Raw genomic sequence first — 57671 nt, forward strand, 5'->3', positions numbered from 1 at the left:
CGTTGCGGGTCTCCTCGTACAGCCTGCCCGGGGCGATCCAGACGCCGGGGGCCGCCGTGCCGAAGCCCAGCCGGCCGAGCCGGGAGCGCAGCAGGTGGCGCTTGTGCCGCTCCTGCTCGGGGACGGAGAAGACGGCGAGGACCCAGCCGTCGTCGAGGGAGGGCTCCGTCCGGGCGTAGATCCGCCGGTCGCCGTCCTCCAGGAGCCTGCGGGCGTCGTCGGAGAGCGCGTATCCGGCCGCGCCGTCGGGGGTCCGGCGGGACAGCAGCAGTCCGCGCCGCTTGAGCCGGGACACCGAGGAGCGCACCGAGGGCGCGTCCACGCCGACCACCGCGAGCAGCCGGATCAGCGCGGCCACCGGCATCGGCGTCTCCTCCGCCGGCCGTCCGTAGGCGCCGTAGAGGGAGACGATCAGGGAACGGGGGGTGTGCTGCTCGGCCACGTGATCATTTTAGGCCGTGGAGCCCGGACACGGCGGCTCCGGCTGTCGCCGGCTTCCGGCTCCGGCTGTAGCCGCTCTTCCGACCCCCCTCCCCGCCGCCCCTCCGGCTCCGGCTCGCTCCGCCTTTCCAGCTCACGTCCCCGCCGCACCCTCCGGCTCTGGTTCGTGCCGACCCTCCGGCCCCCGTCGCCCTTCCGGCTCCCCTCCCCGCCGCCCCTCCGGCTCCGGCCGGTCGCGCAGTCGGTGGCGTTGGAGCTTGCCGGTGGCCGTGCGGGGCAGGGCGTCCACGAAGACGACCGCGCGGGGCGTCTTGTACGGGGCGAGGCGGGCGCGTACGAAGGCGCGCAGCGCGGCGGCGGTGGCCGCGTCGCGCGGCACCCCGTCCCGTACCACCGCGTAGGCGACGACGACCTGCCCGCGCAGCGCGTCGGGGCGGCCCACGACCGCGGTCTCGACGACGTCCGGATGGCCGAGGAGCACCTCCTCCACCTGGGGGCCGGCGATGGTGTACCCGGCCGAGATGATCATGTCGTCAGCGCGCGAGACGTACCGGAAGCGGCCGTCGGGCTCGCGGACGTACCGGTCGCCGGTGAGGTTCCAGCCGTCGCGCACGTACTCCGTCTGATGGGGGTCGGCGAGGTAGCGGCAGCCGACCGGGCCGCGCACGGCGAGCAGCCCCTCGTGGCCGTCGGGGACGGGCCGGCCGTCGGGGCCGAGGACGGCGGCCCGCCAGCCGGGCACCGGCCGGCCGGTGGTGCCGGGGCCGCTGTCGGCGTCGGCGGCGGCGAGGACGATGTGGAGCAGCTCGGTGGTGCCGAGACCGTTGATGAGCCGCAGCCCCGTCCTGGCGTACCAGGCGGTCCAGACGGCGTCGGGCAGGTGCTCGCCGGCCGAGACGCAGCGGCGCAGCGAGGACAGGTCGGCGGTCGAGCCGGCGTCGAGGAGGCCGAGCATCGCCCGGTAGGCGGTGGGCGCGGTGAAGAGCACGGAGACCCGGTGCCGGCCGATCGCGGCGAGCAGCTGCTGGGGCCCGGCCCGGTCCAGGAGCACGGTGCAGGCACCGGCCCGCAGCGGGAAGACCAGCAGCCCGCCGAGGCCGAAGGTGAAGGCGAGCTGCGGGGAGCCGGCGAAGACGTCGTCGGGGCGGGGCCGCAGGACCCGCGCGGAGAAGGTGTCGGCGGCGGCGAGGACGTCCCGGTGGAAGTGGACGCAGCCCTTGGGGCGGCCGGTGGTGCCGGAGGTGAAGGCGATCAGGGCCACGTCGTCGGCGGCGGTGTCGGCAGCCGGCACGGGGCCGGGCGCCTGGCGCGCGGCGCGGGCAAGGAGGTCGTCGGGACCGTCGCCGCCGTACGGGACGACCAGGAGGCCCGGGACGCCGGCGGCCAGCAGCTCGTCGAGGGCACCCGCGTCGCACAGGGCGAGCGAGCAGGCCGCCGTCCCGGCGGCGAAGGCCAGCTCGGCGGCCCGCTGCTGCGCCGGGACGGTGACGGCGATGCCGCCCGCCTTCACGACGGCGAGCCAGCAGGCGGCGAGCCAGGGGGTTGTGGGCCCGCGCAGCAGCACCCGGTTGCCGGGCTTCAGGCCCAGCTCGCCGGTGAGCACCCGGACGATCCGGTCGACGCGCTCGCGCAGCGCGCCGTAACTCCACGTCCCGCCCTCCCCGTCGCGGAGGGCGGGCCGTCCGGCACCGAACCGCTCGGCGGTGCCGTCGACGAGTTCCGCGGCGCAGTTGAGCCGTTCGGGGTAGTCGAGGCCGGGCAGCTCGAAGAGCAGCCGCGGCCACTGGGCGGTGGGCGGGAGCCGGTCGCGGGCGAAGCCGTCGGCGTGCCCGGAGGGCGTCAGCTCCACGGCCGCGATCCCTCGCAGCGGCGTACCGTGGAGGTGGCGGCAGTCACCGGTCCGCGACAGCGGGGGTGGCGGCGACCGGAACGCCCGGAGGCGTCGGAGAGGGCCCACATGCCCGCATTCTCACCCGATACCGCGCGTCTCGCGCCACCGGCCCGAACTGGGCGGCCGCCATGGGCGCTTGATCGACTGGTCGGGTCGGAGGGGCGGGCTTAGGGTCGAAAGGTGGACCGACCGGCCCACGGCTCCTGCGGTGAGGGCGCGACGCCCATGAACGACCATGACTAGCACACCGAAGCCGAAGACACCGGCGGTGGACCCCACCCCCACCAGCGCGGGCGACGGCAAGGGCATCGCCCTGTTCGTCATCGCCTCCTGCCAGCTGATGGTCGTGCTCGACATCACCATCGTCAACATCGCGCTTCCGCACATCCAGAGCGATCTGGCCTTCTCGACCACCAGCCTGTCCTGGGTGGTCAACGCCTACACGCTGACCTTCGGAGGCCTGCTGCTGCTCGGCGGCCGGATCGGCGACATCCTCGGCAGGCGCCGCGTCTTCATCTTCGGCGTGCTGCTCTTCGGATTCGCCTCCCTGCTCGCCGGATTCGCGCAGGAGGGCTGGCAACTCCTGGCCGCCCGCGCCCTCCAGGGCATCGGCGGCGCGATCGCCTCCCCGACCTCGCTCTCGCTCATCACCACCACCTTCGAGGAAGGCCCCGAACGGAACCGGGCCTTCGGCGTGTTCGCGGGTGTGTCGGCGGCCGGCGGAGCGATCGGCCTGCTGGCGGGCGGCGTGCTCGTCGAATGGCTCGACTGGCGCTGGATCTTCTTCGTGAACGTGCCGATCGCCCTCATGATCGCGCTCCTGACACCCCGTCACGTGCGGGAGTCCGCACGCCTTCCCGGCCACTTCGACGTCGCGGGCGCGCTGACGTCGACGCTCGGCATGGTGGCGCTGGTGTACGGCTTCATCCGCGCGGCCCAGGAGGGCTGGAGCGATCCCTGGACGATCGCCTCGTTCTGCGCCGCCGTCGTGCTGCTCGCCGTGTTCATCCTGGTGGAGCGCCGGAGCCGGCAGCCGATCACCCCGCTGCACATGTTCGCCGACCGCAACCGGGCGGGCACCTACGGCATGATGCTCTGCCTGGCGGCGGCGATCTTCGGGATGTTCTTCTTCCTGACCCTCTTCGTGCAGCAGGTCCTCGACTTCAGTCCGCTGGAGGCGGGCCTCGCCTTCCTGCCGGTGAGCGCCGTGATCGCGGTGATCGCCGGACTCACGTCCCAGTTCCTCCCGAAGTACGGCCCGAAGCCCTTCATGGTGATGGGCGCCCTCTGCCTGGCGGTGGGCCTCTCCTGGCTGACCCTGACGGACGTCCACTCCACCTATGCGGGCTCGATCCTCGGACCGATGCTCGTCTTCAGCGCCGGCATGGGCTTCATGTTCGTCTCGCTGACCCTGATGGCGCTCTCCAACGTCAGGCCCGCCGAGACCGGCGCCGCCTCAGGGCTCCTCAACGCCACCCAGCAGGTCGGCGGTTCCCTCGGCCTCTCCATCCTGGTGACCGTCTTCGGCACCGCCAGCCGCTCCGAGGCCGACGAACAGGTCCCCGCCTTCCTGGCCCAGGCCGGCCCCCTGGAGAAGGCCCGCTTCGCCGAGACCGGCCAGCTCCCGCCCCCATGGGCCGACCAGGTCCTGACCTCCGGCGTCGCCGCGGGCTTCATCGTCGCCGCCGTCTTCGCCGTGGTCGCCCTCCTCATCGCCCTCTTCGTCATACAGGTCCGCCCCTCCGACATAGAACGCCTCAAGGGCGGCGGGATGATGCCGGGCGCCTGAGGCCGCCGCACGCGGCGACCTCAGGCCCGCTCGAACGGTCTTCGGGGGCGGACGCTCAGATGTCCCTGAAGATCTCGATCTGCGCCCCGATCGAGTTCAGGCGCTCCGCCAGGTCCTCGTAGCCGCGGTTGATGACGTACACGTTCCGCAGGACTGAGGTGCCCTCGGCGGCCATCATCGCGAGGAGGACGACCACGGCCGGGCGGAGGGCGGGCGGGCACATCATCTCGGCGGCGCGCCAGCGGGTGGGGCCCTCGACCAGGACGCGGTGGGGGTCCAGGAGCTGGAGGCGGCCGCCGAGGCGGTTGAGGTCGGTGAGGTAGATGGCGCGGTTGTCGTAGACCCAGTCGTGGATGAGCGTCTGCCCCTGGGCGGTGGCCGCGATGGCCGCGAAGAAGGGGACGTTGTCGATGTTGAGGCCCGGGAAGGGCATCGGGTGGATCTTGTCGATCGGCGCCTCCAGCTTGGAGGGGCGGACCGTGAGGTCGACCAGGCGGGTGCGGCCGTTGTCGGCGGGGTACTCGGCGGAGCGGTCGTGGTCGAGGCCCATCTCCTCCAGGACCGCGAGCTCGATCTCCAGGAACTCGATCGGGACCCGGCGGATCGTCAGCTCGGACTCGGTGACGACGGCGGCGGCGAGGAGGCTCATCGCCTCGACCGGGTCCTCGGAGGGGGAGTAGTCGACGTCGACGTCGATCTCCGGGACGCCGTGAACGGTCAGGGTGGTGGTGCCGACGCCGTCGACCCGGACGCCGAGGGCCTCCAGGAAGAAGCAGAGGTCCTGGACCATGTAGTTGGAGGAGGCGTTGCGGATGACGGTGACGCCGTCGTGGCGGGCGGCGGCGAGGAGCGCGTTCTCGGTGACGGTGTCGCCGCGCTCGGTCAGGACGATCGGGCGGTCGGGGGAGACGGCCCGCTCGACCTGCGCGTGGTAGAGGCCCTCGGTGGCGGTGATGTCCAGGCCGAAGCGGCGCAGCGCGATCATGTGCGGCTCGATCGTGCGCGTGCCGAGGTCGCAGCCGCCGGCGTAGGGCAGCTTGAAGCGGTCCAGGCGGTGCAGCAGCGGGCCGAGGAACATGATGATGGAGCGGGTGCGGATGGCGGCCTCGGCGTCGATGGACTCCATGTCCAGCTCGGCCGGCGGCACGATCTCCAGGTCCACGCCGTCGTTGATCCAGCGGGTGCGGACGCCGATGGAGTTGAGGACCTCGAGGAGGCGGAAGACCTCCTCGATGCGCGCCACCCGGCGCAGCACCGTGCGGCCCTTGTTGAGGAGGGTGGCGCAGAGCAGCGCGACGCAGGCGTTCTTGCTGGTCTTGACGTCGATGGAGCCGGAGAGCCGGCGGCGGCCGACGACGCGGAGGTGCATGGGGCCGGCGTAGCCCAGGGACACGATCTCGCTGTCGAGCGCCTCGCCGATGCGGGCGATCATCTCAAGGCTGATGTTCTGGTTGCCGCGTTCGATCCGGTTGACGGCGCTCTGACTGGTGGCCAGGGCTTCGGCGAGCTGCGTCTGGGTCCAGCCGCGGTGCTGCCGTGCGTCACGGATGAGCTTGCCGATGCGTACGAGGTAGTCGTCTGCCATGGCGTCACGTTATCTCAGATATGAGATGGGGCGATCATTGAGGTGCGGCATTCGAGTGACGTGTCGTTACGTATGTGGCCATATGTCGGATCAGTGTCAGCCGGGATGGCCGAGAGCGGTGGGGTGCCGGGGCTCGTAGAGCGGCAGCTCGGTGCCGCTGGGGAGCCGTACCGCCGCGACCCGCCCCCACTGCTCGTCGGTGACGGCCCGTGAGATCTCGACGCCCTTGTCGTCCAGGTCGGCGAGGGTGCGGCTGAGGTCCTCGCACATCAGGTAGACCTCGGACCGGCTCCCGCCCTCCTCGGTGGGGTGGACCGCGATCTCGGCGGGCGGCAGCCGGAAGATCAGCCACCCCCGCCCCGCGTCCACGTGCGGGAAGCCGAGGACGTCCTTCAGGAAGGCCCGGTCGGCCTCCGCGTCCCGGCTGTAGAGGGTGATGTGCGCGCCGCTGAACATGTGCCGATCGTCGGCGCGGCCGGGGGGCCCGGCAAGGCGTGCGCGTCCGGACGGGTGGGACGGTCTCGTTCCGGTGTCGAGCGCCACGCGAGATCGGAGGCGGTCCGGGCATGACCGAAGGCCGAGGATGCACTAGAGTTATCTCGACATCGAGATAACTGCTGACGGCGCACTGCGGCCGCCTCCTCGGTAAGGGTTACCTAACTTAGCCTTACCTTAGCGGATCGGCGAGATGCCGTGGCGGCAGCATGACGGTAGTACGCGCACATTGATGAAGGAGACTGTCGTGTCGGCGAACAGCTTCGACGCCCGCAGCACGCTGCGCGTGGGCGACGAGTCGTACGAGATCTTCAAGCTGGACAAGGTCGAGGGCTCCGCGCGCCTCCCTTACAGCCTGAAGGTCCTCCTGGAGAACCTGCTCCGCACCGAGGACGGCGCGAACATCACCGCCGACCACATCCGGGCCCTCGGCGGCTGGGACTCGCAGGCCCAGCCGAGCCAGGAGATCCAGTTCACGCCGGCGCGCGTGATCATGCAGGACTTCACCGGTGTCCCCTGTGTCGTCGACCTCGCCACCATGCGCGAGGCCGTCGCCGCGCTCGGCGGCGACCCGGCGAAGATCAACCCGCTCTCCCCGGCCGAGATGGTCATCGACCACTCCGTCATCGCCGACAAGTTCGGCACCAACGACGCCTTCGCGCAGAACGTCGAGCTGGAGTACGGCCGCAACAAGGAGCGCTACCAGTTCCTGCGCTGGGGCCAGACCGCCTTCGACGACTTCAAGGTCGTCCCCCCGGGCACCGGCATCGTCCACCAGGTGAACATCGAGCACCTGGCCCGCACCGTCATGGTCCGGGGCGGCCAGGCGTACCCCGACACCCTCGTCGGCACCGACTCCCACACCACCATGGTCAACGGCCTCGGTGTGCTCGGCTGGGGCGTCGGCGGCATCGAGGCCGAGGCCGCCATGCTCGGCCAGCCGGTCTCCATGCTCATCCCGCGCGTCGTCGGCTTCAAGCTGACCGGCGAGCTGCCCACCGGCACCACCGCCACCGACCTGGTCCTCACGATCACCGAGATGCTGCGCAAGCACGGCGTCGTCGGCAAGATCGTCGAGTTCTACGGCGAGGGCGTCGCCGCCACCTCGCTGGCCAACCGCGCCACCATCGGCAACATGTCGCCGGAGTTCGGCTCCACCGCCGCCATGTTCCCGATCGACGGCGAGACCCTGAACTACCTGAAGCTCACCGGCCGTTCCGCGCAGCAGGTCGCGCTGGTCGAGGCGTACGCCAAGGAGCAGGGCCTCTGGCTCGACCCGGCCGCCGAGCCCGACTTCTCCGAGAAGCTGGAGCTCGACCTCTCCACCGTCGTCCCGTCGATCGCCGGCCCGAAGCGCCCGCAGGACCGCATCGTCCTCGCGAACGCCGCCGAGCAGTTCGCCCAGGACGTGCGCAACTACGTCGACTCGGTCGACGAGGCGGGCCAGGAGTCCTTCCCGGCCTCCGACGCCCCGGCCGTCTCCAGCACGGTCCCGTCGAACCCGGTCGAGGTCACCGCCCCCGACGGCACCACCTACACGCTCGACCACGGCGCGGTGACGGTCGCGGCCATCACCTCCTGCACCAACACGTCGAACCCGTACGTCATGGTCGCCGCCGCGCTCGTCGCGAAGAAGGCCGTGGAGAAGGGCCTGACCCGCAAGCCGTGGGTCAAGACCACCCTCGCCCCGGGCTCGAAGGTCGTCACCGACTACTTCGACAAGGCCGGTCTCACCCCGTACCTCGACAAGGTCGGCTTCAACCTCGTCGGCTACGGCTGCACCACCTGCATCGGCAACTCCGGCCCGCTGCCGGAGGAGGTCTCCAAGGCCGTCAACGAGCACGACCTCGCGGTCACCTCGGTCCTCTCCGGCAACCGGAACTTCGAGGGCCGCATCAACCCCGACGTCAAGATGAACTACCTGGCCTCCCCGCCGCTGGTCGTCGCGTACGCCCTCGCGGGCTCCATGAAGGTGGACATCACCAAGGACGCGCTCGGCACCGACACCGAGGGCAACCCGGTCTTCCTCAAGGACATCTGGCCCTCCGAGGCCGAGGTCAACGACGTCGTCGCCAACGCGATCGGCGAGGACATGTTCGCCAAGTCCTACCAGGACGTCTTCGCCGGCGACGCCCAGTGGCAGGCGCTCTCCATCCCGACCGGCAACACCTTCGAGTGGGACGCCGAGTCGACCTACGTCCGCAAGCCCCCGTACTTCGAGGGCATGACGATGGACCCGGCCCCGGTCACCGACATCACCGGCGCCCGCGTCCTCGCCAAGCTGGGCGACTCGGTCACCACCGACCACATCTCCCCGGCCGGCGCCATCAAGGCCGACACCCCGGCCGGCAAGTACCTCACCGAGCACGGTGTGGAGCGTCGTGACTTCAACTCCTACGGCTCGCGCCGAGGCAACCACGAGGTCATGATCCGCGGCACCTTCGCCAACATCCGCCTGCGCAACCAGATCGCGCCGGGCACCGAGGGCGGCTTCACGCGTGACTTCACGCAGGAGGGCGGCCCGGTCTCCTTCATCTACGATGCCTCGCAGAACTACCAGGCCGCCGGCACCCCGCTGGTCATCCTGGGCGGCAAGGAGTACGGCTCCGGCTCGTCCCGCGACTGGGCCGCCAAGGGCACCGCGCTCCTCGGCGTCAAGGCCGTCATCACCGAGTCGTACGAGCGCATCCACCGCTCGAACCTCATCGGCATGGGCGTCCTCCCGCTCCAGTTCCCGGCCGGCCAGTCGGCCGACTCGCTGGGCCTGACCGGCGAGGAGACCTTCTCCATCGAGGGCATCACCGAGCTGAACGAGGGCACCACCCCCAGCACGGTGAAGGTCACCACCGACACCGGTGTCGAGTTCGACGCGGTCGTCCGCATCGACACCCCCGGCGAGGCGGACTACTACCGCAACGGCGGCATCATGCAGTACGTGCTGCGCAACCTGATCCGCGGCTGAGGATCCGGCGCCTAGCGGGAAGGGCCCCGCTCCTCGTGATGAGGAGCGGGGCCCTTCCGCGTTCACCGGGTCGGTCAGAACATCGCGCGGAAGCCGTTCCAGCCCGAGGTGCCGATCTTCACGCGGCCGGTGTACGGGGTCGTGGAGCTGCCACGGCCCTTGTACAGCCACAGCGCGCCCGAGCCGTCACGGGCCACCAGGTCCGCGCGCCCGTCACCGGTCAGGTCGCCGGAGGAGACGATGGCGTTGTACGTGTTCCAGCCACCGCCGATCCGGGTGCGGCCGGTGAAGGGGGCCGTACGGCTGCCCGTGCCCTTGTACAGCCAGAGGACGCCGCCGCGGTCGCGGGCGACGAGGTCGGCCCGGCCGTCGCCGGTGACGTCGCCCTTGCCGGCGATCTGGGTGTACGCGTCCCAGCCGCCGCCGACGCGGACGCGCTGGGTCAGCGCGGCGTTGCTGTAGGCCAGGTAGTGCCACAGGACGCCCGCGCTGTCGCGCGCCAGGATGTCCTCGGAGGCGCCGCCGCCGGTGTTGCCGGCCGAGATGACCTTGTTGTAGATGTTCCAGCCGCCGCCGAGGTCGCGGAGCGGGCCCCCGTCGGTGTAGTTCAGCCGGCCGTCGCTGCGGACCGCGTACCAGCCGTCGGAGTGCTTGAAGCCGTACTCGTCGACGCGCGCGTCCACGTCGGACTGGTTGAAGTGCTTGTACGAGGTCCAGTGGGTGCCGGACGGGTCGGCGAGCCGCTGGATGCCGCCGCCGCTGACCGGGGTGTAGCCCCAGACGGTGCCGGCGCTGTTCACGCCGTACAGGTTGTTCAGCGGGGCGCCGGTGGTCGCGGTCGCCGCGCTCTCCGCGAAGGCGGAGACACGGTCCGACTGCTGCACGGGCGCCGCCTCGAAGGTCGGCGCCGGCTCCGCCGCCACCGCGGCCGTCGTGGTGCCCACCAGGGCGGCGGTCACCGCGGCGACCGTGACACGGGCGAGCGCACCCGTGCGGTTCAGGCCAGAAGACTTGGCCACGTGATCTCCAGATCGAGTTCGGGAACAGAAGCGTACGAAACACCGACGAACTCGGCCTGCTTCGGCGGGTTTTCCCCCGTTTCCGCCGCCCGGCGGTGTCTCCGTACATCACAGGGAGACGACGCCCGTGCCCACGCGGTTCCGGCCGACCTGACTTTCTTTCCAGGTGGTCCGTTTCGCCGCTTTTCGTTTGGACCATTCATCTTGTGAAGGCCGAATCCCGGAGGTCTCAACTCGGGAAAGATGCCTGACGAATGCTGCTTTCGATCTTGCTCCCGCCGAGGGAAGTGGACTATACCTGTCGGCGTCCAGCCCGTCGGAAACTCCGGCGACGGCCCGACGCCTGCACGACCCAGCTGCAATTGACCGCGGTGGCGGGGCCCTTCGCCCGTGGGCGAGACGAAGTACGGGCGACCGGTACACCGCCTGAGTCCTGAATGAAGGCGAGGACTTGAGCATGGGATCCACCTCCGCCCACTCGAACGAGGGCGGCCTCGGCCGTCGCGATCTGATCAAGCGTTCCGCCGCTGTCGGTCTGATCTCCGTCCCGGCCATGGGCTTCCTCTCCGCCTGCGCCAGCGGGGGCGGCGAGAGCAACGACAAGGTCGAGAAGGGCGTCAAGTCCGAGAAGAACCCGCTCGGCGTCAACGAGTCCGCCGAGCTCGACTTCGTCCTCTTCGACGGCGGTTTCGGCCAGCAGTACGCCAAGGACGCGATCAAGCTCTTCGAGGCCGCCTACCCGAAGGCGAAGGTCAAGTTCACCCCGACGCAGAAGATCACCACCGAGCTCCAGCCGCGGTTCAACGGCGGCACCCCGCCGGACCTGATCGACAACTCGGGCGCCGAGCAGATGGACATGGGCGTCCTCGTCGGCCAGAAGCAGCTGACCGACCTGACCCCGCTCCTCGACGCCCCCTCGATCGACGACCCGAGCAAGAAGGTCCGCGACACCCTGCGCCCGGGCATCGTCGAGATGGGCCAGTTCGACGGCGAGCCCTGTTGGATGCTCAACTACGCCTACACCGTCTACGGCGTGTGGTACTCGCAGAAGCTGCTCGACTCGCTCGACGCGAAGTACCCCGAGACCTGGGACGAGATGCTGGCCGTCTGCGAGAAGGCCAAGCGGAAGGGCATCGCGCCCTGGACGTACGCGGGCAAGCACCCGTACTACCTCCCCTTCTCGCTCTACCCGATGATCGGCAAGGTCGGCGGCCGCGAGGTCCTCGACGCCATCGACAACCTGGAGCCGAAGGCCTGGGAGCACCCGGCCGTCAAGGCCTGCTTCGAGGCGTACTACGAGCTCTTCAAGAAGGGCTACGTCCTCCAGGGCACCCCGGGCCTCGACCACATCCAGTCGCAGACCGCCTGGACCGAGGGCAAGGCGCTCTTCATCCCGAACGGCTCCTGGGTGGAGAACGAGGCCGCCAAGACCATGCCGGCCGACTTCGGCCTCGCCGTCTCCGCCCCGACCGGCCTGGACTCCTCCGACAAGCTGCCGTTCGGCACCATCTGGGCGGCCGGCGGCGAGCCCTTCATCGTCCCGGCGAAGGCGAAGAACCCCGAGGCCGCCATGGAACAGCTGCGGATCATGCTCAGCGAGGCCTCCTCCAAGAGCTTCACGCAGTCCGTGAAGTCGCTCAGCGCCCTCAACGGCGGCACCAGCGGCATCGAGCTGTCCCCGGGCCTCAAGTCCGGTGTGGCGGCCCTGGAGAAGGCCGGCACGAACGTGGTCAACCCCCGCCTCCAGGACTGGTACGTGGCGCTCCAGAAGGAGAAGATCGGCGTCGCCGGCATCGGCGAGATGATGGCCGGCCGCGCCACCCCCGCGGAGACGATCAAGAAGATCCAGAAGTTCGCCGACGAGGCGGCCAAGGACCCGAACATCAAGCACTACAAGCACCAGTGAGCAGTGCCGGGGCCCCTTCCCGCCGACCGGGAGCGGGCCCCGGCCCCTCGGCGCGCGGCGCCGCGGCGCGCGTCCTTCGCCGGAGATCGGGGTCGGTTCGGAATGCAGCACGGCAAGTACCGTTTCATCGTGGGGTTCCTGGTGGTCCCCCTGGCGCTCTACGCGCTCTTCGTCATCTGGCCGTTCATCCAGTCCATCTACTACTCGCTCACGGACTGGTCCGGTCTGAGTCCCGAATTCGGGTTCGTCGGTCTCGACAACTACACGAGACTGCTCGACGACGAGATCTTCTGGAAATCGCTCCAGCACAGCCTGACCTTCGCGGTCGTCCTTCCCCTGGTGACGGTCGGATTCGCGCTGTTCCTGGCGTTCATGCTGAATGTCGGGGGCCGGCGGCGGAAGGGCGCGGCGGTCACGGGCGTCCGCGGCTCGTCCTTCTACAAGATCGTGTACTTCTTTCCGCAGGTGCTGTCGATCGTGATCGTGGCGCTGCTCTTCCAGTTCGCGTACAACCCGAACAGCGGGGCGATCAACTCCTTCCTCAGGGCGGTCGGCCTCGGCGGCGTCCAGCCGGACTGGCTCGGTGACCCGGACCTCGCCCTGATCTGCGTGATGATCGTCCTCGTCTGGTCGACGGTCGGCTTCTTCGTGGTGCTCTTCTCGGCGGGCATGGCGTCCATCCCGCGCGACTTCTACGAGGCGGCGCTGCTCGACGGCGCCAGCCGCTTCACCACCTTCTTCAGGATCACGCTGCCGCTGCTGTGGGACACCGTGCAGTCGGGGTGGATCTACATGGGCATCCTCGCGCTCGGCGCGGAGTCCTTCGCGGTGGTGCAGATCATGACCGTCGGGCCGAGCGGCGGCGGGCCCGACTACTCGACCATCGTCCTGCCGCTGTACGTGTACCAGAAGGCGTTCCGGGACGGTCAGGCCGCCTACGCCACGACCATCGGCGTCGCCCTCCTCCTCGTCACGCTCGCCTTCGCGGCCGTCGTGATGAAGCTGGGCCGGCGCGAGCGGCTGGAGTTCTGATGAAGACCACCGACACCCCGCCCGCCGACGACGCGCGGATCCCTGCCGTCCGCACGGAGGCGATACCCGTCGTCCGCAAGACCGCGGCCCCGGCCGGGACGAAGCGCGAGGGCGCCGTCCTCAACGTCTTCTCGCACGGCGTGCTGATCATCTGGGCGATCATGGTGGTGCTGCCGCTGCTCTGGGCGGTCATGACCTCCTTCAAGACCGACCGGGCGATCTTCACCTCCCCGTGGTCGCTGCCGGACGCGCTGCACTTCGAGAACTGGTCGCGCGCCTGGACCCAGGCGCACATGAGCGAGTACTTCCTGAACACGGTCCTGGTGGTCGGCGGCTCGCTCGTCGGCACCCTGCTGTTCGGCTCGATGGCGGCGTACGTCCTGGCCCGCTTCGAGTTCCCCGGGAACCGCTTCCTCTACTTCCTCTTCATCGGCGGGATGAGCTTCCCGATCATCCTGGCGCTGGTGCCGCTCTTCTACGTGATGCAGAACATGGCCCTGCTGAACACGATCCACGGGCTGATCCTGGTCTACATTGCGTACTCGCTGCCCTTCACCGTCTTCTTCCTGACCGCCTTCTTCCGGACGCTGCCGAGCTCGGTGGCGGAGGCGGCCTTCATCGACGGGGCCTCGCACACCCGCACCTTCTTCCAGGTGATGCTGCCGATGGCCAGGCCGGGCCTGATCAGCGTCGGCATCTTCAACTTCCTCGGTCAGTGGAACCAGTACCTGCTGCCGACGGTGCTCAACACCGACCCCGACCAGAAGGTGCTCTCGCAGGGCCTCGTGCAGCTCGCGGTCAGCCAGGGCTACAAGGGCGACTGGTCCGGGCTCTTCGCCGGCCTGGTGATGGCGATGCTGCCGGTGCTCGCCGCGTACGTCGTCTTCCAGCGGCAGGTGGTGGCCGGTCTCACCGCCGGAGCCGTGAAGTAGCAGCGCTCCCACGCTCCCGCCAGGCCCCCGCACGCGCTCGCGTGCGGGGGCCTCCGACTGTTCCGGGTCTTGACGGAAGCGAAGGCGAAAGCGTCCCCTTAGAGTTCACATGTTGGAGATAACGGTGGGAGTGAAAGAGTCGATGGAGACTCCGGGGTCGCAGACGTCGCTGCACAGGGCCAATCTCGAACGGGTCGTGCGGGCGGTCCGGATGGCCGGTTCGCTGACCCAGGCGGAGATCGCCCGGGCCACGGGGCTGTCGGCAGCGACGGTCTCCAACATCGTCCGGGAGCTGAAGGACGGCGGCACGGTCGAGGTGACGCCCACCTCGGCGGGCGGCCGGCGGGCCCGCAGCGTCTCGCTCTCCGGCGACGCCGGCATCGTCATCGGCGTCGACTTCGGCCACACCCACCTCAGGGTCGCGGTGGGCAACCTCGCCCATCAGGTGCTCGCCGAGGAGGCGGAGCCGCTCGACGTGGACGCCTCCGCCGCGGAGGGCTTCGACCGGGCGGAACAGCTGGTCAACCGGCTGATCGAGGCCACCGGCATCGGCCGCGACAAGGTGATCGGCGTCGGGCTCGGCGTGCCCGGCCCCATCGACGTCGCCTCCGGGACGCTCGGGTCCACCTCGATCCTGCCGGGGTGGAGCGGGATCAACCCCGCCGAGGAGCTGTCCGCCCGCCTCGGGGTCCCCGTCCACGTCGACAACGACGCCAACCTGGGCGCGCTCGGCGAGCTGGTCTGGGGGAGCGGCCGGGGCGTGAAGGACCTGGCGTACATCAAGGTCGCGAGCGGTGTCGGCGCCGGCCTGGTGATCGACGGGCGGGTCTACCGCGGCCCGGGCGGCACGGCCGGCGAGATCGGCCACATCACCCTCGACGAGTCGGGCCCGGTCTGCCGCTGCGGCAACCGCGGCTGCCTGGAGACCTTCACCGCCGCCCGGTACGTGCTGCCGCTGCTCCAGCCGAGCCACGGCCCCGACCTCACCATGGAGCGGGTGGTGCAGCTGGCCCGCGAGGGCGACCCGGGCTGCCGGCGGGTCATCGCCGACGTGGGCCGTCACATCGGCAGCGGCGTCGCCAACCTTTGCAATCTCTTGAACCCGAGCCGGGTGGTGCTCGGCGGCGACCTCGCCGAGGCCGGGGAGCTGGTGCTCGCCCCCATCCGGGACTCGGTGGGCCGGTACGCCATCCCCAGCGCCGCCCGCAGGCTCTCCCTGGTCCAGGGCGCGCTGGGCGGCCGCGCCGAGGTGCTGGGGGCGCTCGCCCTGGTGCTGAGCGAGATGGGTGACTCGACGCTGCTCAACGGGGCAGAAGGGGCATTTCCGGCGGCCGCCCCGGCCTCGGTACCCGCGTTCACTTAGAGAACGCTAACCACCGTTGTCATCTCGTTAAGTTTTCACTTCTTGACGACGGTGTTGCGGCCGAGTTGACTTCGTGACACCTCGGCCGCACCGTCGCGGCCTCGTCAGGGAGGCAACCCCACATGAACGCAATGACTCGTCGCGTCGTCATAGGCTCGGCCGCGGTCTCGATGGCCCTCGCGCTCTCCGCCTGTGGCCAGGCCGGCGGTGGTGACAGCGAGGAGAAGGGCAGCTCGACCAAGATCGGTCTGCTCCTCCCGGAGAACAAGACCGCGCGGTACGAGTCGCTGGACAAGCCGCAGTTCGAGAAGGCCGTCAAGGCCGCCTGCGGTGACTGCGAGGTCGTCTACAACAACGCCGTCTCCGACGTCGTGAAGCAGAAGCAGCAGTTCGACCAGCTCATCGCCGACGGCGTGAAGGTCATCGCGCTCGGTTCGGTCGACGCCGCCAAGTCGGCCGCCTGGGTCAAGGAGGCGCAGGGCAAGGGCGTCAAGGTCGTCGCGTACGACCGCGCGATCGAGGGCGCCGACGCCTACGTCAGCCACGACAACAACAAGGTCGGCGAGCTCCAGGGCCAGGCCCTGCTCTCCGCCCTCGGCGCCAAGGCCGCCACCGCCCAGGTCGTCATGATCAACGGCGACGAGAAGGACCCGAACGCCGCCCTCTTCAAGAAGGGCGCCCACGCCGCCCTCGACGGCAAGGTCGGCAAGATCGCCTACGAGGCCTCCGGCGAGTGGGACCCGAAGGTCGCGGGCGAGAAGATGGCCGCCGCCATCTCCTCCCTCGGCAAGGACAAGATCGGCGCCGTGTACTCCGCCAACGACGGCATGGCGGGCGGCATCATCACCTCCCTGGAGAACGCCGGCATCAAGGGCATCCCGGTCGGCGGCCAGGACGCCGAGGTCGCGGGCATCCAGCGCATCGTCGCCGGCACCCAGACCTTCACCATCTACAAGAGCCCGCTCCAGCTGGCCCCCGAGGCCGCCAAGTTCGCGGTCAACCTGCTCCAGGGCAAGGACCTCGGCGCCCAGGGCGAGACGGACGGCGTGAAGTCCACGCTCTTCCCGCCGGTGGTCGTCGACAAGACCAACATCCAGTCCACGGTGATCAAGGACGGCATCTACGCCGCCGCCGACGTCTGCACCGCGGACCTCGCCGCCAAGTGCGCCGAGCTGGGCATCAAGTAGGCCCCGCCGGGGTCCCGGACGCTCCGACTCCCGGACCCCGCACCCTCCCTGCCGGGCCGTCAGCCCCGGCAGGACGCGGAAGGCGCCCGTCCCCGTGACGCGGCGGCCTCCGCCCCCAGACCCGTCCGGCCCCGGCCGACCCAGACCCCGCTGTCGACCGGGGCCGGACGAGCACAGCCCCCCTCGAACTCGGCGCCGCCGCACGGCGCGACATGCCGCCGCCCACCGCACGGGCGGCGAAGGAGTTGGTTCACGTGTCCCAGACGCCTGTCCTGGCGTTGCGCGGGATCTTCAAGCGATTCGGAGCGGTCCAGGTCCTCTCCGGTGTCGACCTCGAAGTCCACGCCGGCGAAGTCGTCGCCCTGGTCGGCGACAACGGCGCAGGAAAGTCCACCCTGGTCAAGACGATCGCCGGCGTCCACCCCATCGACGAGGGCGTCATCGAGTGGGAGGGCCGCCCCGTCGAGATCTCCCGCCCGCAGGACTCCCAGGCCCTCGGCGTGGCCACCGTCTACCAGGACCTCGCCCTCTGCGACAACCTCGACGTCGTCGCCAACCTCTTCCTCGGCCGCGAGCTGAAGAAGGGCGGCGTCCTCGACGAGGTCGCCATGGAGAAGCGCGCCAAGGACCTCCTCTCCACGCTCTCCATCCGCATCCCCAGCGTCCGCATCCCCGTCGCCGCGCTCTCCGGCGGCCAGCGGCAGGTCGTCGCCATTGCCCGCGCCCTGGTCGGCGACCCCAAGATCGTGATCCTGGACGAGCCCACCGCCGCCCTCGGCGTCGAGCAGACCGCCCAGGTCCTCGACCTCGTCGAGCGGCTGCGCGAGCAGGGCCTCGGCGTCATCCTCATCAGCCACAACATGGCCGACGTGAAGGCCGTCGCCGACACCGTCGCGGTGCTGCGCCTCGGCCGCAACAACGGCACCTTCCCGGTCGCCACCACCACGCACGAAGAGATCATCGCCGCGATCACCGGCGCCACGGACAACGCCGTGACCCGTCGGCAGGCCCGCACCGCGGAGGCAGCCCAGTGAGCACGACCCCCAAGGCGACCGACCAGACGCCGGTGCCCGAGCCCCGTACCGCCGACGAGGCGACCGCGGCCCCGGCCGCCGCGGCGATCCCCGCCGTCGACCCCCGCCTCCTCGTCCGCGAGCAGGGTTTCAAGGGCTACGTCGACGAGTTCAAGCGCAAGATCCGCTCCGGCGAGATCGGCTCCCTCCCGGTCGTCGTCGGCCTCATCGTCATCGGCATCGTCTTCCAGGCGCTGACCGGCAACTTCATCACCTCGTACAACCTCGACCAGATCACGCTGTACGCGGCCGGCCCCGGCATCATGGCCGTCGGCATCGTCTTCGTGCTGCTGCTCGGCGAGATCGACCTCGCCGTCGGTTCCGTCGCCGGCCTCGCGGGCTCCGTCTGGGGCGTCTTCGCCACCGACATGCCGGACTCCCTCGCGATCCTCCTCGGCATCCTCTCCGGCACCCTGCTGGGCGCCTTCCACGGCCTGGTCTTCGCCAAGATCGGCGTCCCGGCCTTCGTCGTCACCCTCGCCGGCTTCCTCGGCTGGGCGGGCCTCCAGACCTGGGTGATGGGCGAGCGGTCCACCATCCCGACGCCCATCGGCAGCTTCGTCGGCGACCTCACCAAGTACTACTTCTCCGACGTCGCCGCCGCCTACGGCCTCGCCGTCGTGGTGATCGCCGCCTTCTACCTCGCCCAGCTGCGCGACTCGGGCCGCCGCAAGGCCGCCGAGCTCCCGCACCGCCCGCACAGCGAGATCCTGCTGCGCACCGGCGTCCTCGCGGTCCTCGTGCTGGTCGCCGCGTACGGCTTCAACCAGGAGAAGGGCCTCCCGCTCTCCCTGGTGATCTTCCTCGTGATCCTGCTCGTCACCGACTTCGTGCTGCGCCGCACCACCTACGGCCGGCAGGTCTTCGCGGTCGGCGGCGGCATCGAGGCGGCCCGCCGGGCCGGCATCAACGTCGCCTGGATCCGGATCTCCGTCTTCATGATCTCCGGCACCCTCGGCGCCATCGGCGGCCTCTTCCTCGCCTCCGCCACCGGCGGCGCGGACCGCTCCCTCGGCGGCGGCAACCAGCTCATGATGTGCATCGCCGCGGCGGTCATCGGCGGCACCTCGCTCTTCGGCGGCCGCGGCAAGGTCTGGTCGGCGCTCCTGGGCATCCTGGTGCTCCAGTCGATCGTCCAGGGCCTCAACCAGCTCAACCTGGAGTCCAACGCGATCCAGTACATGATCACCGGCGCGGTGCTCCTCATCGCGGTGATCATCGACTCCGTCTCCCGCAAGACCCAGAAGTCCGCGGGACGCGCCTGACGCGCCCGGCGCGCCGCCGCGCGGGGCGCGCCTGAGGCACGGGCCACATCGCCCGGCACCGGGAAACCGGTGCCGGGCACCGTCGCGTCCGGAGCAGTACATCCCCCATGAGGGTGATGCCGCTCCGGCTGGCCCGATGCCCACGATCCAAGACGGAACATTAGACTCGGCAAAATCGGCAAGCTCGACCAGCTCAGAACGCAAGGAGGCACGGGTGGCCCTGCTGACCCGTATCAGGACACCGCGCGACCTGGACCGGCTCTCCCCGGAACAGCTGGACCAGCTGGCCGCGGAGGTCCGGACCTTCCTCGTCGACGCCGTCTCCAAGACCGGTGGACACCTCGGCCCCAACCTCGGCGTGGTCGAACTGACCATCGCCCTGCACCGCGTCTTCGACTCCCCGAAGGACAAGGTCCTCTGGGACACCGGCCACCAGAGCTACGTGCACAAGCTGCTCACGGGCCGCCAGGACTTCTCGAAGCTGAAGATGAAGGGCGGCCTCTCCGGCTACCCCTCGCAGGCCGAGTCCGAGCACGACGTCATCGAGAACTCGCACGCCTCGACCGTCCTCGGCTGGGCCGACGGCCTCGCCAAGGCCAACCAGATCCTGAAGAAGGACGACCACGTCGTCGCCGTCATCGGCGACGGGGCGCTCACCGGCGGCATGGCCTGGGAGGCGCTCAACAACATCGCCGCCGCCAAGGACCGCCCGCTCGTCATCGTCGTCAACGACAACGAGCGCTCCTACGCGCCCACCATCGGCGGCCTCGCCAACCACCTGGCCACCCTGCGCACCACCGACGGCTACGAGCGCTTCCTCGCCCGCGGCAAGGACATCCTGGAGCGCACCCCGGTCGTCGGGAAGCCGCTCTACGAGACGCTGCACGGCGCCAAGAAGGGCCTCAAGGACTTCATCGCCCCCCAGGGCATGTTCGAGGACCTGGGCCTGAAGTACGTCGGCCCCATCGACGGCCACGACATCGAGGCCCTGGAGTCCGCGCTCACCCGCGCCAAGCGCTTCGGCGGCCCGGTCATCGTCCACTGCCTCACCGAGAAGGGCCGCGGCTACCAGCCGGCCCTCCAGGACGAGGCCGACCGCTTCCACGCCGTCGGCAGGATCCACCCCGACACCGGCCTCCCGATCGCCACCTCCGGCGCCGACTGGACCGGCGTCTTCGCCGACGAGATGGTCGCGCTCGGCAAGGAGCGCGAGGACATCGTCGCGATCACCGCGGCCATGCTCCAGCCCGTCGGGCTCGACAGGTTCGCCAAGGCCTTCCCCGAGCGGGTCTTCGACGTCGGCATCGCCGAGCAGCACGCCGCCGTCTCCGCGGCCGGCCTCGCCACCGGCGGCCTCCACCCGGTCTTCGCGGTCTACGCGACCTTCCTCAACCGCGCCTTCGACCAGGTCCTGATGGACGTGGCCCTGCACAAGTGCGGCGTCACCTTCGTCCTGGACCGGGCCGGTGTCACCGGCACCGACGGCGCCTCCCACAACGGCATGTGGGACATGTCGATCCTTCAGGTCGTGCCCGGTCTGCGGCTCGCCGCCCCGCGCGACGCCGACCAGGTGCGCGCCCAGCTCCGGGAGGCCGTCGAGGTCACCGACGCGCCCACCGTGGTCCGCTTCTCCAAGGGCGCGGTCGGCCCCGCCGTCCCCGCCCTGCGGCGCGTCGGCGGCATGGACGTGCTCCGCGAGCCCGGCAGCGACGCGCCGGACGTCCTCCTGGTCTCCGTGGGCGCCCTGGCGCCCATGTGCCTGGAGATCGCCGACCTCCTCGACCGGCAGGGCATCTCCACCACCGTGGTCGACCCCCGCTGGGTCAAGCCGGTCGACGAGGCCCTCGCGCCGCTCGCCGCCCGGCACCGGGTCGTCGTCACCGTCGAGGACAACAGCCGGGTCGGCGGCGTCGGCTCGGCCGTCGCCCAGGCGCTGCGCGACGCCAACGTCGACGTACCGCTGCGTGACTTCGGCATCCCGCCGGTCTTCCTCGACCACGCCTCGCGCGGCGAGGTGCTGGCCGAGATCGGCCTGACCGCCCCGGACATCGCGCGCCAGGTCACCGGCCTGGTGTCGCGCCTGGACGGTCGGTACGAGGCGCCCCGGGAGGCCGTGGAGCCCGCCCGCGACTGACCCCCTCCTTCCGGAGGTCATCACTCCGCGTCACCGTTGGGCCGGTCGGCTCACCCTCCCGGGTGCCGACCGGCCCTTTCGCGTGCATCCTGGCCTGAGCGCGGGCAGCGTCCCCTCGACCCCCGTCCCGCGGGGGCCCGGGTTGCGACGTCAAGGACGACGCGGAGGTACGACGGTGAGCACGGATCAGCGGCCCCCACGGGCGAATACCGGAATGTTCCGGACGAAGTCGGTCGAACAGTCCATCAGGGACACGGAGGAACCGGAGCACGGACTCCGGAAAACCCTCTCCGCCTGGGACCTCACGGTCTTCGGCGTCGGCGTCATCATCGGCACCGGCATCTTCGTGCTGACCGGCAAGGTCGCCAAGGAGAACGCCGGCCCGGCCACCGCCCTCGCCTTCGTCGCCGCCGGCATCGTCTGCGCCCTGGCGGCCCTGTGCTACGCCGAGTTCGCCTCCACGGTGCCCGTGGCGGGATCGGCGTACACCTTCGCGTACGCCTCCATCGGCGAGCTGCCGGCCTGGATCATCGGCTGGGACCTGGTCCTGGAGTTCGCGCTCGGCACGGCGGTGGTGGCGGTCGGCTGGTCCGGCTACGTCCGCTCGCTGATGGACAACATCGGCTGGCACCTACCGGCCTCGCTGGAGGGCCCGGACGTGCCGGGCGGCACCTTCGACATCCTCGCCTTCCTGCTCGTCCTGGTGCTCACCGCGATCCTGGTCGTCGGCATGAAGCTGTCCGCCCGGATCACCGCCGTCGTGGTGGCGATCAAGGTCACGGTCGTCATGATCGTGATCGTCGCGGGCCTCTTCTTCATCGTCGGCGACAACTACAAGCCGTTCATCCCGCCGGCCGTGACCCCGGAGGGCGGCGGCTCCAACTGGGACTCCCCGCTCGTCCAGCTGCTCTTCGGCTACGAGCCCACCAACTTCGGCGTCATGGGCATCTTCACGGCCGCCTCCATCGTCTTCTTCGCCTTCATCGGCTTCGACGTGGTCGCCACCGCCGCCGAGGAGACCAAGCTGCCGCAGCGCGACATGCCCCGCGGCATCCTCGGCTCGCTGCTCATCTGCACCGTCCTGTACGTGGCGGTCGCCCTCGTCGTCACCGGCATGCAGCACTACACCGAACTGTCCGTGAGCGCCCCGCTCGCCGACGCCTTCAAAGCCGCCGGCCATCCCTTCTACGCGGGCGTGATCAGCTTCGGTGCCGCCGTCGGCCTCACCACGGTCTGTCTGATCCTGCTGCTCGGCCAGACCCGCGTCTTCTTCGCCATGAGCCGCGACGGCCTGCTGCCCCGGTTCTTCTCGGTGACGCACCCGCGCTTCAAGACCCCGTACCGGCCGACCATCCTGCTCGGTGTGGTCATCGCGGTCGTGGCCGGCTTCACCAGCATCAACGAGCTGGCGACGCTGGTGAACATCGGCACCCTCTTCGCCTTCGTGATGGTCGCGGTCGGCGTCATCATCCTCCGCCGCACCCGCCCGGACCTGCACCGCGCCTTCCGCACCCCGTGGGTGCCGGTCCTGCCGATCATCTCCATCGCCGCCTCGCTCTGGCTGATGCTCAACCTGCCGGGCGAGACGTGGTTCCGCTTCGCGGTCTGGATGGCGATCGGCATCGTCGTCTACTTCGCCTACGGGCGCGGACACAGCAGGCTCGGCCGGGAGGGCGAGCGGCTCCGCTCCTGAGCGGGGCCAGGGGGGTCCGGGAGCCGAACCCCCGGGCGAGCGGAGGGCGCCCGGGCCGGGCGGATACAGTCGGTGCGAACCGTCCCCACTCGACCCGGAGCGCTGGATTCTCCCATGGTGAACCCATCCCAGGCCCCCGCCGACCCCTCCGTCCTCTCCCCGCGCGCCCCGAGAATGCACGGAGGCTGGCTGGCCCGCGGCGCGGAGGGACGTTTCAGCGTGTACGTCCCCCGGGACGGCGAGGTCCTCCGCTGGACCGAGGGCCCCGGCGGCCGGTTCGACGGCCCGGCCGGGCTGGGCGGCGGCGGACTGCTGCCGTTCCTGGCAGCCGCGCAGGGCCGCGACCGCTATGTGCACCTGGTCGGCTTCCGGGCCACCGACACCGGCGCGGAGGCGGGGGAGCGCCACGTGGAGCTCGTGCACAGCGTCCAGTTCCAGACCGGCCGCCCCAACGTGGAGTGGAAGTCCATCGGCCACTCCAACGGCAAGGCCGAGTGGTTCGGCAACCCGGCCCTCGCCGTGGACGGCCAGGGCCGCGCCCACGTCTTCGTCCGCAACCGCGGCGGCGGCGTCAGCGCCCGGGTCCAGAAGGACGCCGGCGGCTGGCACCCGTGGTGGGACCTGAAGGGCGGTCGCACCGACCTCGACCCGGTGGCGGCGGTGAACGGCGCGGGCCTGGTGGAGCTGTACACGGCCACCGACCGCGGGCTGCTGCGCTACGTCCAGAACGAGCCGGGGGGCAGGCCGGTCGCCGAGGCCCCGGTGGTGACCCCGGTGGTCCGGGGCACGCTCGCCGCCGTGACCGGTCCGTCCGGGCACGTGACGGCCTACTACGCGGACGGCCACGGCCGGGTCTGCCTCTGGTCGCCGGGGCGGGGCCTGGTGCCCACGCCGGTCGCCCAGGCGGTCGGCGCCGGCCCGCTGACGGCCACCCCCTGCCTGATCGACGGGTACGAGTGCACGCTCGTCGCCCAGTGCGACCCGACCGGGGTCACCTCGCTCGGGGCCTTCATGGCGGAGCGGGAGGACATGGGCCTGTACTGGAGCCCCTCGGGCCCGCCGGTCCTGGCCCCGCCGACCCTGACGACCGGCCTCGACGGCGGGGTGGCCCTCGCCGCGCTGACGTCGGACGGGGGAGTGGTGTTCACCCGCCAGAAGGCGGACGAGCAGGGCCTCGCCCTGGGCCCCTGGACCCGTCTGTAGAGCGGGTCCTGGCACCCGCCGGACGCACCGGTGCCCCGGCCCCTCTCGGGAGGGGACCGGGGCACCGGTGCGTCCGGGGCGGAACCGCGCGGGTCAGCCGCCGGTCGCGGGGGACTTCTTCGCGGAGGCCGGGATCTCGGCGTCCTCGCGAATGGCCTTCCACAGCTGGGAGGCGTTGGGCTCGTGGGCGACCACCCGGTTGGGGTCGATCTTGTCGTAGGCGACCGGCAGCATGATCGTCTCCATGTTCTGCGGGTCGACGCCGTTGAGGCTGCGGCCGAAGTCGCCGAGCGCGGTGAGCGAGGCGAGCTCGGAGTCGGTGGTGAGCGCCTTGGTCGCCGAGTCGGCGATCTTGTAGGACTTGGCGGGGCTGCTCAGCAGGTCCTGGTTCTTCACCTCGGTGAGCAGCGCGGTGAGGAACTGCTGCTGGAGCGAGATGCGGCCCAGGTCGGAGCCGTCGCCGACGCCGTGGCGGGTGCGGACGAAGGCGAGGGACTGGGTGCCGTCGAGCTTCTGCCGGCCGGCTTCCAGGTGGAGGCCGCTCTGCTTGTCGTCGATGGGCTGCTTCACGTCGACCGTGACGCCGCCGAGGGTGTCGACGAGGTCCTTGAAGCCCGCGAAGTCGATCTCCATGAAGTGGTCGAGGCGGACGCCGGACATCGCCTCCACGGTCTTGGCGACGCAGGTGGGGCCGTACTGCGCGTAGATGGAGTTGAACATCACGCGCTTCGCCGAGGGAGCGGGGGTGCCGTCGCCGCGGACGCACTCGGGGCGGGTGACCAGGGTGTCGCGCGGGATGCTGACGGCGACGGCCTTCGTGCGGCCCTCGGGTATGTGCACCACCAGCGTGGTGTCGGAGCGACCGCCGCCGACCGCGCCGCCGGCCAGGGCGCCGTTGTCACCGGCGCGCGAGTCCGAGCCCAGGACCAGCAGGTTCTGTCCGCTGGTCGGCAGCTTCTCCGGCCGGTCGTCGCCGAGCGCCTTGTCGATGTCGACGGCCTTGATGTTGCCGTCGATGCTGCTGTACAGCCAGTACAGCGTGCCGCCCGCGGCGAGGAGCAGGACCAGGAGCGTCAGCAGGACGATCCGGCCGGTCCTGCGGCGCTTGCGGGGTGCCTTGCGGGAACGGGTGGCTGTGTCGCTCATGTGTGCGCGAGTCCAATGCTCGTGGGCCCAGTGCGGGCAGACGTGGGACTCGGGTGGGGGGAAGGCCGGTCCACAGGATCAACTGGCTGACCCCGCACTATAGACAAAAGTTTCGATCACGGGACGGGACGCTTATCACTCAGGATTAGTTCCCACCCGAACAGAAACAGACCTTAAAGTATGTGTAGCGTGAGAAGTCTGTGAACTCGGGGACGTCCCCGGGGCGGGTGACCGTCCTGGTCGGACGAGGGGTGGACAGCAAGCGGGCGCGGCAGGGGAGGGCCGCCGCTCGCCGGGTGCGGATCGGTGCGAAGAAGCCCGATCGGCCTGATCGCGTCGATTCATCAACAAGGTGCTTCCCGTGGCGAGCCACGGGCGCGGCCCGGTGCGCCGGACCGATCAGCAGGACCAGGGAGGGGAGGGGCGAATGAGCGCGCCCGTGCACACGGCACCGGCCGTGGACGGCCTCACGTTCGAGGACCGCACCGTCGTACCGCAGGAGCCGCCGCGCATGATGCCGGTCGGCGACGCGGGCGAGTGGGCGTACGTCCACGACCAGGCCCGCCCGCTCGCCGCCCGCGAGATGAACCGGGTGGCCGTCGCCGAGCTCCTGGACCACCTCGGTGTCGACTACTTCGCGGTCCGCGGCACCTCCGACCACGGCACCGTCGTCGGCGTGGCCGAGGAGGACCGCGAGCGGGTGCTCGGCGGCCTCTTCCACCACCTGGGCCAGTACCCGGGCCACCTCACCGTCTACCGTCCCGAGCCCGCCAGGCCCACCGGCCCGCTGCCCGCCAAGGACCCCAGGGCCTGGCGGGACGTCCGCGCCGCCGTCGCCGTCCGCGTCAGCTGGCTGCAGACCGACCCGGGCGGCCACCTCGTCCTCGGCCACGAGTACGGCGCCACGATCGAGTTCTGGACGCGCCAGGGCGACCGACTCCTCGCCCCGCGCCCCAACCGCACCAGCTGGTCCGTCGCCGCCGACGGCGTCAGGGTCGGCGGCGCCGCCCGGCTCTTCAGCCGCTTCGTCTCCGACCACACCCCGGAAGAGGACGCCCCGCCCCTGTTCACCAGGCCGGAGTTCCTCGTCCCTTCCGCCGAGGACATATCCTTCCCCGTCGACGCCGTCTACACCTGGGTCGACGGCCAGGACCCGGCCTGGGCCCGCCGCAAGGCCGCCGCCAAGGGCGAGGCGTACCACGCCGAGTCCGCCAGCGACGCCCGCTTCATCAGCCGCGACGAGCTCCGCTACTCGGTCAGGTCGCTGCACCTCTTCGCGCCCTGGATCCGCACGGTCTACATCGTCACCGACGACCAGGTCCCCCCGTGGCTGCGCGAGGACCTGCCCGGCATCCGCGTCGTCAGCCACCGCGAGATCTTCCGGAACCCGGCCGACCTGCCGACGTTCAACTCGCACTCCATCGAGAGCCAGCTGCACCACATCGACGGCCTCGCCGAGCACTTCCTCTACTTCAACGACGACATGTTCATCGGCCGGCCGGTGGCGCCCCACGCCTTCTTCACCCCCACCGGCACCGCGCGCTACTTCCCGTCCAGGAACCGCATCCCGCAGGGCCCGGTCGTGGAGACCGACACCCCGGTCGACGCGGCCTGCAAGAACAACCGGGCCCTGCTGCGGGCCCGCTTCGGCCGGGTCATCACCCAGCCCATGGAGCACATCCCGTACGCCCTGCGGCGCAGCGCCATGGAGGAGGCGGAGGCCGAGTTCCCCGAGGCCTGGGCCCGCACCTCCGCCAGCCGCTTCCGGGCGATGACGGACCTCTCGCCCACCTCGTCCTTCGCGCTGTACTACGCCGCGCTCACCGGCCGCGCGCAGCCCGGCTCGATGCCCTTCACCTACCTCCAGCTGGCCGTCCCGGACCTGGCCGACCGGCTGCAGAGGCTGCTCGACGGCCGAGACCAGGACTCGTTCTGCCTCAACGACGCCTTCTCCACCCCGGAGGACCTGGAAGCGCAGCAGGAACTGCTCGACGGTTTCCTCAACGCCTACTTCCCGACCCCCAGCCCCTACGAACGGTGAACAGGAGCCGTCGTCATGTCTGAACCGGGGTCCATGGGCTCGGCAGCGAGCATCTACAAGAACTACGTCCCGCAGCCGCTGCGCGCCGCCGCGGCCACCAGCGTGCCGCCGAGGGTCCGCCGCAAGGTGAAGTCCCAGCTGGCCCGCACCCTCGCCGAACGCGAGTCCCGGCTGCACCGGCGCAGCCTTCGGCAGCTGCGGGACGCCGGCCTCGCCGCCCGGCCCGAGGGCCGCGTCACGGACTCGGAGGGGCGCGTCGTCCACGTCCACGCCGGGCTGACGGCCGACCTCGCGCGCCGCATCGACCACGAACTGGTGACCTCCGCCCTCGATCTGGCGGGCATCCCCTGGTTCGCGGTCCCCGCGCTGGACGACCGCCGCACCGCCCTCGCCGTCCCCAAGGAGCACAAGCCCGCCGTACGCCGGGTGCTGCGCGCCGTCCTGGAGGAGCAGACCGGCTACGTGTGCTCGGTGTCCCCCGCGGACGCCTCGGGCCTCAGCGTCCCCGGCAGCCACCTGAAGGCGTGGAAGTCGTACGCCAAGGCCCGGGTCATCCGCCTCGTCTGGCTCCGCACCGACCCCACCGGTTCCCTGCCGGTCGGTGAGCACCAGGGCGTCGAGATCGAGTTCTGGTCCGTCAACAACGACCTGCCCACCCCCCGGCTCGTCGGCCCCCGCCCCAACCGGGTGCAGCGGGTCGTGCCCGTCGGCGCCGCCACCATGGCGGCGGAGCACCACCGGCTCACCGGCTACAGCGACCTCGCCCCGTCCGGCGAACCGACCCGGATCCCCGAGGCCTTCGACATCGTCCGTGTCGAGGAGATCACCTTCCCCGTCGACGCCGTCGTCCTGTGGCAGCACACCGGCGACTGGGCGGAGGAACTGCTGCGCGCCACCCTGCGCTCGCTGCACCAGTACGCCCCCTGGATCCATCACGTCCACGTCGTCGCCTCGGCCCCGCTGCCCGACTGGATCCTCCCCGGCGACCGGCTGTCGCCCTACGGTGCCGCCCCGGACGCGGAGACCCGGCTGCACGAACTGCCGGACCTCGCCGAGCACTTCCTGCTCTTCCGGCCCGGCGCGGTCCTCGCCCGCCCGGTCCGCTCCTTCGACTTCTTCAGCCCGCTGGGCGGCACCCGGCCGCGCCGCGGGCCGTGGACCGCCGCCGAGGCGGCGGCGCCCTGGACCAGCACCGCCTTCGCCTTCACCACCCGCGCCGTCGCCCACGGCTACGGCAGCGGCCCGCAGCCGTACACCCGCCACGTCCTCGCCGCGATCGACGAGGGCTACGACCGGGACGCGTGCCTGCTCGACCTCCAGCGGATGCCCGCGCTCCCCGGCACCCACCCCCTCGACGGCCTGGTCCACCACTCGGCCCGCTGCTCGGGCGTCGCGGACCCCTCCGGCGAGACGACCGTCGCCCTGCACGCCGCCATGCCCGGCCTCCGCCGCTGGCTCGACCGCCTCCTCGTCCGCCGGGACGTCCAGCAGTTCCACCTCTTCGGCCTCGACACCCCCGAGGCGCACGATCAGGGCGGCACGGCGACCGCCGTGCGCTTCCTCCGCCGGTACTTCCCGGTTGCGAGCCCCTTCGAGGAGCCCGCGGGCCCGGAGGGGGACTCCCGCGCATGACCTCGCTCAACCCCGAGGCCTCCGCCGCCGTCGGGATCTACCGCTCCCTGCTGCCCACTTCGCTGCGCCGCGCCATCGCCCGCCGCGTACCGATGGGCTTCCGCACCCTGGTGAAGCGCTTCCTCCGTCGCCTCCAGCAGGGCCTCGGCCTGTTCCGGCGCCTGCGGGCCCGGACCGCCCGGCGCCGCTGGCCGCACCTCTTCACCGGCGGGGAGCGGCTCGCCACCCTCGTCGACCAGGGCGCGCTCATCGCCCTCGTCCGGCCCACCGCCTCACCGCTCGGCCTGCGCGAGGCCAATCTCGAACTCGTCGCCTCGGCGCTCGACGCCGCGGGCGTCGACCACTTCGCCGTCCGCGGCGGCTCCGACTTCCGCGCCTGCGTCGCCGTCTCCGCCGCGGATCGGGAGCGGGTCCGCGAGGCGCTGGCCCGCGCCGGGGAGCAGACCCCGGTGTACGTGACCCGATGGCTCGGCGGCCAGTCGCACGGCCGGCCCGCCCTCGTCGGAGACGGCCGGGGGCGCAAGGCGACCGCGGGCGCCACGGCGATCCGCGTCGGCATGGTCTGGCGCGACCCGGGCGGCACCCTGCCGCTCGGTCTGGAGTACGGCTGCGACGTCGAGTTCTGGCGCCCCGAGCAGGGCCGTCTCGTCGCACCCCGGCCCAACCGCGTCACCGAGGACGTCGCGGCCGGCGCGCCCCGCGTCGACGTGCCCATCAGCCGGCTCACCGGCTTCGCCGCCCTGCACGGCCGCCGCACCCGCACCGTCCGCACCATCGAACCCTGCGCCGTCCCGCTGCCCGAGGACGTCCTCTTCCCGGTGGACGCCGTGTACACCTGGGTGGACGGCGACGACCCGGCCTGGCGGGAGCGCCGGGCCCGGTACGGCGACACCGGCTACCACGCCGAGGCCGCCAACGCCGCCCGGTACATCAGCCGCGACGAACTGCGCTACTCCCTGCGGTCGCTGGCCCAGAACGCGCCCTGGGTACGCCGGATCTACCTGGTCACCGACCGCCAGCGGCCGCACTGGCTGGACCCGAACCACCCCCGCATCCGCGTGGTCGACCACACGGAGATCTTCGACGACCCCTCGGCGCTGCCCACCTTCAATTCCCACGCCATCGAGAGCCGGCTGCACCACATCGACGGCCTCGCCGAGCACTTCCTGTACTTCAACGACGACATGTTCCTCGGCAGCCCCGTCACGCCCCAGGACTTCTTCCTGTCCAACGGCATGACCCGGATCTTCCTGTCGCCCTCGAAGGTGCCGCAGTGGGAGCTCTCCTTCGGCGACCGCCCCGTGGACGCGGCGGGCAAGAACAACCGGCGCATCCTGGAGGCCTGCTTCGGCTCCTCCATCGTGCAGAAGATGAGGCACGCCCCCTACCCGCTCCGCCGCAGCGTGCTCCTGGAGATCGAGCAGGCCTTCGCCGACCAGCACCGGGCCACCACCTTCAGCCGGTTCCGCAGCGCCACCGACATCTCCATCCCGTCGTCGCTGTACCACTACTACGCCTATTTCACCGGCCGCGCGGTCCCCTCCGACATCCGCTTCGCCTATCTGGACCTGGCCCGGCCCGAGATCGAGCGTCGCTTCGGCATCCTGCTCGCCCGCCGGGACCGCCAGGCGTTCTGCATCAACGACACCCTCTCCGACGGCCAGGACGTGGCCCGTCAGTTCGACCAGCTGGCGCGGTTCCTCCGCGCCTATTACCCGATCCCCAGCCCGTTCGAGTGGAAGGAACCCCAGGAGCGGTGAAGGTCTCCTTCCTGATCAACAACATCTACGGCATCGGTGGCACCAACCGGACCGTCATCAACCTCGCCGAGGCGCTCTCCGCCCGCCACGAGGTCGAGATCGTCTCGGTCTTCCGCCGGGCCGGCACCACCAAGTTCGAGATCTCCCCGCAGGTCTCCGTGCGCGCCCTCGTCGACCTGAGGGCCGGCGCGGGCGCCGACCGGGGAGCGGACGGGCTCGCCGAGCCGACGTCGGTCGTGCCCCGGCAGGAGGAGTTCTACGCCCAGTACAGCCGGCTCTCCGACGAGCGGATCATCGACCACCTGCGGAAGACCGACGCGGACGTCGTCATCGGAACCCGCCCGAGCCTGAACCTGTTCGTCGCCCGCTTCACCCGGGACTCCGCGTTGCGGGTGGCCCAGGAGCACATGACCCACCTGGCGATCCCGCCGGCGGTCCGCGAGGAGATGGCCCGGGTCTACCCGAGGCTGGACGCGATCACCACGGTGACCGACGCCGACGCCCGGTCCTTCCGGGAGAACACCCCGATCGACGGCGTACCGGTGACGGGCATCCCCAACAGCGTGCCCCAGCCCGTCGTCGCCCCCTCCGACGGAAGCCGCAAGATCGTCGTCAGCGCCGGCCGCATCCATCACATCAAGCGCTACGACCTGCTCGTCCGCGCCTTCGGCCAGATCGCCGAGGAGTTCCCCGAGTGGCAGCTGCGCATCTACGGCGACGGTGCGGAGGGGGGCAAGCTCCGCGCCCTCGTCACCGACCTGGGGCTCACCGGCCGCGCCCTGCTCATGGGCGGCTTCTCGCCGATCGAGTCGGAGTGGGCCAAGGGCTCCATCGCGGCCGTGACCTCCAGCGCCGAGTCCTTCGGGATGACGCTCGTCGAAGCCATGCGCTGCGGGCTCCCCGTCGTCTCCACCGACTGCCCCGTCGGCCCCCGCGAGATCCTTCGGGACGGCGAGGACGGCCTCCTCGTGCCCAACGGCGACGTGGACGCGATCGCCGGGGGGCTGCGCCGGCTCATGGCCGACGACGCCCTGCGCGTCGCCATGGGCACCGCCGCCCTGCACAACTCCGCCCGCTACGACCCCGCTGTCATCGCCGACCGGTACACCGACCTCTTCGAGGACGCGGCCGAACGCCGGGCGGCCAGGGACACCAAGTACCGGACGCCGAAGCGGAAGCCGCTGCGCCGCGGCTCGGGCAGCGACGCGCCGCCCGCCGCCGTCCGGACCAGCGTGGTGCACACGGTCGCCGACGAGACGGGTCGGCTGCGCCTCACCGTGGACGGCCCCGAGGACGGCCGGCAGCGCTGGAGCTTCCGGCTGCGCCACGCGACCGGAGGCGACGACCGGCGGCCCGACCTGGACCTCGCCACGGACCGCGCCCCGCTCCCGACCGGCGCGACCCGCTACACCGCCACCCTGCCCCCGTCCGCCCTGGACCACCTCGGGGACGGCCGCTGGAGGGTCCAGATGGTCTCCGCCAAGGGCGAGGCCGTGCACATGAAGGCGGGCATCCGCGACACCCGCGCCCTCATCACCGCGCGCGCCCGCCTGCTGGGGTTCCCCGAGCACAGCCCGGTCCGCTGGAACCTCCCGTACGCCCAGCCGAACGGCAAGCTCATGCTGCGTACGGTCCTGCGCGACGAGCACGTGGAGTGCCGGGAGCTCACCGTCACCGACGACTCGATCACGGCCCGCGGCGTCCTGTGCGCCGCCCGGCAGCTCGCCCCCGACGCCCGGTTCCTCCTGGTGCGCCGCGGCCACCACCGCGCCGAGATCGCCGCGCCGGCGCGGCGGCTCGGCCCCCACGAGTTCACCGTCGAACTCCCCCTGCGGGAGCTCGTCGACATGCGCCTGGAGCGCTGGGAGGACTGGGACTGGTGGCTCCAGCCCGACCCCCGGGACCGCCGCAGGCTCCGCGTCTGCCACCTCTTCGAGGACTTCCCGGACGTCAAGGGGTCGTACGTCCACCCGGTCGTTCCGGTCCCGGACGAACTCTCGCCCTTCGTCGTCGTCCACCCCTCCCGTCCCGTGCGCGTCCGCCCCTACACCTCGGTGTCAGGAGCCATGGCCGTCAACGTGGTCGACCGCTAGCCCCTCCGGACCGGAGCGCATCCCATGGATTGGAACGCAGTGAAGCGCACGATATTCGTACTCGGCGACTCCGTCGCCGCTCCTCGCACGGAGGAGGAGGCCCCGATGGCGGGCTGGGGCCAGAAGATCGAGGAACTCCTCGTGGGCCCCTACGAGGTCGCCAACTACGCCCGCAGCGCGATGACCACGCGCAAGTACTTCACCGAGCGGCTGCCCGGCCTCCTCAACCGCATGAAGCCCGGCGACATCGTGCTGCTCGGCTTCGGCGGCGTGGACCACATGATCCACAACGGGATGCGGTACGTGCCCGTCCCCGAGTACAAGGAACTCCTCCGCCTCTTCGTCGCCTACATCCAGGGCGCGGGCGGCACCGCGGTGCTGGTCACCTCCGCGGCGCGCTACTCCTTCGGCCCGCAGGGCGAGGTCGTGAACACCCGCGGCGAGTACCCCGAGGCCACCCGCGAGTTCGCCGCCGAGGCCGGCCTCCCGCTCGTCGACGTGAACCGGATGACCACGGAGCGCTGGGCCGAGATCGGACCCACGCGGCTGCGCCAGTACTTCTGCTGGGTGGACGCGGGCGAGCACCCCCTCCACCCCGAGGGCAACATCGACTCCAGCCACCTCAACCACGCCGGCGCCTACGAGGTGGCCCGGATGGTCGTGGCCGGGCTCTGCCGGCACGGCGTCGTCCCCCAGGACGACGTGGACGTCGCCGCGCTCTCGGCCCCGGCCCCGCTGCCGGACGTCTCCAAGGAGTTCACGGTCAACTCCCCGCAGTCGGCGCTCGACTACCCGCAGCGGACCGGCGATGCCCCGGTCTTCGCCCGGCCCGCCCAGGACGGCACGGCCGGCCCGATGCTGAAGTTCTCCGGCACCGCCTCGCCCGGCACCGACTACCTGCTCTTCTTCGAGTACGGGCACTACCTCGGCGGCACGCAGGTCGGTTCCGACGGGAAGTGGCTCTGGCGCCGCGCCGTCAACTGGGAGGCCGGCCCCCACCTCGTCCGCTGCGTCGGGCTGCGCGCCGACGGCTGCACCCCCATCTCCGAGCGCTCCTTCACGGTGCGCACCGAGGTCGAGCCGCCGGTGATCTCCATCCCGTCGGCGGGCGCGTACGCCGGGCCGCGGCCCCGGATCTCCGGCCGGGCCCAGCCCGGCACGACCAAGATCGTGCTGATGGAGGACGGCGTCCTCATCGGTGCCACGGCGGTCGGCGACGACGGCAAGTGGGGATTCACCCACGGCCACGCCTGGCGGGCGGGCACGCACACGGTGCAGGCCATCGCCCTGTTCGGCGCGCAGGAGTCCGCGCCCGCGGAGCGGACGTTCACAGTCGTCGGCATCCCGGAGGACAGCCCCATCCGCTCCGCCGGCGCCTCCCGGGTCCACGACTGCGGCGAGGTCTGCGGGCACCGGCCGTTCACCGGCGACTGGTAGGACGTGCCCCGGTTCCGCGACGTCCGTCTCTGGCTCCCCTTCTCCGGCCTGGTGTTCCTCGGGGCGCTGCTCGCCGGCCTCCTGCTCCCCGGTGTCCCCGGCCCGGCCGGGGACACCGGCCGGGACCGGGACGGCGCGCGGGAGGTCTCCGTCCTGCACTACAACATGTGCGGCGCGGCGACCGGCTGCCCGTGGAACGCCGGACGATCGGGCCGGGGCACCTCCGTGGCCCGGATCGTCACCGAGGCCCGGAGCTCCCGGCCGGACGTGATCACCCTCAACGAGGTCTGCGCCACCCAGTACACCGCCCTGCGCGAGCGGCTCGCCGCCGCCGGGGCGCCCATGGACGGCACCTTCCAGGGCGGGCTCACCAACGTGCCCGCCTGCGGCCCCTCGGGCCGCTTCGGCACCGCCGTCCTCAGCCGTGAGCCGATACGCGACGGGGCCCCCGAGTTCCGGCCCTTCACCGACACCGGCGGGGAGACCTACCGCAACGCGGGACGCGCCGAGCCCGTGCACCGGGGCCTGCTCTGCGCGCGGACCCGGCACGGCGGCGGCCCCCTGACCGTCTGCACCGCGCACACCTACGCGGCGGTCCCGGGGCAGCTCGACGAGATCCGGGCCTGGACCGCCGACGAGTCGCGCTTCCCCCCGGAAACCCCGCTGATCGTCGCCGGCGACCTCAACCTGCCGCCCGACGCGCCCGCCGTCGACCGGCTCCGCACCCGCTTCCTGGAGGCGGACCGGACGGACGCGCCCACCGCGGACGGGCGGAAGATCGACTACGTCTTCGCCGACCGCCGCCACTTCGGCTCCGGCACCACGCTCGTCCGGGACTTCCCGGAGTCGGACCACGCCATGCTGCTGGCCCGGCTGGAGCGCACCGGCCCGCGCTGACCCCCGAGGCCCCCGGAAACGCCGAGGTCCGGCACCCCGCGGAGGGATGCCGGACCTCGGTACGCGCTACCGCTACGCCGGGACGCTCGCCACGCCCTGGGCCAGGAAACGCTTGCCGTTGACGCGCTCGGAGACGCCCTCGCGGTCCAGGTACGGCGTGATGCCGCCCAGGTGGAAGGGCCAGCCGGCGCCGGTGATCAGGCAGAGGTCGATGTCCTGCGCCTCGGCGACGACACCCTCCTCCAGCATGAGGCCGATCTCCTGCGCCACCGCGTCGAGGACGCGGTCGCGGACCTGCTGCTCGGTGAGGACGGTGTCGCCCTGCTTGAGCAGCGCGGCGACCTCGGGGTCGAGCTCCGGCTTGAAGCCGTTCTCCGGCTTGTAGACGTAGAAGCCGCGCTTGCCGGCCTCGACGACCGCCTTCAGGTTGGGGGAGACGGTGAAGCGCTCCGGGAAGGCGCGGTTCAGGGTCTCGGAGACGTGCAGGCCGATGGCCGGGCCCACGAGCTCCAGGAGGACCAGCGGGGACATCGGCAGGCCCAGCGGCTCGACCGCCTTCTCCGCCGTCTCCACCGGGGTGCCCTCGTCGATGACGTTCTGGATCTCGCCCATGAAGCGGGTCAGGATGCGGTTCACGACGAACGCCGGGGCGTCCTTGGTGAGGACCGCGGTCTTCTTCAGCTTCTTCGCCACGCCGAAGGCGGTGGCGAGGGAGGCGTCGTCGGTCCGCTCGCCCTTGACGATCTCCAGGAGCGGCAGGACGGCGACCGGGTTGAAGAAGTGGAAGCCGACCACGCGCTCCGGGTGCTGGAGCTTGGAGGCCATCTCGGAGACCGAGAGCGAGGAGGTGTTGGTGGCGAGGATCGCGTGCGCCGGGGCGACCGCCTCGACCTCCGCGAACACCTTCTGCTTGACGGACATCTCCTCGAACACGGCCTCGATGATGAAGTCCGCGTCCGCGAAGCCCTCGGCCTTGTCGAGGACACCGGAGACCAGGCCCTTGAGACGGTTGGCCTTGTCCTGGTTGACGCGGCCCTTGCCGAGCAGCTTGTCGATCTCGCCGTGGACGTAGCCCACGCCCTTGTCGACGCGCTCCTGGTCGATGTCGGTCAGGACGACCGGCACCTCCAGGCGGCGCAGGAAGAGCAGGGCGAGCTGCGAGGCCATCAGACCGGCGCCGACGACGCCGACCTTGGTGACCGGGCGCGCCAGGGACTTGTCCGGGGCGCCGGCGGGGCGCTTGCCGCGCTTCTGCACCAGGTTGAAGGCGTAGATGCCGGAGCGGAGCTCGCCGCCCATGATCAGGTCCGCGAGGGCCTGGTCCTCGGCGTCGAAGCCCTTCTGGAGGTCGCCGTCCTTGGCGGCCTCGATGATGTCGAGGGCGCGGTAGGCGGCCGGGGCGGCGCCGTGCACCTTGGAGTCGGCGACCGCGCGGCCCTTGGCGACGGCGGCGTCCCAGCCCTCGCCCCGGTCGATCTCCGGGCGCTCGACGGTGACGGTGCCGTTGAGGACACCGGCGGTCCAGATGAGCGACTGCTCCAGGAAGTCGGCGCCCTCGAAGATCGCGTCGGCGATGCCGAGCTCGAAGACCTGCTTGCCCTTGAGCTGGCGGTTCTGGTTGAGCGAGTTCTCGATGATGACCTGGACGGCCTTCTCGGCGCCGATCAGGTTCGGGAGGATCGCGCAGCCGCCCCAGCCGGGCACCAGGCCGAGGAAGACCTCGGGGAGCGAGAAGGCCGGCAGGGCCTTCGACACGGTGCGGTAGGTGCAGTGCAGACCGACCTCGACGCCGCCGCCCATGGCCGCGCCGTTGTAGTACGCGAAGGTCGGCACGGCGAGCGCGGAGAGCCGCTTGAAGACGTCGTGGCCGCCCTTGCCGATGGCGAGCGCCTCGTCGTGGTTCTTCAGCAGCTCGACGCCCTTGAGGTCGGCGCCGACGGCGAAGATGAAGGGCTTGCCGGTGATGCCGGCGGCGACGATCTCACCGTTCGCGGCCTCGGCCTCGACCTGGTCGAGGGCCGTGTTCAGGTTGGCCAGCGACTGGGGACCGAAGGTGGTCGGCTTGGTGTGGTCGAAGCCGTTGTCCAGCGTGATCAGCGCGAAGCGGCCGGCCCCGAAGGGCAGCTCGAAGTGACGCACGTGGGCCGAGGTGACGACCTCGTCCGGGAAGAGCGCGGCGGCGCCCTTCAGAAGCTCGGCGGTGGTGCTCACTTGCCCTCCCAGTGGGGGTTCTCCCAGATGACCGTCGCGCCCATGCCGAAGCCGACGCACATGGTGGTGAGGCCGTAACGGACCTCGGGCTGCTCCTCGAACTGGCGGGCCAGCTGCGTCATCAGACGGACGCCGGAGGAGGCCAGCGGGTGACCGAAGGCGATCGCGCCGCCGTACTGGTTGACGCGCGCGTCGTCGTCGGCGATGCCGTAGTGGTCGAGGAAGGCGAGGACCTGGACGGCGAACGCCTCGTTGATCTCGAACAGGTTGATGTCGTCGATCGTCAGGCCGGCCTTGGCCAGGGCCTTCTCGGTCGCCGGGATCGGGCCGTAGCCCATGACCTCCGGCTCGACGCCGGCGAAGGCGTACGAGACGAGGCGCATCTTGACCGGGAGGCCGTTCTCGCGGGCGAACTCCTCGGAGGCGATGATCGAGGCGGTGGCGCCGTCGTTCAGGCCGGCCGCGTTGCCTGCGGTGACGTTGCCGTGGACGCGGAAGGGCGTCTTCAGGTTGGCGAGCGACTCCAGTGTGGTGCCCGGGCGCATCGGCTCGTCGGCGGTGACCAGGCCCCAGCCGGTCTCGCCGGCGGCGGCGTCGGTGCGGCGCACCGAGATCGGCACCAGGTCCTGCTGGATCTTGCCGTCGGCGTACGCCTTGGCGGCCTTCTCCTGCGAGCGCACGGCGTACTCGTCGGCGCGCCGCTTGGTGATGTGCGGGTAGCGGTCGTGCAGGTTCTCGGCGGTCATGCCCATGAAGAGGGCGGACTCGTCGACCAGCTTCTCGCTGACGAACCGCGGGTTCGGGTCCACGCCCTCGCCCATGGGGTGGCGGCCCATGTGCTCGACGCCACCGGCGATGACGGCGTCGTACGCGCCGAAGGCGATCGAACCGGCGACGCTCGTCACGGCCGTGAGCGCACCGGCGCACATGCGGTCGATCGAGTAGCCGGGCACGGACTGCGGCAGCCCCGCGAGGATGCCGGCGGTGCGGCCGAGGGTGAGGCCCTGGTCGCCGATCTGGGTCGTGGCGGCGATCGCGACCTCGTCGATCTTCGCCGGGTCGAGGGCCGGGTTGCGGCGCAGCAGCTCCCGGATGGCCTTCACGACGAGGTCGTCGGCGCGGGTCTCGTGGTAGATGCCCTTCGGGCCCGCCTTGCCGAACGGGGTGCGGACGCCGTCGACGAAGACGACGTCCCTGACGGTACGAGGCACGATGGCTCTCCTCCAGGTGCGGGACGGCACTGCTGCGGCGCACCACTAAGCGTGCGCTTGCTTCCCCCCATGCTACTTGCGGGTAACCAAGCTGCCCACCCCCTGGGGGCCAAGCGGTGAAGGTCACACCCGGGAGGACGGGAGAGCCCCCGGCACCGAGGGGGTGCCGGGGGCTTCGACGTGCGGAGCGGGACACCGGGTCACGCCCCCGCCGACAGCGCCTCCACCAGGAGGGGGGTCACCACGCCGACCTGCCAGCGGCGGGCGCCGTGGGCGGTGAGGGCGGCCGCGACGGTGTCCCGGTCCGTGCGCGCCGGGGGCTCCCAGCAGACGCGGCGGATGGTGTCCGGCGTGATCAGGTTCTCCTGCGGCAGGTTCAGCTCCTCGGCGAGGGCCGTGACCCCGGCGCGGGCGGCGGCGAGCCGCGCGGCGGCCGCCGGGTCCTTGTCCGCCCAGGCGCGCGGCGGCGGAGGGCCGGCCGGCTGCTGACCCGGCTGCGGGAGCTCGCTCTCGGGGAGGGCCCGGGCGCGGTCGACGGCGGCCTGCCACTGCTCCAGCTGGCGTCGGCCCATGCGGTGCCCGAATCCGGGCAGGGCGGTCAGCGCGGCCACGTTCACCGGGACGGCGAGGGCCGCCTCGACGATCGCCGCGTCGCTCAGCACCTTGCCGGGGGAGACGTCGCGCCGCTGGGCCACCCGGTCGCGGGCCGTCCACAGCTCCCGTACGACCGCCATCTGGCGGCGCCGGCGGACCTTGTGCATGCCGGAGGTGCGGCGCCAGGGGTCCTTGCGCGGCGGGGCCGGCGGGGCGGCGGCGATGGCCTCGAACTCCTCGTGGGCCCACTCCAGCTTCCCCTGCCGGTCCAGTTCCTTCTCCAGCGCGTCGCGCAGGTCGACCAGGAGCTCGACGTCGAGGGCGGCGTAGCGCAGCCAGGGTTCGGGGAGCGGGCGGGTGGACCAGTCGACCGCCGAGTGGCCCTTCTCCAGGGCGTAGCCGAGGACGGACTCGACCATGGCGCCGAGGCCGACGCGCGGGAAGCCCGCGAGCCGGCCGGCCAGCTCGGTGTCGAAGAGCGAGGAGGGGCGCATGCCTATGTCCCGCAGGCAGGGGAGGTCCTGGGTGGCGGCGTGCAGGATCCACTCGGTGCCGTCGAGGGCCTCGCCGAGCCCGGAGAGGTCGGGGCAGCCCACCGGGTCGATCAGCGCGGTGCCCGCGCCCTCGCGGCGGAGCTGCACCAGGTAGGCGCGCTGGCCGTAGCGGTAGCCGGAGGCCCGCTCGGCGTCGACGGCCACCGGCCCGCGCCCGGCGGCGAAGGCGGCGATCACCTCGGCGAGGGCCTCGCCGGTCGCGACGACCGGCGGGATGCCCTCGCGGGGCTCCAGCAACGGGATCGGAAGCCCATCAGCAGGGACGTTTTCGTCCGGGGGGCCGCCCCCGGTGGTGCGCGGTGCGGTGTCTGCCGCGGTCTCTTGGGCGTCGGTCACCTGTCAAGGGTATCCGCCGACGGCAAGCGCCTGCCGACGGAACGTTCCGTCGGCAGGCGCTGGTTTGCGTCAGGGCCGGGTCAGTGGATGATCCCGGTCCGCAGCGCGACGGCGACCATGCCGGCCCGGTCACCGGTGCCCAGCTTGCGGGCGATCCGGGCGAGGTGGCTCTTCACGGTGAGCGCCGAGAGCCCCATGGAGACGCCGATGGCCTTGTTGGACTGGCCCTCCGCGACGAGCCGGAGCACCTCGACCTCGCGGCCGGAGAGCTCGCGGTAGCCGCCCGGGTGGCTCGGGGCACCCGGGGGGCGGCGGTGGCCGAGCCGGGCGGCCGCGGCGCCGATGGGCGCGGCGCCGGGACGCGTCGGGTGGCCGATATTGGTCCGCGTGCCGGTGACGACGTAGCCCTTCACGCCGCCGGCGAGGGCGTTGCGCACCGCGCCGATGTCGTCGGCGGCCGAGAGGGCGAGGCCGTTGGGCCAGCCGGCGGCGCGGGTCTCGGACAGCAGGGTGAGGCCGCTGCCGTCGGGAAGGTGGACGTCGGCCACGCAGATGTCGCGCGGGTTGCCGACGCGGGGACGGGCCTCCGCGATGGACGACGCCTCGATCACGTCGCGTACGCCGAGCGCCCACAGGTGGCGGGTGACGGTGGAGCGGACGCGCGGGTCGGCCACGACGACCATGGCCGTCGGCTTGTTCGGGCGGTAGGCGACCAGGCTAGCGGGCTGCTCGAGCAGAACGGACACTCGGCCTCCTGGGGGAAGGGGCGGGACGGAGCCGGCTCGGGGAAGAAGCCGGGGGCGAACCCGTGCTCTGAAGGGGTCATTGACTCCTTCGGCAGCAGAGGCGTCCGCCTTTAGGGAAAGATCACGATTTAGTGAGTAACAATTAGGGCAATTCGGACGCGCGATCGATCATCCTACGAGCGGCCCCCGCTCCCTCACCCCCACGGGGGACGGCTGGGGGAGCCGCGAGAGGAACCCCCCGTGGGAACGCCGAAGGGGCCCCGAAGGGCCCCCTGGACATCCGTCCCGCCGCACACGCGTCCGAACCGCTCAGGCTCCCTGCGGCCCCCGCCGCTGGGGCAGCGAGACGACCCCCGCCCCCGACACCGTCCCCGCCGGGCCCGTCCCTCCCTGCGGCCCGGCCGGCCCCGGGGGATCGGCCGGGGCCGGCGGCAGGCCCGCGATCTGGCAGAGGAGGTCGGACCAGGCCGCCAGGTGCCCCGCCGTGTCCGGGACCCCGCCGAGTCCCTCCCGCGGCGTCCAGGACGCCCGGATCTCGATCTGGGTGGCCGGCCGCCGCTCCGCGAGCCCCCCGAAGTAGTGCGAGCCGGCCATCGTCACGGTCCCGCTCGCCTCCCCGTAGGCGAGCCCGCGCGCGTCGAGCGCCCCGGTCAGCCACGACCAGCACACCTCCGGCAGCAGCGGGTCCGCCGCCATCTCCGGCTCCAGCTCCGCCCGGACCAGCGTCACCAGGCGGAAGGTGCCCTTCCAGGCCTCGTGGCCCGCCGGGTCGTGCAGCAGCACGAGCCGGCCGTCCGCGAGGTCCTCCTCGCCGTCGACGACCGCCGCCTCCACCGCGTACGCGTACGGCGCGAGCCGCTGCGGCGGCCGGGTCGGCTCGACCTCCATCTCGGACCGCAGCCGCGCCGTCCGCAGGGCCTCGACCGCCCTCCGGAACGCCGGCGGCACCGGGGTCCCCGCCGTGTTCTCCGCCGTGTCGCCCGTCCCTCGAATGCCGTCGGAATGATCGGAAAAATGTCCCTGAGCCGCAGCCATGCGGGGAAGAGTAGGCGGAACGGGGCCGCCATGCGGGGAGGGACACCCGCCCGGCACGAGCGGCTTCCGGTCACATGCGAAGATTTGGGCGTGAGCGCCATGAACAGCCCGACGGGCCAGCAGTCGAAGCAGCAGTCGCGGACGTACGACTCCGCGTTCCTCAAGGCGTGCCGGCGCGAGCCCGTGCCGCACACCCCCGTCTGGTTCATGCGGCAGGCCGGGCGCTCCCTCCCCGAGTACCTGAAGGTCCGCGAGGGCATCCCCATGCTGGAGTCCTGCATGCGGCCCGAGCTGGTCAAGGAGATCACCCTCCAGCCCGTCCGCCGCCACCGGGTCGACGCGGCGATCTTCTTCAGCGACATCGTCGTCCCGCTCAAGGCCATCGGCGTCGACCTCGACATCAAGCCCGGCGTCGGCCCCGTCGTCGCCGAGCCGATCCGCACCCGCGCCGACCTCGACCGGCTGCGCGACCTCACCCCCGACGACGTCCACTACGTCACCGAGGCCATCGGCATGCTCACCGAGGAGCTCGGCGAGACCCCGCTCATCGGCTTCGCCGGCGCCCCCTTCACCCTCGCGAGCTACCTCGTCGAGGGCGGCCCGTCCCGCAACCACGAGCACACCAAGGCGCTCATGTACGGCGACCCGCAGCTCTGGGCCGACCTGCTCGACCGCCTCGCCGAGATCACCTCCGCCTTCCTCAAGGTGCAGATCGAGGCCGGCGCCTCCGCGATCCAGCTCTTCGACTCCTGGGTCGGCGCCCTCGCCCCCGCCGACTACCGCCGCTCGATCCTCCCGGCCTCCGCCAAGGTCTTCGACGCGGTCGCCGGCCACGGCGTCCCGCGCATCCACTTCGGCGTCGGCACCGGCGAGCTCCTCGGCCTCATGGGCGAGGCCGGCGCGGACGTCGTCGGCGTCGACTGGCGCGTCCCGCTCGACGAGGCCGCCCGCCGCGTCGGCCCGGGCAAGGCCCTCCAGGGCAACCTCGACCCGGCCGTCCTCTTCGCCTCCACCGACGTCGTGGAGGCGAAGACGGACGAGGTCCTGGCCGCCGCGGCGGGCCTGGAGGGACACGTCTTCAACCTGGGCCACGGCGTCATGCCGTCGATGGACCCCGACGCCCTCACCCGCCTCGTCGCCTACGTCCACGAGCGCACCGCCGTCTGACCCGACGGGCCGGCCGGTACGGCGGCGGGGTCAGCCCGCCGCCCGTACCGCCGCCACCGCCTTCCGGGCCGCGACCAGCACCGGGTCCCACACGGGGGAGAACGGCGGCGCGTACCCCAGGTCCAGCGCCGCCATCTGCTCCACCGTCATCCGGGCCGTCAGCGCCACCGCCGCGACGTCCACCCGCTTCGCCGCCCCCTCCCGGCCCACGATCTGCGTCCCGAGCAGCCGCCCGGTCCGCTTCTCGGCCAGCATCTTCACCGTCATCGGCGCCGCCCCCGGGTAGTACCCGGCTCGGCTCGTCGACTCCACGGTCACCGTCACGTACCGCAGCCCCACCGCGCGGGCGTCCTTCTCCCGCAGCCCGGTGCGGGCGATCTCCAGGTCGCAGACCTTCGACACCGCCGTCCCCACCACCCCGGGGAAGGTCGCGTAGTCGCCGCCCACGTTCGAACCGATGACCTGCCCCTGCTTGTTGGCGTGCGTCCCCAGCGGCACGTGCCGCTCCCGGCCCGACACCAGGTCCAGGACCTCCACGCAGTCCCCGCCCGCCCACACGTTCTCCTGCCCCCGCACCCGCATCGACAGGTCCGTCAGCAGGCCGCCGTGCGTGCCGAGCGGCAGCCCCGCCGCCTCCGCCAGCGAGGTCTCCGGCACGACGCCCGTCCCCAGGACCACCACGTCCGCCGGGTACTCGTCCGTGTCCGTGGCCACCGCCCGGACCCGCCCGTCGTCCCCGCTGAGGATCGCCGTCACGGCGGACCCCCCGACCGTACGGATCCCGAGCCCGTCCATCGCCGCGTGCACCAGCCGTCCCATGTCCGGGTCGAGCGTCGACATCGGCTGCTCGCCCCGGTTGAGGACCGTCACCTCGTAGCCCCGGTTGAGCAGTGCCTCGGCCACCTCCACGCCGATGTACCCGGCGCCGACGACCACCGCCCGCCGCCCCGCCGTCCCGGCCAGCGAGTCCAGCAGCGCCTGCCCGTCCTCCAGGGTCTGCACCCCGTGCACGCCCGCCGCGTCGATCCCGGGCACCGACGGCCGGGCCGGACGCGCCCCGGTCGCGACCACCAGCTTGTCGAAGCCCGTCCACGCCTCCGTACCGTCCGCCAGGTCCCTGGCCAGAACACGCTGCCCGGCCAGGTCGATCTCCGTCACCTCCGTCCGCGTCCGCAGATCGATCCCGCGCGCCCGGTGCTCCTCGGGGGAGCGGGCGATCAGCTCCTCCCGCCCGGACACGTCGCCGCCGACCCAGTAGGGGATGCCGCAGGCCGAGTACGAGGAGAACCGGCCCCGCTCGAAGGCCGTGATCTCCAGCTCCCCCGACCCCTTGAGCCTGCGCGCCTGCGAGGCCGCCGACATGCCCGCCGCGTCCCCGCCGATGATCACCAGTCGTTCGCTCATGCGCCCACGCTACGTGCCGCCTCGGGGCGGGGCGGCACGGCCGATTTGAGAGAGTGGTCCCATGAACGCGGACACCACGGGACCTCACGCCGGACCTCACGCCGTCGTCGTCGGCGGAGGCATCACCGGCCTCGCCGCCGCCCACCGGCTGCTCGCCGCCGGGGCGCGCGTCACCCTCCTGGAGGCCGGCGGCCGGCTCGGCGGCAAGCTGCTCGCCGGGGAGATCGCCGGCGCCCCCGTGGACCTCGGCGCCGAGTCCCTGCTCGCCCGCCGCCCCGAGGCCGTGGCCCTCGCCGAGGCCGTCGGCCTCGGCGACCGGCTCCGGCCACCGGCCAGCACCACCGCCTCCGTCTGGTCCAGGGACCGGCTCGTCCCCATGCCGAAGGGCCACGTCATGGGCGTCCCCGGCGACGCGGACGCCGTCGCCGGGCTCCTCTCCGAGGAGGCGCTCCGCCGGATCGACCGGGACCGGGAACTGCCCCCCACCGAGATCGGCGAGGACATCGCCATCGGCGCGTACGTCGCCGAGCGCATGGGCCGCGAGGTCGTCGACCGGCTCGTCGAGCCCCTCCTCGGCGGCGTGTACGCCGGGGACGCCTACCGCATCTCGATGAAGGCCGCCGTCCCCGCGCTCTTCGAGGCCGCCCGCCGCCACCCGAGCCTCACCGCCGCCGTCCGCGCCGTCCAGGCCGCCGGCAGTGCCGTCCCCGCCGACGTCGCGGGCGCCGCCACCGGCCTCGGCGGGTCCGTCTTCGCCGGCGTCTCCGGCGGCGTCGGCACCCTCCCGGGGGCCGTCGCGGACGCCGTCCGCGCGGCCGGCGGCACGATCCTCACCGGCACCCCGGCGACCGCCCTGCACCGGGCCGGCGCCACCCGCTGGCGGGTGGAGACCCCGGACCTGACCCTCGACGCGGACGCCGTCGTCCTCGCCGCCCCCGCGCCCGTCGCCGCCGGACTCCTCGGCGGCCACGCCCCCGGGGCCGCGGCGGTCCTCGACGCGATCGAGTACGCCTCCATGGCCCTGGTCACGCTCGCCTTCCGCCGCGCCGACGTCCCCGAGCTGCCCGGCTCCGGCTTCCTCGTGCCGCCCGTCGACGGCCACACCATCAAGGCCGCCACCTTCTCCAGCGGCAAGTGGGGCTGGGTCGGCGAGGCCGCCCCCGACCTCTTCCTGCTCCGCACCTCCGTCGGCCGGTACGGCGAGGAGTCCCAGCTCCACCGCGACGACGAGGACCTGGTCGCCGCCTCCCTCAAGGACCTCGCCGCCGCCACCGGCCTCGCCGCCCGGCCCGTCGCCACCACCGTGACCCGCTGGACCGCCGGCCTCCCGCAGTACCCGGTCGGCCACCTGGACCGGGTCGCCCGCGCCCGCGCCGCCCTCGCCGGCCTGCCCGGACTCCGCCTCGCGGGCGCCGCGTACGACGGCGTCGGCATCCCCGCCTGCGTCGCCTCCGCCCACCGCGCGGCCGACGCCCTCGCCGACGAGATCATCGCCACGCCGGAAACGGGGCACCCCGGTGCGGGGCACTCCTCGTGACGGGCGAGAATAGGCGTATGAGTGCGCCCGAAAAGATCCCGAACGCCGGTAAGAAGGCGAAGGACCTCAACGAGGTCATCCGCTACACCCTGTGGTCCGTGTTCAAGCTGCGCGACGTCCTGCCCGCCGACCGGAGCGGCTACGCCGACGAGGTCCAGGAGCTGTTCGACCGGCTCGGGGAGAAGGACATCACCATCCGGGGCACGTACGACCTCTCCGGTCTGCGCGCCGACGCCGACGTCATGATCTGGTGGCACGCGGAGACGAGCGACCAGCTCCAGGAGGCGTACAGCCTCTTCCGCCGCACGAAGCTCGGCCGCGCCCTGGAGCCGGTCTGGTCGAACATGGCGCTGCACCGCCCGGCCGAGTTCAACAAGTCGCACATCCCGGCCTTCCTGGCCGACGAGACCCCGCGCGACTACGTCTCGGTCTACCCCTTCGTCCGCTCCTACGACTGGTACCTGCTGCCGGACGAGGACCGCCGCCGGATGCTCGCCGACCACGGCAAGATGGCCCGCGGCTACCCGGACGTCCGCGCCAACACCGTCGCCTCCTTCTCGCTCGGCGACTACGAGTGGATCCTCGCCTTCGAGGCCGACGAGCTGCACCGCATCGTCGACCTCATGCGCCACCTGCGCGCCTCCGAGGCCCGGATGCACGTCCGTGAAGAGGTCCCCTTCTACACCGGCCGCCGCAAGAGCGTCGCGGACCTGGTGGCGGGCCTGGCCTGACGGCCGCCCCCGAACCCGGCGGCCCCCCGGCTCCCAGCCGGGGCGTCCGCCCCTCGACCCGGAAGATCAGACGGCCGCCACGCCATGGCCGGTCGCTCCAGCGACACCGGGTCCGGCACCGGGTGCGGCGCGCGCGAGCGCGCCGCACCGGCGTCTTCTCCCCCTCACCTACGAGGTCCCCAGCGCGGCCCGCAGCTCCGGCTCCAGGACCGCAGGCCCCCGGGTGGCGAGCGCGGTGAGCGGGTCCTCCGCCGAGAGCCCCGAGAGCAGCCCTCGGCCCGCGTGCGAGGCCCACGGGCCGTGCGGACACGACTCCACCCGCCCCATCAGCAGACAGAGCCCCGAGGTCGTCAGCGGCAGCGCGAACCCGGCCACCACCCGCGTCCGGTCCGCCTCCGGCACCAGCGGCACCGCCACCGCCCCGAGCGCGAGCGCCAGCAGGAACGCGCCCCGCACCGCCCGCAGCCCGGCCGCGACCTCCCGCCGCCCCTGCGCCGGCACCGCGAGCCCCCGCTCCACCAGCCCCTCCTCGATCCGTCGTAGGCACGCGGCGCCGGCGACCGCCGGACGGAGCTCCGTCACCGGCGCCTGCCCCCCGGGGCCGATCGCGCCGAGCACCGCCCGCTCCAGCTCGTCCCCGCCGTCCGACCCGTCCACGACCGTGGCCCAGCCGGTGTGCGCGAGCAGCAGCCGCCGGTCCCGGTGCATCGACACCAGCGTCAGTTCGGTGACCCGCCCGGGACCCCCGGCGAGGAACGCCGCCTCGCCCAGGGTCAGTTCACCGCCCCGGGCGGCCCCCGCGGCGGAGCCGCCGTCGGCGGCGATCGACGCCCGGCAGAGCCGGACGCAGGCGACGGCGGTCACGACGCCGGCGACGAGGAGCAGCGGTATCCACACCATGATCGTGTTGTACGCCAGGCTCCCCGGCCGCGCCACACGAACGGCTCAGCCGCTCGACCCGCAGGAGGAGCCGCCCCCGCACGACGAGGACGACGAGCCGCACGACGACGAGGAGGAACCGCAGGACGAGGAGGAGGAACCGCAGGACGAACCGCCCGACCCCGAGTCCGAGCCCCAGCCGTCCCCTCCGCCCGTCGCCGCGCCCGCGCACCACATCACCACGGCCGCGGCGGCCGTCGTGTCGGAGGGGTACGACGATCGAGTACGGCTCCGGCTCCCGCGCATCGACCCGTCGGGCCGGGCCGCGTCCCGCAGCCGCTCCCACAGGTCGCGGTCGGGCAGCGCCCGGATCCCGCCGAGGGCGACGGTGTTCACGCCCCCGTAGCCGTGGGCGCTCCGGTAGGCGGCGAGCGCCGCGAGTCCGGCCGTGCTCACCTGGCGCGTGTAGGTGGTGCCGCAGATCACGGCCGTGACGAGGCAGACGAAGAGGAGCGGCAGCAGCTTCACGAAGAACGGCACGGTCGGTCCGTCCACCGCGAACTCGGCGACGGTGGCCACGATGCCGACCGGGAACAGCAGGACGGAGCCGATGACGAGGCCGACGCACCAGCGGCGCAGGGTGCGGCGGGGGCCCGGCAGGCTCACCAGGCCCCGGGCGGCGAGGTCGTCGCCGAGCTCCTGCACCGCCGGGTGGGTCATCACCGCGAGGCGCAGGGCGCGCAGGGAGCCGCTGGGGGCGGCCGCGTGGCTGTCCAGGACCGCCCGCTCCACCGGGTCGTGGGCGACCCGGTGGACGACGGCGACGACCCCGGGGCCGCCGATGACGATCCGGCCGTCCAGGTGCATGGCGGCGAGCGCCGTGTCCGCGACGCGGCCGGGTCCGCCGGCGAGGAACGCGGCCTCGTGGACGTCCCGGAGCGGCCCGCTGGGACCGCCCCGGATGCGGCGGACCAGCACGAAGAGGCGGACGAGCACGGCGGCGGCGGCCAGGTGGAGCGCCAGGAGGAGCAGGTCCATGGTGGTCACCGCCCCCCGAACACGCGCCGCGCGAGCCGGCCCACGAGCCCGGAGGGCCGGCTCTCGGCCCGTTCGCGCCACCAGCGGGTCAGCTCCCGCCGCTCCGGCCGGTCCTCCAGGAGCAGCCGTTCGACGAAGTCGAGCGCGTCGCGCCGGTAACCGCCGGGCAGGGGGCGATCCTTGGCGTACGCGAGGAACGCGGGCCGGTAGCCGTCGCCGAGGATCTCCGGCAGTTCGGGCGCGATCCGCGCCACGACGGAGGCCCGCTTGGCGGCGAGCGCACGGCTCTGCACCCGCATCCGCCGGACGTCGAAGCCCTCGGGCACCGGAGTCCCCGCGACGAGCGCCGACAGCACCGCCGCCTGCGCCACGCCGACGCGCTGCCGCACGGAGTCGGTGACGTCCCCGGTGTCCCGCCGGTCGCCGGCCGGAGCAGGCGGCACGGCCTCGGTCGCGGGGCGGGCCAGGACGGCCAGGGCGCCCTCGGGGCGCGGCGTCGCGGGGCGGACCGGCTCGGGCTCCGGCGCGCTCGGCCGCACGGCCGGCATCGGGCCGCCCGAGACGCGGGCCCCGGCGCCGATGTGCAGCGGCTCGCCGCCCACCAGGGCACGCCCCGCCCGCAGGGCGGCGCCGCCGACGCCGTGGCGCCCGGCGAGCGGCCCGGACGCCGCCAGGGCGGAGTGGAGGCCGTCCACCGCGCCGCCGGCGCTGTGGACGCCCCCCGCGCCCTCGGCGGCGAAGAGGTCCGCCGGGCCGTGGGCGGCGTGGATGTCCCTGGGGTCCCCGAGGGCGAAGACGCCCTCCGCGCCGTCGGCGGCGAAGAGGTCCGCCGGGCCGTCGGCGGCGAAGACGTCCGCCGCGCTCTCGGCGGTGAGGACGTGTCCCGGGGCTCCGGTGGTGGTCGTCGGGTGGGCCGGGGGTCGGCGGGTCGCCGTCGTCACCGTCGCGCGGATCGTGGCGAGCTCCGCGGCGAGTTCCGCCGGGGGCGGGAAGTGGTCGTCCCGTTCCAGGAGGACGCCCGGCGGGGCGACCCGGCCGGCCAGGTCGGCGAGGATGTCCAGGACGGGGCGCGGGACCGGGTGGGCGTGGGTGTCGTGCCAGACGCCGTCCCGTTCGAGGCCGCCCGCCACGTGGACGTACGCGATGGCCTCGACCGGCAGCTCGGAGAGCGCCCGTGCCGGGTCCTCGCCGCGGTTGACGTGGTTGGTGTGGAGGTTGGCGACGTCGATGAGGAGCCGTACCCCCGTGCGCTCCACCAGCTCCGCCAGGAACCGGCCCTCCGTCAGCTCCTCGCCCGGCCAGGAGAACAGGGCGGCGATGTTCTCCAGGGCCAGCGGCACCGGCAGCGAGTCCTGCGCGATCCGCACGTTCTCGCAGAGCACGTCGAGGGCCTCCCGGGTGCGGGGGACGGGCAGCAGGTGCCCGGCCTCCAGCCGCGGGGTCGCGGTCAGCGGCCCCCCGGCCCGGACGAACGCGATGTGCTCGGTGACGAGCGGCGCCCCCAGTGCCTCCGCCTTCGCCGCGAGCGCGGCCAGCCGCTCCGGGTCCGGCCGGTCCGCCCCGCCGAGCCCCAGCGACACCCCGTGCGGCACCACCGTGACGCCCCGGGCCCGCAGCCGGGCCAGCGAGTCGGGCACGTGGTCGGCGCACACGTTCTCCGCGACGACCTCCACCCAGTCGACGCCGGACAGCTCCTCGACCGCGTCCGCGATCTCCGGTCGCCAGCCGATGCCCATGCCGAGTTCCGTCATGTCCCCCTCCTTCGGTCCTCAGTCACCGACGTGATGACCCCGGCGGAGCCGGTCGAACCCCGGGAGGGAGAGGTTCAGAGCTTCATTTGAGGTTCCCGGGCGCCACGGCCAGGACACCGGGGTACGCCGAAACCACGGTCGCGCTGCCCGGCGCGATCTCCGTGAAGCCCGCGTCCCTGACCACCGGCAGGCCGCTCGCGGCGAGCGCGGGCCACTCCTCCTCCGGCGCGGTGCGCACGGCCAGCGGGAAGCCCGCCTCCCGCCAGGCGGCGCGGGCGGCGTCGTCCAGTGCCCACCACAGCAGCTGGGCGCCGTGCCCGGCCTGGGCCATCGCCTTGCCGGCGGACATGTCGAGCCCCGGGTTCATCCACAGCACCGCCGCCCCCTCCGGCGCGGGTCCCGGCGCGGCCGGGTCGTCCAGGTCGGTGCCGGACACCTGGAGCTTGACCAGGTCCTTGGGCCAGCCGTCCAGGGGGACCGGCGGGAAGACGCGCACCTCCGCGGTCCCGCCGGTCACGGTGATGCCGGGCAGGGCCTCGGCGCGCCGCCACTCCGCGCCGCGCGCCCGCCGCACCACCTTGCGGATGCGGGCGTCCTCCCAGTCGGCGACGGCCGCCGCCCAGGCGCCGTCGCCGAGCGACCGCTCGTCGGTGAGGAGCCGGAGCACGGCGCGGGCCGCGGTCTCCAGGGCGTCGGTGCGGGCCGGGGGCGCGTCGCGCTCGATCCGTACCACCAGGGGCAGGACGAACTGCGGCTTCTCGTCGCGGGGATCGGTGTCGTTGCTGCTCACCCGGCAAGTCTGCCACCGGCCGCGGAGAGCCGGATCGGGCGGCCCCGGCGGGGCCGGGACCGGACGGGAGTGAGGCCGGAGCCGTACCGGAGTAGCCTCGGTTTCATGACCACGGAATCCGCCGCGTACTGCGCCCCCGAGCCCGCGCCCCGGCCGCCGAAGGCCGCCGAGGGGCCGTACGCGCGCTGCGTCCTGTGCCTGGAGCCGACCGAGTACGCGGAATCGGTCAAGGGGATCGTGCTCTGTCCGGTCTGCGAATGGCAGGAGGCCCAGCGCACCGCCTGCTCCGGCTGAGCCCCGCCCGGCCGGGCGCGGGGGCGGTTCAGCCCGCCCGCATCAGCTCCGACACCTTCACGAAGCGGTAGCCGCGCGCCCGGAGTTCGGGGACGACGCGGCGCAGTGCCCGCTCGGTCGCCGGGGCGGCGCTGCGGGTGCAGTGGAGGACGACCACGGAGCCGGGGCGGACGCCGGAGAGGACCTGTTCGGCCACCGCGTCGGGGTCCTTCGCGAAGGCGTCGCCGCCGACCACGTCCCATTGCACGGCGGTGACCCGGGCCGGGGCGAGGGCGTGCAGCGCGGTGTCGTCGTAGCAGCCGCCGGGGAAGCGGAAGTACGGCACGACGTTGACGGCTCCGGCGTCCCGGAAGGAGTCGAAGGCGCGCTGTACGTCGGCCGCCATGTCCGGCGCGGCGACCGTGGGCAGGCCGTAGCAGGGTTCGGCGAAGGCGTAGTGGCTGTAGGAGTGGTTGGCGATCTCGAAGCGGGGGTCGGTGCCGATCGAGCGGGCCTGGTCGGGGTACTCCTCCGCCCAGCGGCCCGTCATGAAGACCGTGGCGTCGACCTTCAGGCGGCGCAGCGTGGCGATGAGCTCCGGGTTGTCGAAGCGTTCGCCGCGCGCGGCCCGGGGGCCCTGGTCGGCGGTCATGTCGGCGTCGAAGGTGAGCGCGACGACCTTCTCGGCGCTCCGGCCGGTCCGCCGCTCGTACACGGGGGTACGGCCCCGGGGGCCGGCCGCGAGGGTGGGCGCGGCGGGCGCGGGCTTCGCGGCGGTCCGGGGCTGGGCGCCGGGGGCGGCGGTCGGCCTCGCCGGGGACGGGGCCGTGGTCGTCGGACCCGCCGCGGGGGTGCCGGCGTTTCCGCCGCAGCCGACCAGTACGGCGCCCAGCAGACCGAGCGCCGCCACTTTACGTACAGAAATGGTCACGAACGGAAGCTATCCGATCGGACTCGGAGGTCTGGGGTCGCACCCCCGGAGGGACGGCCTCCCGTCACCCGTCAGGCCCGCGTCCGGGCCCGGGGTCAGCGCCAGGGGCCGGTGACGGCGAAGGTGGTCCCGGGGGTGTAGCAGTTCACGTACATCGTCGAGTGGTCCGGGGAGAAGGTGACGCCCGCGAACTCCCCCCACTCCGGGGCGCCCGGCCCGCCCACGTCCTGTCGGTTCCGGGCCACCGCGTACACCTCGCCCCGCCGGTCCACGCCGAAGACGTGCTGCGCCCCGCCGCCGTCCTCGCAGACCATCAGACCGCCGGCGGGCGCCAGGCAGATGTTGTCGGGGGACTCGCCGGGGAGCCGGATGTCGGTGTCGGGGCCGAAGACCACGGAGAGGGTGAGGTTCCGGGCGGCGGGATCGTACTTCCAGACCTGCCCGAAGTGGGTGGCGCCGGAGCCGTCGGAGGTGCGGGCGAAGGACGAGACGAAGTGGACGGCGCGGCCGCCCCAGTAGCAGCCCTCCAGCTTCTGCGCGTGGGTGATGCCGCCGCGCCCGAAGTCCTGGAAGCGGATGGGCGTGGAGGTGGCCTGCGGATCCGGCACGGGCACCCACTCCACGCCCTCGAAGACCGTCCCCGCCTCCCGCACCACCGACAGGTCGGGGACGCCCGGCACCCGCAGGGCCTCCAGGGTGCCGCCCGCGCGCAGGGAGCCGGGCCCGCCGAGCGGGCGTTCGGGCAGGAAGCGGTAGAAGAGGCCGAAGGGGCGTTCGAAGGCGTCCTCCGTCTCGTAGACGATCCCGGTGTACGGGTCGACGGCGACGGCCTCGTGGGCGAAGCGGCCGAGGGCGGTGAGCGGGACGGCGCCGCCGCGGTGCGGCTGGGCCGGGTCGACCTCGAAGACGAAGCCGTGGTCCTTCTCGTACCCCTTGGTCCCGGCCTTGTCCTCGGTCTCCTCGCAGGTCAGCCAGGTGTCCCAGGGGGTGGGGCCGCCCGAGCAGTTCACGGCGGTGCCGGCGATGCCGACGCGCTCGGCGCGGACCTCGCCGTCCGCGTCGAGGTCGAGGACGGTGCAGCCGCCCTTCCCGCCCCGGTCGTAGACCAGGCCCGGGGTGTGCGGGACCGGGTGGCGGGCCTCGGGGCGGTTCTCGTGGTTGCGGACGAGACGGACGCCGCCGCGCGCCCCCGCGAAGGCGCTCATGCCGTCGCAGTGGCTGGGAACCGGCCCCTCGCCGGAGCGGAGCGGCTCGCCCTCACGGGAGAGGACCCGGTAGGAGAAGCCGTCCGGGAGGTCGAGCAGACCGGCCGGGTCGGGGAGGAGGGGGCCGTAGCCGCCGCGCGGCGCCGCGGCGGCGGGAGCGCCGGAGAAGAGGTCGGCCAGGGCGCCGGTGAAGGCGATTCCGGCGACGGAGGCGCCGGTGCCGGCCAGGATCTGACGTCGCGACACTGCCATGAGGGGGCCTTCCCGCCGAACGAGGTGTGGACCCGCTTCATGTACCACGCAGCGGTGTGCGCGAAGCCATGACGCGGGTCCACGGCGCCTCGGATGGCGCAAAGCAGTCGCCCCGCCCGGGGCGACGGGCGTCAGGCCAGCTCGGCCGTCAGCGTGATCGTCGTGCCGGTCAGCGCCTGGCTGACCGGGCAGTTCTTCTTCGCCTCCTCGGCGAGGGACTGGAACTGGTCCGCGTCCAGACCGGGGACCTCGCCGCGCACGGTGAGGTGGATCCCGGTGATGCCCTCGCCCGGCTGGAAGGTGACGTCGGCCTTGGTCTCCAGGCGGGTGGGCGGGTTGCCCGCCTTCGCCAGGCCGTTCGAGAAGGCCATCGAGAAGCAGGAGGAGTGCGCGGCGGCGATGAGCTCCTCGGGGCTGGTCTTGCCGTTCGGCTCCTCGGCGCGGGCCGGCCAGGAGACGTCGTAGGAGCCGAGGCCGGAGGAGTCGAGGGAGACGACGCCGGAGCCCTTGAGGAGGTCGCCCTGCCAGACGGTGTGGGCGTGACGCACGGTGGCCATGGTGGATTGCCTTTCCGATCGGGTACGGCCCCCAACCTACTGCGCCACGAGCCCCTTTGCGTCGCGCGCCAGTGCGGTGAGCCGGGAGATGGCGCGGAAGTACTTCTTCTTGTAGCCGCCGTTCAGCATCTCGTCACTGAACAGCCTGTCGAAGGGCAGCCCGGAGGCGAGCACCGGTATCTCGCGGTCGTAGAGGCGGTCGGCGAGGACGACGAGCCGCAGCGCGGTCGACTGGTCCGGGACCGGGCCGACGTCGGTGAGGCAGACCGCCGTCAGGTCGTCGGTGAGCGCGCCGTACCGGCTCGGGTGAACCCTGGCCAGGTGTTCGAGCAGGTGCGGGAAGTCGTCCAGGGAGGCGCCCGGGGTCCGGTACGCGGTCTCCGTGACGACCTGGTCGGAGTGAGGGGCGGGGGCCTCGGGCAGGCCCCGGTGGCGGTAGTCCTCGCCGTCGATCCGCAGCGGCCGGAAGTGCGCGGAGAGGCCCTGGATCTCGCGGAGGAAGTCGGCGGCGGCGAAGCGGCCCTCGCCGAGCTTGCCCGGGAGCGTGTTGGAGGTGGCGGCGAGCGCCACGCCGGCGTCGACCAGCTTGCCGAGCAGGCTGGAGACGAGGACGGTGTCGCCCGGGTCGTCCAGCTCGAACTCGTCGATGCACAGGAGCCGGTGCCCGCTCAGGGTCCGCACGGTCTCCTGGAAGCCGAGCGCGCCCACCAGGTTCGTCAGCTCCACGAAGGTGCCGAAGGCCTTGAGCGAGGGTTCGGCGGGCGTGGCGTGCCAGAGCGAGGCGAGCAGGTGGGTCTTGCCGACGCCGTAGCCGCCGTCGAGGTAGACGCCGCGCGGGCCGGCCGGGGCGGCGGGCTTGCGGGCGAACCAGCGCCGCTTGCCGGCGCCGCTCGCGTGCGCCCCGCCGAGGCCCTCGGCGAAGGCGGAGAGCACCTTGACGGCCTCGGACTGGCTCGGCTGGTTCGGGTCCGGGAGGTAGGTGTCGAAGCGCACCGAGTCGAAGCGCGGCGGCGGGACCATCTCCGCGACCAGCCGGTCCGCGGGGACGTGGGGCTCTCGGGAGCACAGCGAGAGCGGGGTCGCCGCTGCGGGGGCGGCTTCGTTCAGGGCACGGGTCGACACAGTTCCCCACTGTAAGCGCCGTGTCAGACTGCGAGAATGCGACGCCTGTTTCCTGTGACGGACACGACAGCCCCGAACCCCCAGGTCAACGCGGTGGACCGGGAGTGGTCCCTCGACGAGCTGGCCGACGCCTACGCCTATCCGGCGGAGGCCGAGACCTGGCTGCGGGCCAACATGGTCTCCTCGCTCGACGGCGCGGGGCAGCACGAGGGACGCTCCCACCCGCTCTCCTCCGACACCGACATGCGGATCTTTGGCACCCTCCGCGGGCTCGCGGACGTGGTCGTCGTGGGTGCGGAAACGGTACGCCAGGAGGGGTACCGGCCCGCCCGCGCCCGGGAGGCCTTCGCCGCGCGCCGGACCGCCGCGGGCCAGGGCCCGGCCCCCGTGATCGCGGTCGTCACCGCCTCGCTCGACCTGGACTTCACCCTTCCGCTTTTCGCCGCCCCGCTGGTCCCGACCCTGGTCCTGACCGGCGCCGGCGCGCCCGCCGAGCGGATCGCCGCGGCGCGGGACGCCGGGGTCGAGGTGCTCCTCGCCGGCGAGGGGGCCGCCGTCGACCCGGCCCGCGCCGTCGCCCTGCTCGCCGAGCGCGGGCTGCGGCGGCAGCTCACCGAGGGCGGGCCCCGGCTGCTCGGCCAGTTCACCGCCGCGGAGGTGCTCGACGAGCTGTGCCTGACGGTCTCCCCGACGATGACGGCCGGTGACGCCCAGCGCATCGCCCACGGGCCTTCGATCGCGCTTCCGACACGCTTTGGGCTGGCTTCTCTGCTGGAGCAGGACGGCTTCCTCTTCAGCCGCTACCGTCGGATCTGACAATCGGCGGAATTTCCCGTTCCGCTTAGCGTCCGCTGGGCACAATCACAGTCGCAATCCCCGTGCGGTCACGGGGAAGGATGGTTTCCGCAGAAGGGCTCCTGAGGTGTTCACAAGCGTTCTGATGATCGAGAAGCCCCTGACGTCCGTGGACGTGGAATTCGTCACCACCCTGCACGGCGACGAGGGCGTGTCCTTCATCGTGCTGATGCAACCGCGAGGTGATCAGGCCGACGTACTGCTGCGCGCCATCGACGACGTCGCGCTGGGCGAACTCAAGGAGGCGGCCCGGGAGGGGGACGAACCGGAGGGCAAGGAGGCCCGCGAGCCGGCCGAGCTGGCCCTGGAGCACTCGCTCCGGGCCCTGAGAGAGGCGGGCTGCGAGGCGGTCGGACAGGTGGTCGAGGACCACCCCCTGAACAAGATGAAGGCGGTCGTCGAGGAAGCGGGGGCGGACGAGGTCATCGTCCTGACCGCCCCCCACTACGTGGAGGAGTTCTTCCACCGGGACTGGGCCTCCCGCGCCCGGCACAAGGTGGGCGTCCCCGTCCTGAAGCTCTTCGCGCACAGCGAGGAGGGCGCCTAGGCGCGGAGCCGGCCGGGGCACGGGCGGACCCGTGTCCCGGCCGGCTTCCCGGGCCCCCCGCCCGCAGCCACTAGGCTGGGGAGGTCAGCGAACGCGCACAACCGGGGAGAGAACCGCATGGCACCCGCCATCCCTGCCGCCATGGAACGGCCGCACTTCATCGGCATCGGCGGTGCCGGAATGTCGGGCATCGCGAAGATCCTCGCCCAGCGCGGCGCCAAGGTCGCGGGCAGCGACGCCAAGGACTCCCCGACCGCCGAGGCGCTCCGCGCCCACGGCGTCACCGTCCACCTCGGCCACGCCGCCGAACACCTCGCCGACGACGCCTCCGCCGTCGTCGTCTCCAGCGCCATCCGCGCCGACAACCCCGAGCTCGCCCGTGCCGCCGAGCTCGGCATCCCGGTCGTCCACCGCTCCGACGCGCTCGCCTCCCTCATGGACGGCCTCACCGCGATCGCCGTCGCCGGCACCCACGGCAAGACCACCACCACCTCGATGCTGGCCGTCGCCCTCACCGAACTGGGCCTCGACCCCTCGTACGCGATCGGCGGCGACCTCGCGGGCCCCGGCACCAACGCCCGGCACGGCACCGGCGAGGTCTTCGTCGCCGAGGCCGACGAGAGCGACCGCAGCTTCCAGAAGTACGACCCCCAGGTCGCGATCGTCCTCAACGTCGAGCTCGACCACCACGCCAACTACGCCTCCATGGACGAGATCTACGAGTCCTTCGAGAAGTTCGCCGCGAAGCTCCGCCCCGGCGGCACCCTCGTCGTCGGCGAGCACGCCGGCGCCCGCGAGCTCGCCGCCCGGGTCGCCGCCGCCGGCCGCGAGGACCTCGCCGTCGTCACCGTCGGCGAGGACGAGGGCTCCGACGCCCACATCCTCAAGATCGTCCCGAACGGGATGAAGAGCGAGGTCACCGTCGCCCTCGACGGCGCCGAGCACACCTTCACCGTCTCCGTCCCCGGC

45 protein-coding genes (2 of these 45 only partly in view) are annotated in these 57671 nt (G+C 72.5%); 25 read left to right on the plus strand and 20 right to left on the minus strand.

Annotated elements, in window-relative coordinates:
- Both ACFZCF_RS25150 and ACFZCF_RS25155 read right to left on the minus strand, forming a co-directional pair.
- Positions 1 to 442: the 5' portion of a PaaX family transcriptional regulator C-terminal domain-containing protein gene (locus ACFZCF_RS25150; RefSeq protein WP_391288932.1), read on the minus strand. It extends 380 nt beyond the left edge of the window; the window shows 442 of its 822 coding nt (coding positions 1-442); the start codon lies at positions 440 to 442; the stop codon falls past the left edge of the window.
- A gap of 132 nt (positions 443 to 574) precedes the next feature.
- Entirely contained in the window at positions 575 to 2290 is a 1716-nt protein-coding gene (locus tag ACFZCF_RS25155; protein ID WP_391288935.1) for an AMP-binding protein, read from the minus strand.
- A 277-nt stretch (positions 2291 to 2567) separates the two neighbouring features.
- Between ACFZCF_RS25155 and ACFZCF_RS25160 the strand changes: the two genes are divergently transcribed.
- Positions 2568 to 4121 carry an MFS transporter gene (locus ACFZCF_RS25160; protein ID WP_388448963.1) on the plus strand — a complete coding sequence of 518 codons (1554 nt, stop codon included), beginning with the start codon at positions 2568 to 2570 and terminating at the stop codon, positions 4119 to 4121.
- 55 nt (positions 4122 to 4176) lie between these two features.
- Here ACFZCF_RS25160 and ACFZCF_RS25165 read toward each other — a convergent pair whose 3' ends face one another.
- Complete coding sequence (locus tag ACFZCF_RS25165; RefSeq protein WP_360604969.1) at positions 4177 to 5706, minus strand: UDP-N-acetylglucosamine 1-carboxyvinyltransferase; 1530 nt, start codon at positions 5704 to 5706, stop codon at positions 4177 to 4179.
- A gap of 96 nt (positions 5707 to 5802) precedes the next feature.
- Positions 5803 to 6162: a VOC family protein gene (locus ACFZCF_RS25170; protein ID WP_388448961.1), complete on the minus strand. Its 360-nt coding sequence runs from the start codon at positions 6160 to 6162 to the stop codon at positions 5803 to 5805.
- Between the two features lie 286 nt (positions 6163 to 6448).
- Here ACFZCF_RS25170 and acnA point away from each other — a divergent pair, with 286 nt between their 5' ends.
- Complete coding sequence (acnA, locus tag ACFZCF_RS25175) at positions 6449 to 9163, plus strand: aconitate hydratase AcnA (protein WP_388448959.1); 2715 nt, start codon at positions 6449 to 6451, stop codon at positions 9161 to 9163.
- A 74-nt stretch (positions 9164 to 9237) separates the two neighbouring features.
- On the opposite strand, the gene ACFZCF_RS25180 is transcribed toward acnA, so the two are convergent.
- Positions 9238 to 10182, minus strand: coding sequence for an FG-GAP repeat domain-containing protein (locus ACFZCF_RS25180; RefSeq protein ID WP_388448957.1), 945 nt, complete (start codon positions 10180 to 10182; stop codon positions 9238 to 9240).
- A gap of 457 nt (positions 10183 to 10639) precedes the next feature.
- On the opposite strand from ACFZCF_RS25180, the gene ngcE reads away from it, so the two are divergent.
- The 10 genes from ngcE (at position 10640) to ACFZCF_RS25230 (ending at position 23970) form a co-directional block, all read left to right on the plus strand.
- Complete coding sequence (gene ngcE, locus ACFZCF_RS25185; RefSeq protein WP_391288939.1) at positions 10640 to 12088, plus strand: N-acetylglucosamine/diacetylchitobiose ABC transporter substrate-binding protein; 1449 nt, start codon at positions 10640 to 10642, stop codon at positions 12086 to 12088.
- 102 nt (positions 12089 to 12190) lie between these two features.
- Positions 12191 to 13120 (plus strand): carbohydrate ABC transporter permease, encoded by a 930-nt coding sequence (locus tag ACFZCF_RS25190; RefSeq protein ID WP_388448953.1) that lies wholly within the window; start codon positions 12191 to 12193, stop codon positions 13118 to 13120.
- Positions 13120 to 14052 carry a carbohydrate ABC transporter permease gene (locus tag ACFZCF_RS25195; RefSeq protein ID WP_388448950.1) on the plus strand — a complete coding sequence of 311 codons (933 nt, stop codon included), beginning with the start codon at positions 13120 to 13122 and terminating at the stop codon, positions 14050 to 14052. Before ACFZCF_RS25190 ends, ACFZCF_RS25195 begins: the two co-directional genes overlap by 1 nt.
- Positions 14053 to 14194: 142 nt before the next feature.
- The gene (locus ACFZCF_RS25200) at positions 14195 to 15415 is read left to right on the plus strand and encodes an ROK family protein (RefSeq protein ID WP_388448948.1); all 1221 of its coding nucleotides are present in this window, start codon (positions 14195 to 14197) and stop codon (positions 15413 to 15415) included.
- A 122-nt stretch (positions 15416 to 15537) separates the two neighbouring features.
- On the plus strand, positions 15538 to 16602 hold the full coding sequence (locus tag ACFZCF_RS25205) for a sugar ABC transporter substrate-binding protein (protein ID WP_388448946.1): 1065 nt from the start codon (positions 15538 to 15540) through the stop codon (positions 16600 to 16602).
- 254 nt (positions 16603 to 16856) lie between these two features.
- Positions 16857 to 17636 (plus strand): ATP-binding cassette domain-containing protein, encoded by a 780-nt coding sequence (locus tag ACFZCF_RS25210; RefSeq protein ID WP_189950191.1) that lies wholly within the window; start codon positions 16857 to 16859, stop codon positions 17634 to 17636.
- The gene (locus ACFZCF_RS25215) at positions 17633 to 18940 is read left to right on the plus strand and encodes a sugar ABC transporter permease (protein WP_391288941.1); all 1308 of its coding nucleotides are present in this window, start codon (positions 17633 to 17635) and stop codon (positions 18938 to 18940) included. Before ACFZCF_RS25210 ends, ACFZCF_RS25215 begins: the two co-directional genes overlap by 4 nt.
- Before the next feature lie 214 nt (positions 18941 to 19154).
- Positions 19155 to 21074: a 1-deoxy-D-xylulose-5-phosphate synthase gene (dxs, locus tag ACFZCF_RS25220; protein WP_388448942.1), complete on the plus strand. Its 1920-nt coding sequence runs from the start codon at positions 19155 to 19157 to the stop codon at positions 21072 to 21074.
- 214 nt (positions 21075 to 21288) lie between these two features.
- Positions 21289 to 22767: an amino acid permease gene (locus ACFZCF_RS25225; RefSeq protein WP_388448940.1), complete on the plus strand. Its 1479-nt coding sequence runs from the start codon at positions 21289 to 21291 to the stop codon at positions 22765 to 22767.
- 114 nt (positions 22768 to 22881) lie between these two features.
- Entirely contained in the window at positions 22882 to 23970 is a 1089-nt protein-coding gene (locus tag ACFZCF_RS25230) for a hypothetical protein (protein ID WP_391288944.1), read from the plus strand.
- Positions 23971 to 24063: 93 nt separating this feature from the next.
- On the opposite strand, the gene ACFZCF_RS25235 is transcribed toward ACFZCF_RS25230, so the two are convergent.
- Entirely contained in the window at positions 24064 to 25116 is a 1053-nt protein-coding gene (locus ACFZCF_RS25235) for an LCP family protein (RefSeq protein ID WP_391288946.1), read from the minus strand.
- A 511-nt stretch (positions 25117 to 25627) separates the two neighbouring features.
- Here ACFZCF_RS25235 and ACFZCF_RS25240 point away from each other — a divergent pair.
- Genes ACFZCF_RS25240 through ACFZCF_RS25265 form a run of 6 tightly spaced genes read left to right on the plus strand, consistent with a single transcriptional unit; the run spans position 25628 to position 34976 of the window.
- On the plus strand, positions 25628 to 27157 hold the full coding sequence (locus ACFZCF_RS25240; RefSeq protein WP_391289082.1) for a stealth conserved region 3 domain-containing protein: 1530 nt from the start codon (positions 25628 to 25630) through the stop codon (positions 27155 to 27157).
- A 15-nt stretch (positions 27158 to 27172) separates the two neighbouring features.
- A complete protein-coding gene (locus tag ACFZCF_RS25245) occupies positions 27173 to 28789 on the plus strand; it encodes a sugar phosphotransferase (RefSeq protein ID WP_391288948.1) in 1617 nt (538 codons plus the stop codon).
- The gene (locus tag ACFZCF_RS25250) at positions 28786 to 30549 is read left to right on the plus strand and encodes a stealth family protein (protein WP_388448932.1); all 1764 of its coding nucleotides are present in this window, start codon (positions 28786 to 28788) and stop codon (positions 30547 to 30549) included. Before ACFZCF_RS25245 ends, ACFZCF_RS25250 begins: the two co-directional genes overlap by 4 nt.
- Positions 30546 to 32642, plus strand: coding sequence for a glycosyltransferase (locus ACFZCF_RS25255; protein ID WP_391288950.1), 2097 nt, complete (start codon positions 30546 to 30548; stop codon positions 32640 to 32642). Before ACFZCF_RS25250 ends, ACFZCF_RS25255 begins: the two co-directional genes overlap by 4 nt.
- 39 nt (positions 32643 to 32681) lie before the next feature.
- Positions 32682 to 34079 (plus strand): GDSL-type esterase/lipase family protein, encoded by a 1398-nt coding sequence (locus ACFZCF_RS25260; protein WP_391288952.1) that lies wholly within the window; start codon positions 32682 to 32684, stop codon positions 34077 to 34079.
- 3 nt (positions 34080 to 34082) lie between these two features.
- Positions 34083 to 34976, plus strand: coding sequence for an endonuclease/exonuclease/phosphatase family protein (locus ACFZCF_RS25265; protein WP_391288954.1), 894 nt, complete (start codon positions 34083 to 34085; stop codon positions 34974 to 34976).
- Positions 34977 to 35048: 72 nt separating this feature from the next.
- Here ACFZCF_RS25265 and ACFZCF_RS25270 read toward each other — a convergent pair whose 3' ends face one another.
- The 5 genes from ACFZCF_RS25270 to ACFZCF_RS25290 form a co-directional block, all read right to left on the minus strand.
- Positions 35049 to 37187, minus strand: coding sequence for a 3-hydroxyacyl-CoA dehydrogenase NAD-binding domain-containing protein (locus ACFZCF_RS25270; RefSeq protein WP_388448924.1), 2139 nt, complete (start codon positions 37185 to 37187; stop codon positions 35049 to 35051).
- Positions 37184 to 38398 (minus strand): thiolase family protein, encoded by a 1215-nt coding sequence (locus tag ACFZCF_RS25275; protein ID WP_388448922.1) that lies wholly within the window; start codon positions 38396 to 38398, stop codon positions 37184 to 37186. The genes ACFZCF_RS25270 and ACFZCF_RS25275 overlap by 4 nt, the downstream gene beginning before the upstream one ends.
- A gap of 200 nt (positions 38399 to 38598) precedes the next feature.
- A complete protein-coding gene (locus tag ACFZCF_RS25280) occupies positions 38599 to 39882 on the minus strand; it encodes an HRDC domain-containing protein (RefSeq protein ID WP_391288957.1) in 1284 nt (427 codons plus the stop codon).
- Positions 39883 to 39962: 80 nt separating this feature from the next.
- A complete protein-coding gene (locus tag ACFZCF_RS25285) occupies positions 39963 to 40628 on the minus strand; it encodes a response regulator transcription factor (RefSeq protein WP_015037008.1) in 666 nt (221 codons plus the stop codon).
- 309 nt (positions 40629 to 40937) lie between these two features.
- The gene (locus ACFZCF_RS25290) at positions 40938 to 41663 is read right to left on the minus strand and encodes a DUF3000 domain-containing protein (protein WP_388448917.1); all 726 of its coding nucleotides are present in this window, start codon (positions 41661 to 41663) and stop codon (positions 40938 to 40940) included.
- Between the two features lie 90 nt (positions 41664 to 41753).
- Between ACFZCF_RS25290 and hemE the strand changes: the two genes are divergently transcribed.
- Positions 41754 to 42830, plus strand: a complete 1077-nt coding sequence (gene hemE / locus ACFZCF_RS25295; protein ID WP_388448915.1) for a uroporphyrinogen decarboxylase — start codon at positions 41754 to 41756, stop codon at positions 42828 to 42830.
- 30 nt (positions 42831 to 42860) lie between these two features.
- Here the strand turns inward: hemE and ACFZCF_RS25300 are convergent, their stop codons facing one another.
- Positions 42861 to 44234 (minus strand): FAD-dependent oxidoreductase, encoded by a 1374-nt coding sequence (locus ACFZCF_RS25300; RefSeq protein WP_391288962.1) that lies wholly within the window; start codon positions 44232 to 44234, stop codon positions 42861 to 42863.
- Between the two features lie 61 nt (positions 44235 to 44295).
- Here ACFZCF_RS25300 and hemG point away from each other — a divergent pair, with 61 nt between their 5' ends.
- Both hemG and hemQ read left to right on the plus strand, forming a co-directional pair.
- Entirely contained in the window at positions 44296 to 45771 is a 1476-nt protein-coding gene (gene hemG, locus ACFZCF_RS25305) for a protoporphyrinogen oxidase (protein ID WP_391288964.1), read from the plus strand.
- A gap of 17 nt (positions 45772 to 45788) precedes the next feature.
- Positions 45789 to 46502, plus strand: coding sequence for a hydrogen peroxide-dependent heme synthase (gene hemQ, locus ACFZCF_RS25310; RefSeq protein ID WP_391288966.1), 714 nt, complete (start codon positions 45789 to 45791; stop codon positions 46500 to 46502).
- 168 nt (positions 46503 to 46670) lie between these two features.
- Here hemQ and ACFZCF_RS25315 read toward each other — a convergent pair whose 3' ends face one another.
- The 4 genes from ACFZCF_RS25315 to ACFZCF_RS25330 form a co-directional block, all read right to left on the minus strand.
- Positions 46671 to 47402, minus strand: a complete 732-nt coding sequence (locus ACFZCF_RS25315; RefSeq protein ID WP_391288967.1) for a TIGR04222 domain-containing membrane protein — start codon at positions 47400 to 47402, stop codon at positions 46671 to 46673.
- A 45-nt stretch (positions 47403 to 47447) separates the two neighbouring features.
- A complete protein-coding gene (locus ACFZCF_RS25320; RefSeq protein ID WP_391288969.1) occupies positions 47448 to 48419 on the minus strand; it encodes a TIGR04222 domain-containing membrane protein in 972 nt (323 codons plus the stop codon).
- Between the two features lie 5 nt (positions 48420 to 48424).
- Positions 48425 to 50170, minus strand: coding sequence for a DUF692 family multinuclear iron-containing protein (locus tag ACFZCF_RS25325; protein WP_391288971.1), 1746 nt, complete (start codon positions 50168 to 50170; stop codon positions 48425 to 48427).
- An 82-nt stretch (positions 50171 to 50252) separates the two neighbouring features.
- On the minus strand, positions 50253 to 50960 hold the full coding sequence (locus ACFZCF_RS25330; protein WP_388448900.1) for a peptidyl-tRNA hydrolase: 708 nt from the start codon (positions 50958 to 50960) through the stop codon (positions 50253 to 50255).
- A gap of 105 nt (positions 50961 to 51065) precedes the next feature.
- Between ACFZCF_RS25330 and ACFZCF_RS25335 the strand changes: the two genes are divergently transcribed.
- Positions 51066 to 51254: a hypothetical protein gene (locus ACFZCF_RS25335; RefSeq protein WP_169090038.1), complete on the plus strand. Its 189-nt coding sequence runs from the start codon at positions 51066 to 51068 to the stop codon at positions 51252 to 51254.
- 28 nt (positions 51255 to 51282) lie between these two features.
- On the opposite strand, the gene ACFZCF_RS25340 is transcribed toward ACFZCF_RS25335, so the two are convergent.
- The 4 genes from ACFZCF_RS25340 to zapE form a co-directional block, all read right to left on the minus strand.
- Positions 51283 to 52164: a polysaccharide deacetylase family protein gene (locus ACFZCF_RS25340; RefSeq protein ID WP_388448897.1), complete on the minus strand. Its 882-nt coding sequence runs from the start codon at positions 52162 to 52164 to the stop codon at positions 51283 to 51285.
- 95 nt (positions 52165 to 52259) lie between these two features.
- Positions 52260 to 53621: an alkaline phosphatase PhoX gene (locus ACFZCF_RS25345; RefSeq protein WP_391288973.1), complete on the minus strand. Its 1362-nt coding sequence runs from the start codon at positions 53619 to 53621 to the stop codon at positions 52260 to 52262.
- A 131-nt stretch (positions 53622 to 53752) separates the two neighbouring features.
- Positions 53753 to 54178, minus strand: a complete 426-nt coding sequence (locus ACFZCF_RS25350) for an OsmC family protein (protein WP_388448893.1) — start codon at positions 54176 to 54178, stop codon at positions 53753 to 53755.
- A gap of 36 nt (positions 54179 to 54214) precedes the next feature.
- Entirely contained in the window at positions 54215 to 55300 is a 1086-nt protein-coding gene (gene zapE, locus ACFZCF_RS25355; RefSeq protein WP_388448891.1) for a cell division protein ZapE, read from the minus strand.
- Positions 55301 to 55336: 36 nt separating this feature from the next.
- On the opposite strand from zapE, the gene ACFZCF_RS25360 reads away from it, so the two are divergent.
- The 3 genes from ACFZCF_RS25360 to murC form a co-directional block, all read left to right on the plus strand.
- Positions 55337 to 56116 (plus strand): pyrimidine reductase family protein, encoded by a 780-nt coding sequence (locus ACFZCF_RS25360; protein WP_388448889.1) that lies wholly within the window; start codon positions 55337 to 55339, stop codon positions 56114 to 56116.
- A 106-nt stretch (positions 56117 to 56222) separates the two neighbouring features.
- A complete protein-coding gene (locus ACFZCF_RS25365) occupies positions 56223 to 56702 on the plus strand; it encodes an indole-3-glycerol phosphate synthase (RefSeq protein WP_388448887.1) in 480 nt (159 codons plus the stop codon).
- A gap of 117 nt (positions 56703 to 56819) precedes the next feature.
- A protein-coding gene (gene murC, locus ACFZCF_RS25370) for a UDP-N-acetylmuramate--L-alanine ligase (protein ID WP_388448885.1) crosses the window boundary here: on the plus strand, positions 56820 to 57671 show its 5' portion. 546 nt of this gene lie beyond the right edge of the window; only the first 852 of its 1398 coding nucleotides appear in the window; its start codon is at positions 56820 to 56822; the stop codon falls past the right edge of the window.

It is taken from the genome of Streptomyces sp. NPDC007945 (assembly GCF_042958885.1).
Classification (GTDB): domain Bacteria; phylum Actinomycetota; class Actinomycetes; order Streptomycetales; family Streptomycetaceae; genus Streptomyces.

What these genes read in the sequence shown, in the direction of transcription:
- ACFZCF_RS25160 (WP_388448963.1), top strand. Translation starts at nt 2,568, where the DNA reads ATGACTAGCACACCGAAGCCGAAGACACCGGCGGTGGACCCCACCCCC.
- ACFZCF_RS25165 (WP_360604969.1), bottom strand. Translation starts at nt 5,706, where the DNA reads ATGGCAGACGACTACCTCGTACGCATCGGCAAGCTCATCCGTGACGCA.
- ACFZCF_RS25170 (WP_388448961.1), bottom strand. Translation starts at nt 6,162, where the DNA reads ATGTTCAGCGGCGCGCACATCACCCTCTACAGCCGGGACGCGGAGGCC.
- ngcE (WP_391288939.1), top strand. Translation starts at nt 10,640, where the DNA reads ATGGGATCCACCTCCGCCCACTCGAACGAGGGCGGCCTCGGCCGTCGC.
- ACFZCF_RS25190 (WP_388448953.1), top strand. Translation starts at nt 12,191, where the DNA reads ATGCAGCACGGCAAGTACCGTTTCATCGTGGGGTTCCTGGTGGTCCCC.
- ACFZCF_RS25195 (WP_388448950.1), top strand. Translation starts at nt 13,120, where the DNA reads ATGAAGACCACCGACACCCCGCCCGCCGACGACGCGCGGATCCCTGCC.
- ACFZCF_RS25200 (WP_388448948.1), top strand. Translation starts at nt 14,195, where the DNA reads ATGGAGACTCCGGGGTCGCAGACGTCGCTGCACAGGGCCAATCTCGAA.
- ACFZCF_RS25205 (WP_388448946.1), top strand. Translation starts at nt 15,538, where the DNA reads ATGAACGCAATGACTCGTCGCGTCGTCATAGGCTCGGCCGCGGTCTCG.
- ACFZCF_RS25225 (WP_388448940.1), top strand. Translation starts at nt 21,289, where the DNA reads ATGTTCCGGACGAAGTCGGTCGAACAGTCCATCAGGGACACGGAGGAA.
- ACFZCF_RS25230 (WP_391288944.1), top strand. Translation starts at nt 22,882, where the DNA reads ATGGTGAACCCATCCCAGGCCCCCGCCGACCCCTCCGTCCTCTCCCCG.
- ACFZCF_RS25235 (WP_391288946.1), bottom strand. Translation starts at nt 25,116, where the DNA reads ATGAGCGACACAGCCACCCGTTCCCGCAAGGCACCCCGCAAGCGCCGC.
- ACFZCF_RS25240 (WP_391289082.1), top strand. Translation starts at nt 25,628, where the DNA reads ATGATGCCGGTCGGCGACGCGGGCGAGTGGGCGTACGTCCACGACCAG.
- ACFZCF_RS25245 (WP_391288948.1), top strand. Translation starts at nt 27,173, where the DNA reads ATGTCTGAACCGGGGTCCATGGGCTCGGCAGCGAGCATCTACAAGAAC.
- ACFZCF_RS25250 (WP_388448932.1), top strand. Translation starts at nt 28,786, where the DNA reads ATGACCTCGCTCAACCCCGAGGCCTCCGCCGCCGTCGGGATCTACCGC.
- ACFZCF_RS25290 (WP_388448917.1), bottom strand. Translation starts at nt 41,663, where the DNA reads ATGGCTGCGGCTCAGGGACATTTTTCCGATCATTCCGACGGCATTCGA.
- ACFZCF_RS25300 (WP_391288962.1), bottom strand. Translation starts at nt 44,234, where the DNA reads ATGAGCGAACGACTGGTGATCATCGGCGGGGACGCGGCGGGCATGTCG.
- hemG (WP_391288964.1), top strand. Translation starts at nt 44,296, where the DNA reads ATGAACGCGGACACCACGGGACCTCACGCCGGACCTCACGCCGTCGTC.
- hemQ (WP_391288966.1), top strand. Translation starts at nt 45,789, where the DNA reads ATGAGTGCGCCCGAAAAGATCCCGAACGCCGGTAAGAAGGCGAAGGAC.
- ACFZCF_RS25315 (WP_391288967.1), bottom strand. Translation starts at nt 47,402, where the DNA reads ATGGTGTGGATACCGCTGCTCCTCGTCGCCGGCGTCGTGACCGCCGTC.
- ACFZCF_RS25320 (WP_391288969.1), bottom strand. Translation starts at nt 48,419, where the DNA reads ATGGACCTGCTCCTCCTGGCGCTCCACCTGGCCGCCGCCGCCGTGCTC.
- ACFZCF_RS25325 (WP_391288971.1), bottom strand. Translation starts at nt 50,170, where the DNA reads ATGACGGAACTCGGCATGGGCATCGGCTGGCGACCGGAGATCGCGGAC.
- ACFZCF_RS25335 (WP_169090038.1), top strand. Translation starts at nt 51,066, where the DNA reads ATGACCACGGAATCCGCCGCGTACTGCGCCCCCGAGCCCGCGCCCCGG.
- ACFZCF_RS25345 (WP_391288973.1), bottom strand. Translation starts at nt 53,621, where the DNA reads ATGGCAGTGTCGCGACGTCAGATCCTGGCCGGCACCGGCGCCTCCGTC.
- ACFZCF_RS25350 (WP_388448893.1), bottom strand. Translation starts at nt 54,178, where the DNA reads ATGGCCACCGTGCGTCACGCCCACACCGTCTGGCAGGGCGACCTCCTC.
- ACFZCF_RS25360 (WP_388448889.1), top strand. Translation starts at nt 55,337, where the DNA reads ATGCGACGCCTGTTTCCTGTGACGGACACGACAGCCCCGAACCCCCAG.